A 57,671-nucleotide genomic window follows, 5' to 3' on the forward strand; every position below is an offset into this window, starting at 1 on the left:
TAAAACTTGTTAATATGTTGATAATTAGATTGTTGGTTTTAACGTAAGAAAATTCTAATTTCGTTTATCGATCTGATGTAAAATATTTAAATAATTTTATATCAGACAGACACGGGGAATTAAAATAAAGAACAAGTTAGTTTTCATTCTTAAATAGTATTTATCATTATCTACATAGAATGTAACAGAATAATAACCCCTGAATTATAACTTATAGGCACAAAAAGTATTGGTGCTAAAAATTGATTATTTATATAAGCTTTAAGAATATATGATGAACAAACTGAACTATATTAACATAGGAGATAATGGAACTTTTAAAGAGAGTGGACAAGTTAAATCCTTCCCAGAAGATGTAGATCTTATTTTTGAACACCTTCGAAATAATGAAATTAGAAATATAACTGTTCATGTCCATGGCGGACTAGTGAATGAAAAGAGTGGTATGGCTGTAGCTAAAATGATGACGCCAGTGTACAGCGAAGTAGGAAGTCATCCAATTACTTTTGTTTGGGAGAGCGGTTTATTTGAAACGATTGAAGATCGTATCATGACCATCCACAAAACAAAAATTTTTAAATGGATTCTAAAAAAAGCAGCTAAGGTTGTTGCTAAAAAATATGGTTTGTCTATTGACGGAAAGGGAGGCAATGATATTAAGGACATAGATATAGAAAAAGAGCTTGAAAAAGAGGAGCCTTTTGCCTTTTTGGATGCCATGGATGAAGGTACTCGTGGCGGTTTATTCTATAATTCGATAGAAGAATTAGAGATGGACAAATTGTCTTTTGAAAATGAAATTAGAAAGGAAGCTCAAAACGATCCAGAATTTGAAGAACTTATAGCATCAGATACCGATGGCATTTTACTATTTTCAGAAGATATTAAAAACGATATTAATGATGAAGCCTCTAGAGGATGGGGGACACTTTTAGTGACGTTAGGTAAAGTTACTTGGCGAATTGTTAAGCGTTTTGTTCAAAAAAGAGATCACGGTGGAATGGCCACCATCTTTGAGGAACTCTTGCGCGAACTTTATATTGATGATCTTGGGGCTTGGGTTTGGGATGGAATGAAACTTAAGGCTAAAGAAATGTGGAATTCTAACACGGGTTTAAGTGGTGATAATCTCCACGCTGGACGCTACTTTTTTGGCCAGTTAGAAGACTATATTAATGAGAACCCTAGCACGAAAGTCAATCTAGTTGGACATAGTGCAGGAGCAATTGTTATTTGTCATTTTCTAAACCTTGTAGTTTCAGAAAACCGTAATTGTTCGTTCGAAACCATTTCATTTTTAGCGCCTGCCTGTAAAGTGGAATTATTCAACAGTCATATTGTAGATAATTCATCAAAGTTTAAAAGATTTCGAATGTTTACTATGAGTGATCATTACGAAACTAGAGATCACCTTTTAGGTAAAATATACCCTCGCTCACTTCTTTATTTAATTTCTGGATTCTTAGAAAATGGATACGATGAATACATCCTAGGGCTAGAAAGACACATTGAAGCTGTAAAGCCTTATAATAAGCCAGAACTCCAAAAAGCGAATGAGTTCATTTACTCCCCATCAGAAGAGCGAATAGTATTTTCTGTAACTAATACTACAGCTCCAAATGGAAAAAGAAGTGAATCTAAAAAACATGGAGATTTTGATAATGATCCAGCCACCCAGCAAAGTCTGCAAACCATAATTCGATAATAATGGCAATCCAACAAAATGACTATGCACTTTTAATCGGTATCTGGGATTATCCTGAATTTAGATCATTAAAAGGGCCCAAAAAAGATATTGAACTTTTTAGTAAGTGGTTATTGAATACAGAAAAAGGTGGAGGTGTCTCCGAAGAAAATATTAACATTATTACTTCTACGGCAAACCCTGTATCACCTATCCACTCCCAAGTAGATCAAGCTCTTACTGACTTGTATGAAAAAGTAAGCCAAGCAGATCAACCTGGTAGGCGCTTATATTTCTACTTTAGTGGTCATGGTTTTGGTATTGAAGAAATGAGTATTGCTCTGGCTTTAGCTAACTGGAAATTGTTTGGCATGAGAAACTCAGCCTTAAAATCGGATGCTTATTTAAATGAATTTGTGAATTGGGGTAAGTTTAAAGAAGTTATTTTCTTTCTCGATTGCTGTCGTTCACCAATAGAAATCACTGGCCTTCATCCTATTGTAGGTTATGGAAGAAGCGAAGACGCTTCTGATGTTGGCAAATTTATAGCCCATTCTACCAGGCACTTGAACGCTGCTTATGAAGCCAGCTTTTCAGATGATAATTTAGAAGACGAGGCATTAAAAGAAGAATACAACGGCATTTTTACAAAAGTGCTATTAGATGCATTATGGGGTGATGCGTCTAGTGGGACAGGAGTTACAGCTTCTGAATTAAAAAATTATCTCGATAGGTATGTAAAACTTGAAGCCAACCGAAAGCAAAAACCTCAAAGAGCCGACATTTACAATGCTTTAAACGATGACTCAGTATTCGGAGTAAGTAAGAATTTAGTGAATATCAAAATTAATTTCAAACCTGAACGCACAGGCTTAATTCAATTGCTCTCTCCAAATCTAGACATTATTAAAGAGGAAGACATATCATCTAATGTATGGAATCATATGGAGTTAACAAAAGGACGTTACACTCTTGTTGAAGTCACTACCCAGAAAGAAGAAACCTACAAGGTACTTCCTTCGGACTCTACTCAAACTATTCTTTTCTAATTATGAAATTCAACTTAAACATACATTGTTTCAATAATGAGATTTCTTATTCCTTGTATGATGGATATGATGAACCTCAATTAGAAGGCATACATACCGACAGAACAATTGAGCTTGATAAGGGGGTTTATTTTCTTGAAGCTGAACTAAATGGTATCGTTAAGCAAGTTAAAATTCGTTTAGATGGAGATAAATCGATCAACGTTCCTTCTCCAATTTATTCATCGATGCCTCTTTATGATGCCGTAACTACAAGTGAAAGTAAACTTTTTGATGGCTTGAAATATAGTAGTCAACTTACTGATCCAGCATCAGGTAACAAACATTTTCAGGAAACAGGTTTTTTTATATTCCTTAGAAGTAGCGATTTAGATCGGCAAACTATAAGACCTGAAAAATTTAGAATATTCATTCTGGACAAATCTCAACAAGTTATTCGTGAAATAAATACCTCGAATTCAAAACTGGATGAAAGGGGGTATTGGATGGCTTATTCTGGCGAGTTTAGTCCTGGTCAATACTTCGTTGAAGTAGAGCTTAGAAATAAGGCCTGGTGTTTTCCTGTCTATATTTATCCCCAGATAAAAGCAAACCTCTTTTTAACTGTAAAAAACGTTCCACTATATCGTTCACTAAAAATATTTTACAATGAAGGTTATAACGCTTTTCAACCTGAAAACAAACATACTATTTCTACCGATATTGCTTTAGATCGTCTTGCTAATTTTCAGTTCGATAATTTACCAAAAGACACCATGAATGAATTGCTCAATGAAAAATTTGAGCAGCCTATGTTTGGTTTTTTATCCCTCTATTTTCTTTTATTAAGAAAGAAGCGTCCAGAAAAACGTTTAATCGAAACGGTCATCAACAATATGCAATACAATATCCTTAGGACAGAAGAATCACCTGAATTAGATATACTAAAACGTATGGCAAATGCTAAATTAGGTACCAATTTCCAGATCAACAAGCACCAAAATGTACTTGTTCCCATGTTTAGTTTTGGACTGGATACTATTATTAGTGATTGGAATAATGACAAAACATTATTTGATGAGGAAAGTCCTATAAATGATGCGACAGACAATCTCTTGCGAGGAACTCCTTTTTCAATTTGGAGTGTAGACCGATTGAAAAGGGTAAGCTTTATTAAAATGTTTGTTAACAAAGTACGAGAATTTCCCTTAATAAAAGATCTCGACACCAGTAGACCAAATCACATTCGATTAAAAGGGAATAATGAATTCATTAATACTTTATTAGGGAATGTAAACATAAACGAGGATAAGTTGAACTCACTAATGGAATATTTATACTTCGGGGGTAAAAATGATAAGTTAACAATTGATTTAATTATCAAAGAACTCCGAATTTCACCTTACCGATTAAAAAAAGTAATGAACGTAGTTAATAATATTATCGAGACTCAACCTAATCTCCTCACTCTCGTCATTAAGCGTTTTAATAACGAATTAGGACTGACAGACGGACTGAATGAAGAAGATAAGGAGCTTAAAAGAGTTGAAGACAATATTAAAAAGTTTATTTCTGCGAATTCGAATTAAAATAGCATTTACATGACGTTTTTTAAAACACAACCATTTATATACGGAACGATAAATTGTAAAACTTCCAAAAAAACATAAAAGAGGCTGTCTAAAAAGTCTATAAGTTGTCATTTTGAGCGCAGCCGAAAAATCTCAACACGCTGGTATTCAAAATGTTTAATTTAAAGAGATTCTTCATTTCATTCTGAATGACACTTTTTTAGACAGCCTCTTTGTTAAACTTTAACTCTATAAGAGCTAATAATATCTTTGAGTTTTAGCTTGAGATCTTCTCCTGTATCATAAACCATTTGTTCATTACTAGGGAAGGGGACTCTTCTGTTATTTAATATTTTTCGATCTTCAGATTCTAAAGCTCTTTTATCGCCTCGTACTCTGGCAAAAAGATTTTCAAAAATAAATTCGCTATCAATAGTAAATGTGTCCAGTAATTGCTTTGTTTTTATATCTAAATACACAACATCTGCAATAACTTGTGTGGATTTTATTTGAGTAAATTCGTTAAAACGTGCTTTTACTCTAATTATTTTGTCAATTTTTATATCGTTGCCTAAACTATCTTTAACAACATTGCCTTTACTGTCTAATTCATATTCCCAACCATCAACGACTTCCCTTTCTCTTATAAATTCACGTTCTTTAATATGTTCTGGTGAAATATTAATTTGTTTTAACTGTAGTTGCATTGCATAGTCATACGCAACTTTCTTATCAGGTTGTGCGTGATATACCGTCCAGAATTGATTTAATCCATAGGTATCAAAGTTTAGTAAATCGTCTTCTAAACGTTGCGGAATAATTTGATTGGTACGATTTTGAATTGTAACACTTACATAGGCAGTACCTCGTTGATGAGCTTCTATCATTAAGTCTCTAGTCATTTCATAATTAGGATTGATAGATTCAACATAATTTAAAACGTTGTAGGCTTCTCTAATTCGTGCTTTATCGTCTAATTCTAATAAATCCAAGCCTTTTTCATACAAGTAATCCGAAACAGTCTCACGAGACTGTACAATATCATTACTGTAATCGTTGAATTTAAAAGAAACATTTCTACCGTTTACATTTAGCGGTAAAATAGGTTTGATGGCTTCCTGACGCGCATTTAAGTCCATGTAGATTTCGTAAATCTCTCTATAAAGTTCAGGATTCTTATCTTTTTTTAAATGCTCTATACTATTTAAATCGCGTTCCGTTGCTTTGTTATATGCGTCTTGCAGCATTAAAACATAATCGAATTTGCGTTTTTTGTTTTTATTAGTCCTTAACTTATTTAAAGCTGTTGTTATTGCTTGATCGTAGTTGCCTGAATTAACGGCAGCTTCTACTTGTTTTTTTCCACCACAAGCCATAAGCATAAAAAGACTTATTGTAAAAAGTAGTAGTTTTTTCATAGATTTAATATTATAGGTTACTTAGGGCACTAATCCAATAGTTGTGCCAAAATACTAAAAAATCAGACAAAACACCAATAAATAGGTTTAAATGAATTTTAATTATGTATTTTGTAAGTTTTTACTCTGAAATGTAAAAAAATGATTTTTTAATAAGCTTACAGTGAATAAGCTATTAAAAGAAAAGCAGCATATAATAAGTTAAGCGTTAATTACTTTACTTTTTTAGGATTAAAAACTGGAAGTAATTTTGTTGATACTTCACCAAAGCCGATTCTAGTCCCGTCTTTTTCGCAATACCCTCTCATAATTACTGTATCATGGTCATTTATAAACTTACGCTCCGTGCCATCTTTCATTTTAAGTGGTTTTTCACCTTTCCACGAAAGTTCTAGCATAGAACCATAAGAATCTGGTGTAGGCCCAGAAATAGTACCACTTCCCATCATATCACCAGAATTTATAGGACACCCATTAACAGTATGATGTGTTAATTGTTGTGCCATGTTCCAATACATATGTTTAAAGTTTGATTTACTAACAACAGTTTCTTTGGCCCCTTTTGGTTGTATGGCGACTTCTAAATTAATATCGAAGCTCTTTTTTCCTTTATATTTAAGATAGTCTAGTTGTGGTTTTATAGGCTTAGGCCCTTGTACTCTGTAAGGTTCTAAGGCATCCAGCGTTACAATCCATGGTGAGATTGAAGATGCAAAATTTTTAGCTAAAAAAGGCCCTAGTGGCACATATTCCCATTTTTGAATGTCTCTAGCACTCCAATCGTTAAAAACAACAAGGCCAAAAATATATTCTTCAGCTTCTTCAATAGGAATAGGTTCACCTAAATCATTGGCATCAGTAGTAATAAAAGCCATCTCTAATTCAAAATCGACTAATTTGCTTGGTCCGAAAATAGGCTCTTTAGCATCTCCAGGCAAGGTTTGTCCTTGAGGTCTGTGAACTGGAATTCCAGAAGGGATAATAGAAGAACTTCTACCATGATATCCAACAGGGATGTGTAGCCAGTTTGGTAATAAGGCATTGTCTGGATCCCTAAACATGGTACCTACATTAGTAGCATGTTCTTTACTTGAATAGAAATCTGTATAATCCCCAATTTGTACAGGTAATTGCATTTCAATTTCATCTAAACGAAATAATACAATTTCTTTATGTTTTTTATTGTTTTTAAGTGATGTGTTTTCAGAATCAAAAATATTAGCAATTCTATTGCGTACTAAACGCCATGTTTTTCTACCATCTGCAATAAAATCATTTAAAGTATCTTGAAGAAAAATATCCTCTGTTAAAGGGATGTCTTTAAAATATCCTAATTGATGCAAGGCACCAAGGTCTATGGCTGTATCACCAATACGAGTTCCTATAGTAATGATATCGTCTCGAGTTAAGAAAACGCCAAAAGGAATATTCTGAATTGGAAAATCTGAATTTTTATCTACGTGTAACCACGACTTTCTATCTGGATTGTTAGCTGATAATGGCATAACTTGAAATGTATTTATTGTTTATTAAATTCTTATCAAACCTACACATTTTTTTTATTTTAAATGAAAAAATGTATGAAAATATAGATTTAATATAACCGTTAATAAAATGGTTAAAAACTTCGCAGTAAATAAATCTTTTTTGATGTTATTAACTATTCTATTTCCTATTTTTGCCGAATATTTAACGATAATTTAATTTTATGCAACGAGACGAACAAATTTTTGAACTTATTCAAGCAGAAAAAGAACGCCAATTACATGGTATTGAACTTATTGCGTCAGAGAACTTTGTTAGTGACCAGGTTATGGAAGCAGCTGGCTCTGTGTTAACAAATAAATATGCTGAAGGCTATCCTGGGAAACGATATTATGGCGGTTGTGAAGTTGTTGATGAAGTTGAGCAAATTGCTATAGATAGAGCAAAAGCATTGTTTGGTGCTGCATATGTAAATGTACAACCGCATTCGGGAAGTCAGGCAAACACAGCCGTTTATCACGCGTGTTTAAAACCAGGAGATAAAATCTTAGGGTTCGATTTATCTCACGGTGGACATTTAACGCACGGATCTCCAGTAAACTTTTCTGGTAAACTTTACAATCCTGTATTTTATGGCGTAGAGCAGGAGACGGGTGTTTTAAATTATGATAAAATTCAAGAAGTAGCCACTAAAGAGCAACCAAAATTAATTATTGCTGGCGCCTCTGCTTATTCTCGTGATATTGATTTTGAACGTTTTAGAGTGATTGCAGATAGCGTAGGAGCTATTTTAATGGCAGATATCTCACATCCTGCTGGATTAATTGCTAAAGGTATTCTAAACGATCCACTACCGCATTGTCATATTGTTACCACAACAACTCACAAGACTTTAAGAGGTCCAAGAGGAGGAATTATCATGATGGGACAGGATTTTGATAACCCATTTGGAATTACTTTGAAGAATGGAAACTTACGTAAAATGTCATCGTTATTAGATTCAGCTGTTTTTCCTGGAAATCAAGGAGGGCCATTGGAGCATATTATAGCAGCCAAAGCGATTGCTTTTGGAGAAGCGTTAACAGATATCTTTTTAAACTACCAGTTACAAGTAAAGCAGAATGCGTCAACTATGGCGGATGCTTTAGTAGCTAAGGGGTATAATATTATCTCTGGAGGAACAGATAATCACTGTATGTTGATTGATTTGCGTAACAAAAATCTTTCTGGTAAAGATGCTGAGCAGGCTTTAGTGAAAGCTGATATTACAGTAAACAAAAACATGGTGCCTTTTGATGATAAATCACCGTTTGTAACGTCTGGAATTCGTTTAGGTGTTTCTGCTGTTACGACCCGTGGATTAAAAGAAGAAGATATGTTAGCTATTGTAGAATTGGTTGATGAAGTGATTACTAATTTTGAAGATGAATCGGTTTTAGAAACTATAAAAGATAAAGTGAATGTTATGATGAAGGATAAACCTTTGTTTATATAAACTTTAAATAAGTGTTAATTAAAAATCCTGCTTTATGCAGGATTTTTTGTTTTTTGTCATTCCTGCGCAGGCAGGAATCCACTATTAAAGGTTATTGATATCAAGCGTATGAGATATCTCAATCGTGCCTCATTCGATATGACAACTCATTTTTTATTAAATTTATTGTATGATTCTTACTCAGGAAACGTTATATGTTGATAGGCTCCCAAATCAGGTGAAGCTGTTCTATTTACATTTAAAATATCTAAAGGTACTTGAGTAGCAAAAACTGGAAGTCCTTGATTAATGGCTGCAGATTCCTCTCCAATCATTAATTTGTTAAGAGATGTATCTAGAAAATTAGGATTTTCATTAAAAATAGTTCCTTCGTAATGATTTGTATCAGTTAAATCATAATTAGGACCAGTGAGACCGTTATTTCTATTTTCAAAACGAATTAAACAATTTGTGAATTTAAAATTGAACACGACTGCATCATCCTCAATTTCATCAAGTAGAATTTCTGAGTCATTATTTCCATAAATAATACAATTATTAAAGTTAGCTTCTGTTAAATCTGCTATCGTAGCATTATTGTTTTCGTCTAAAACAAAATTGTTGAGTAATAATGAAGGGAATTGCCTAGACCCGTTATTCCAATAGTTCGCAATAGTACTGTGCGTAAAATTATAGCTGCCTCCTAAGGTTCCTGCAAAAGATGATAGCCCTGTATTATTAATAACGATGTTTTCTCCAGAAATAGACGTATTTCTTCCTAGAAGACCAAAATTGCTGGAATTATAAATTTGCGAATTGGATATAGTAAGTTTATCTGAAATAGCATTAGGATTACCGTCACATAGAATACCTACGGATGCATTTTTAATAGTAGCGTAGTTTATTGAATTATTAGTGCTCCCATCTAGTAGCCAAATAGTTCCCCATTGTCCTGGAGTATCAGAAAAAGCGGGTTCTAAACGATCCCCTTCAAAGATAACTTCATTTTCTAATAAGTCTCTGTCGTTACTGTACATACCATTAACTTGTAATGACCCATTATTGGATACAATAATTCCTGAGTTATTATGGAAATGTATTCTAGCACCAGCCTCAATAGTTAAGGTCTCTCCGCTTGGTACGGTGGCAAAACCATAGATAACATAAGGCTTTTCATTTGTAAAAGTAAGCTCTGTTGGTAATAATTCGCGTCCTTGTAATTCGGTTTCGGTTAACTCTCCGCCAATATCAAGTGTTAGTGTTTCTATAATTTTGGTGGTGTTATCTCTGTTCGGATAAATAAATACGGCATCTTGTACTAGCGTAACAAGTTCTACTTTTTGAAGATTTGCATTCGCATCAAATTCAATTTGATCGGTATATAGAAAATTACCGTTTGGATTTGGAAAATTAGTAATATCTATGGTCGATTCTACAAAAATAAATAAACTATCCTTGGCTAATATTTCTACATTTTCAAAAACTTTACCAGCAAGACCATCTACATTTAACCTGTAATTAGAGTTTTCACCTAATGCTAATCTTAGTGAAGGGATGGAGATATCTTCATTGCTTCTATTATATACTTTTAAGTTATAAGTGCTAGAACCAATATTAGTAAAAACAGTATCTAAATAAACAGTATCCTTAGAAAACTCAAGGTTACCGGTACTTGGAGAAAATTCAAAATCCTTACGACAAGAACTCCAAAGCATTAAAAATCCTATGGTGAAAATAAAGTATAAGTAATGTTTCATTAAAAGCAAACGTTTTTGATGGCTAAAAATATAACTTTTGAAGCTAGGATTTAGTATAATACCCTTATATTTTAATCAAAAATTATTCCTTAAGACTAAGCATTGAGGGTTCTGTAGAAATTGGCATTACCGTGAAATTGCAAGATTCATGAGCTCATAATGAATAAAACGGGGCTCTAAAAAAAGATCAGGGTTCACTTTTTTTTAGAGTCTTTAATTATTTTTAAAAATGCTTGGCTGTATGTTACCATACTATCTAGAAGTATAATTTTATTTTCGTTTTTGAGTAATTTTTTGTCTAGTTCTTTTGCTTCACAATAACTTAAAAAGAGTTGTTCGTGTTCTTTAGGGATGGTTAAATTATTAGTAAGTAATTCTTCATTAAAAAAGGGGTCATTAGAAAATAAAGAATCTAAGTCTTTGTACAATATAGGAGCTGTAGGGGCGTTTTTTCTTTTTTTCTTTTTGAAAAGTGAACGAATCAATTTTGTAGCTCTAACTAGATCTAGCCCATACTTAGAATATGAATCATATAGATGGAGATTTCGTTTCATGTCATTAGCGACTTGCTCTTTTATTACGACTTTCTCTTTAGTTGAATTGAATTCTTTTGGTGTTATGTTATTTTGTACTAGTATTTCTTTAAGTCTATTTATTGTTTTACTTAATTCAAAGACTACGACACCATTAAAATGAGAGTCATTAAGTTTTACAATTTTTTTATTATGAAATATGGAATGAAATGAAAGAGTATCACCTATAGTTGCTTCCATAGTAAAGCTTCCATAGTCATCTGTGTATGCTCTGGTTTGTTTGCTAAGATTAAAAACATCAATGCCTTTAACAGTGGTTTCTTTATCATACACTTTTCCTGTAATGTTTTGTGAAACCATCGAAAATGGTAAAAGAATAAAAATGAAGTATTTCATTTTTTAGTTTGTAGTTGTTGATTTTCAAATTAAGGTCTTTTTAATTGTTAGCTGATAAGAATTAATAGACTTTAACATTGTTTTTATTTATTATTAACACCTTAAACCAAAAAAAAACCTGATGAATTATAAAATCTCATCAGGTTTATATAAAAAATGGTATTGTTTATAGAATAATTAAATCAGATCACGAAGCATTTTTACAGCTGTTTCAGCGGTAATATCGCGTTGCGGTGAGCCAAACATTTCATAACCTACCATGAATTTTTTTACTGTAGCACTTCTTAGTAGTGGTGGGTAAAAACTCATATGCCAATGCCAGTGGTCGTTTGCTTTTCCATCTGTTGGTGCTTGGTGTATGCCACTAGAGTAAGGAAACGAGGTTTTAAATAACGAATCGTATGCTTTTGTTAGTACCGAAATAGCTTCGGCATATTGTAACGCTTCATTCTCATTTAATTCTAATATAGTTGATTGTCGTTTTTTAGGAACTATCATAGCTTCAAAAGGCCATACAGCCCAAAATGGTACTAAAACAACAAATCCATCATTTTCAAAAATAATACGTTCTTGTTTTTCTAATTCTTGAGCTAAATAATCTCCTAAAAGACTCCTGTTCTTTTTATTGTAATAGGTTAATTGTTGCGTATTTTTTTTGTCAACTTCGTTGGGAAGTGTAGATTGACTCCAAATTTGTCCATGAGGATGTGGGTTGCTACATCCCATAACAGCACCTTTGTTTTCAAATATCTGTACGTAATTAATATTTGGATTTTCTGCCAACTCACTGAATTCTTTTTGCCATGCAAATACTACCTTTTGAATCTCTTTAGCTGACATGTGCGCTAAGCTTTTTGAATGATCTGGGCTAAAGCAAATCACTTTGCATATCCCAGTTTCACTTTCTGCTACTAATAATCCATCTTCAACTGAAAAAGATTTAGAATCTTTTTGCAAGGCAGCAAAATCGTTTGTAAAAACAAAAACATCTTGATATTTTGGGTTTACTTCCCCATTAATTCTGGTATTTCCTGCACATAAATAACACGCTTCATCGTAAGCTGGTCTAACGTCGTTAGCAACTGCTTCATTTTGTCCTTGCCATGGTCGTTTTGCGCGATGTGGTGATACTAAAACCCATTCGCCAGTAAGTATATTAAAACGCTTGTGTGAATAGTCTTGTAAATCTGTATTGTTCATTTTAAAAAAATTAAAATTGATTATTTTACTAAGTGTGTTCCTTGGGATAGTTTTATGTAGTATACTGAACACGCTCTGCCAAATGTTTCTTTATAAGCTATAGATGTTGTTTCCCCAAAAGTTTTTGCTTCACTTTTTGCTACTAAATTAATAGTGCAGCCGCCAAATCCACCTCCCATCATTCTGGCGCCTAAAACATGGTCGCTGGCTTTTGCTTGGTCTACTAGAAAATCTAATTCATCACAACTTACTTTATACTGATGCTGTAGGCCATTATGTGATTGAAAGATTAATGCTCCTAGTGTTTTTAAGTCATTTTCTTCAATGGCTTTGGATGCTTTTACAGCTCTGTCATTTTCTTGAATGACATATAATGCTTTTTGGTAATTTTCGGGCGTTACTTTATCTTTTATGATTTCTAAATCGGCTTCAGTAGCATCCCTTAATGCTTTAATTCCAAGCAACTCAGCAATACTTTCGCAAGCAGACCGTCTGTCATTATAGGCGCTATCGGATAAACTATGCTTTACGTTCGTATTAATTAATATAAGGTCATGATCTTTAAAATCTATCTCATAAGGCTTGGATTCTACGGTTCTACAATCTAAAAGTAATGCATTGTCTGTGATACCGAACATGCTAGCATATTGATCCATAATACCACACTTTACACCAACATAATTATGCTCTGCTTTTTGAGATATTAGAATCATTTCATGTTTAGTCAGTCCTAAATCAAACAACTCATTTAGGCCAAATACAATACTGTTTTCTAATGCGGCAGACGATGACATACCAGCACCTTCTGGAATATCGCCTTTAAAAACGATGTTAAAGTTGCCTATAACTTTATTTCTATTTTGAATTTCTGCAATAACACCAAATAAATAGTTTTCCCAGCTACCTTCTGCAGATGGTTTTAATTTGTCTAATTCAAATTCTACAAGGCTGTCCATATCTAATGCATAGGCTTTAGATACGTTGTCATCACTTTTTTGTAAAGCCGCAGCTATGCCTTTGTCTACAGCTGCAGGAAATACAAAACCATCATTGTAATCTGTATGTTCACCAATAATATTAATTCTACCTGGAGAAAAAACAAGAATAGGATCGGTTTTAAATGTATTAGTGAATGTTGTTTTTACATCGTTAATTAGTATTGCACTCATTTTAATAGGCGTTATATTGTTATTTTATTTTTAAACTCCAGCTAATATTATAAGTATCGTTAGCATCTAGTACTTTAAGACCTATTTTATTATTAAAGCTATCTGAAACTCCTGTTGTAGGCTCTATAGCTATAGTGTTTGGCATAGGTGGTGTATAGGCTTGAAGAAAATTGTTGTCTGACGAAGATTCTATAGTTAATTGATACCCTGGTGTCTTGAATATTACTTTATTTGAATCTAAAATCCAGCAGTCGTCCAATTGTTTGTCCTCAATAGAGAATTCATTTTTCAATTCAAAATCTTCTACACCAGTAGTAATGTTTCTTTCTCCCAGAACTATTTTTTTGCTACTGTTAAAATGTAGTGAGCTATTAAACAAATTGTCACTTAAAAAATAGGGATGCCACCCTAAAGTGAATGGAAATGCTTTTGAATCTGTGTTTTTTACAGAAACACTTAGACTTAAATCATTTTTAGTAAAAATATATTTTAACTGAATTGTATATGTGTAAGGAAATCCAATAGATAATTCGGTTTCGTTATATTCTAGTAAAACAGATGCCGAATCATGATTAGTTTCCTGATCTATAATTTGAAAAGCTTTATTGTAAACCAACCCATGTAAGGCATTGTTTTCTTCTGTTTGATTTATTTCAAATTGAAAATCTTCACCGTTAAAAGTGTATAAGCCATCTTTAATTCTATTGGCAAAAGGAAATAAAATTGAAGATGCATATGTATTGGCATATGTTAATGGTGATAAATCTTTTATGATGGTTTGCCCGTCTAATACTAATTCTTGTAAACTTGCTCCATGATTAAGATGGATTTTTCCGTACACGTTACTTTCAGAGTTTTCAATCTCTAAAATATTTAATACTTCGTTGTAATTAATTTTATATAATTTTTTCATTTAATTTTTATAATGAATTTCTTATAATCAATCTATTAGGATTCTCTACTTTAACTTTTTCTTTATTAAGTATCATTTCTGCTAAACGTTGTCCCATGATATAGAAATCTGTAGAAATAGTTGTAATACCTCCTTCTACAATTTCTTTAAGTAGGGTATCGTTGTATGAGATAACTCCAATATCTTTTGCCAGTAATAAGTTGTTACTTTTCATCTTTTTTATAATCCGGAGTAAGCTTTTATCGTCTGGCATAACGTATAATTCTCCTTTTTTTAGTGTTCTGCCTGTTAATGAATTTATTATTTCAAAAGGCATTTTACTTTCTTTACAAAAGCTATTGAAACCTTTTAACATGCTTTGAGGTTGTTTGTCTTCAGAAAAAATTAGAATTATTTTTTTGTATTTTTTAATTAAAGGTAATGCTTTGCTGAGATTATAAAAAATGACTTTCTCAAAATTTTGATAAATGGCAGAATATTCTAATAAATCATCATGTACTTGATCTAAGATATAAACCTTATCCTTTGGTAGTTTTTTTACATCCTCATTTGTATTTGTAAGATTAGCAGGCATTATAACATAATAATTATAGTCACCAACGTTGTCGTTAATTAATTTACTAAAAACGTTTTTGTTGAAATGATGAAAAAAAATGTCTACTTGAATGTTGCCTCCTAAATGTTCCAAAAAAGAATTATATAAATCTTCTTTAAAGGAATTTAGTTCATCAAAAAGTAAAAATATTTTTTGTGTAACGTCTACATTTTCACTGGCTACATAATACCCTTTTCCAACTATAGATTGAATAATACCTCTGTTTTTCAACTCGTTAAAAGCCATTAAAACGGTATCTCTTGATAGCTTATGTTTATTTTTAATGCTGTTAATAGAAGGAATTTGATCTCCTTTTTGTAGAGCACCAGAGAGTATAGCATCTTCAATCGAAACGATTATTTGCTTATACTTTGGTACCTTAGTGTTCTTATTAATTTTTATCATAGATTAATACAAATGTATCAATATTTTTTTTAAAAACCCTACTAGACCCTACTAGTTTGTTTTTTTTATGTAAAACCTAGGGTACTTCTAAATTTAATTTTTATATTTGAGTCTTAATTAATAAACTAAACTAATTTATTTTACTATGACAGCAGGATTCGAAATGTGGGACTATATAGTCTTTGTTGCTTACGCCATTTTAATTTTAGGAGTAGGGTTGTGGGTATCTAGAGATAAAGACGGCCATCAAAAAAATGCCGAAGATTATTTTTTAGCAAGTAAATCTTTACCGTGGTGGGCCATAGGGACCTCATTGATTGCTGCTAATATTTCAGCAGAACAGTTTATAGGAATGTCAGGCTCTGGGTTCGCTTTAGGGTTGGCAATTGCTTCTTATGAATGGATGGCAGCTTTAACTTTAATTATTGTTGGTAAATATTTCTTACCGATTTTTATTGAAAAAGGGCTTTATACAATTCCTGAATTTGTTGAAAAACGTTTTTCAACAAATTTAAAAACGATATTGGCAGTATTTTGGTTAGCACTTTACATTTTTGTAAATCTAGCTTCAGTTCTATATTTAGGAGGACTGGCTATTGAAACTATTATGGGAATAGATATGATGTATGCCATTATAGGTTTAGCTTTATTTGCTGCAGCCTATTCTTTATATGGTGGATTATCTGCTGTTGCTTGGACGGATGTTATACAAGTTGTCTTTTTGGTATTAGGTGGTTTGGTTACTACTTACTTGGCATTGAATACAGTGTCAGGTGGAGAAGGTGTTTTAGAAGGTTTTGCTAAAGTTGTAGATGCTGCTCCTGAAAAATTCCATATGATACTTGAAGAAACAAATGATAACTACGTAAACCTCCCTGGTATCTGGGTGCTAGTAGGTGGTTTATGGGTTGCCAATTTATACTACTGGGGTTTTAATCAATACATTATACAAAGAACTTTAGCTGCTAAATCTTTAAAAGAATCTCAAAAAGGGATTTTATTAGCTGCATTCTTAAAACTTGTCATTCCATTAATAGTTGTTATTCCTGGTATTGCAGCTTATGTTATGGTAAATGATCCTTCGATTATGGCTAATCTGGGTGAAGCAGGAATGTTAAATGTACCAACAACAGATCAAGCCGATAAAGCCTACCCTTGGTTATTACAGTTTTTACCAACTGGGCTTAAAGGTATTGCTTTTGCTGCTTTAGCTGCTGCTATTGTTTCTTCTTTAGCGTCCATGCTAAATTCAACATCGACCATATTTACGATGGATATATACAAGCAATATATTAATAAGAACGCTGATGATAAAACAACTGTAAATGTTGGACGTATTTCTGCTGCTGCTGCTTTAATTATTGCTGTAATAGTAGCGCCACTTTTAGGGGGGATCGATCAAGCATTTCAGTTTATTCAAGAATATACGGGTATTGTGAGTCCAGGTATATTAGCCGTATTTATTTTAGGGTTGTTCTGGAAGAAAACGACGAACAATGCTGCCATTTGGGGAGCTGTTTTATCTATTCCGATTGCACTAGCTCTTAAATTCTTGCCTATCGCAGCATTAGAGCCATGGATGCATCAAATGGGTATAGCAACATTATTATCTATGTTAATTGTAGTCATATTAAGTAATATGCAAAACAAAGGAGCAGATGATCCTAAAGGAATTCCGCTTACTAAAGAATTATTTAAAACAACACCATTATTTAATATTGGTTCGTTTGCAATTATGATTATTCTAACAGTTTTATATAGCTTGTTTTGGTAATCAAATAAAAATCATATCTACAAAAAGCACCATTTTAATGGTGCTTTTTTATTGTGTTTTAGTTTAGAAATAGTAATTATAGATGAATGATTGAAGTTAGATATAAGATTTTTTAAGTATTATGAATTATTGGTAAAATTTATGAACATTTCTTTTGTTAGATATGTAGTTAATTTTATATTTGCACACCAGAAAACGAAAATGTTTTCTTTGAGGGCTCTTAGCTCAGCTGGATAGAGCACCTCCCTTCTAAGGAGGCGGTCGAAGGTTCGAATCCTTCAGGGCTCACTGAGCGGGACAAATTCTTAATATAGGGTTTGTCCTGTTTCTTTTTTGTCTCAAAAGCCCTGTTAATACTAGAGATTTTTAAGAGTAGTGGGTTAATATTAGCGGTTTGAACTTTGTTATTTTGAAAACCAAATTTATTTGGAAATATCAAACCGGTAAGCAATCTTTTATTATCAATATCTGCGTCAATATATTGTTTATCAATATTTTGCAAGTTTAATAGTCCTTTTTTATAAGTTTCAAAAATCTCTTTTTGTTCATTCTGAGCAAATTCTAAATCATTAAGCTCATCAAGAATATCCTGATATCTTTTCTTTGCTTGTGAGTACTCAATTTTATCCAACCCACCGTCAATAAAAAGATCCTGAACCTTGATAAGCTTATCATTAAAGAGCTTCACTTTTTTATAATGCTTCGGACCTAGTTTAGAAGTTAAGAGCAGTTTAGATAATTGCTCTTTAATAATGAACTGTAAGAGTTCAAGAACAGGTTGTTTTAAAGTAATGCTTTCTAAAAAGGAAATAAAGTTTGTTTCGGCCTCTTCAATGCGAAACCTCCCTTTACAAGGACTGATGCAATGGTAGTAAGAGTAATATTCAGAGCGCCCTTTACAAGTACTTGCAGTAAGCGTTCTGTTGCATTCAGGGCAAAGTAGAAACCCTTTTAAAGGAAATTTAGCATTTACTCGGCTATGGGTAACATGGTGTTTTTTCTTTTTTGCATTCATTACATTCTGAACAGTATTAAATAACTTTTTGGAAATGATGGGCTCATGTATGCCATCAACTATAACCTCTGGTTCGTCTTTATAGGCCTTAATAAAGACACCGCCATAATAAATAGGATTCCTAAGAAGAATAGAAAATACTGTTTTAGAGCTTTTAAGTCCTTTATCCTTTAATCTTTTAAGCACTTCTTTTTGCGTGTAAATACCTTTAGCAATGAGTTCAAAAGCCTCTTGAATTAAAGGAGCGTCTTTTGAAGGAATCAGAATTGGTTTTTTAGTATCATCCCTACCCACGTAATAACCTTTAGGAGGTGAACCCACATACCTGCCTTCTTTAAAAGCACGACGCATACCTGCAATGACATTTTGAGAACGACGCTGATTTTCAACCTCAGGAATAGCTAAGTAGACAGCCATCATAAGTAATTGTTCTGGTATGGTCATATCCAGAGGTTGGGTAATGGCATTTATTTTAATACTCAAAGTATTAAAAATTCCAATCATTTGATACGATTCGGCTGTATTTCTTGAAAACCTATCCCATTTAACAAGCAATAGTTCATCGATTTGTTTCTTATTACTTTTACAAAAACCTAAAAGCTTTTTAAATTCTGGTCTTTTAAATGTTTTAGCAGAGTAATCCTCTCTATAAGTATCAATAACCCTATAATTGTGTTCTTTACAGTAATGAAGTAATTTAGCCTCTTGATCGCGAAGCGAATATCCTTTATCAGCTTGCTCGTCTGTAGATACCCTGACATATAAAATAACATTTTTCATTGCTTAACAGTTTAATGGGTTAAATTGTGACATACCACATTCGATATGTCCTCTAGTAGTCTTATAATTTCTTTTATTTCATTGTCTGTATACGGATGTTCATTTTGATGATTTAAAATATGCTTGGCTGTATTCCAAAGCTCCGATTTCTGGTCCATCTCTTTGGGAGATTAAATCAGGCTGTTTTTTCAGGAACTGAATATGTTCTACAAAATATTTCATATTATTTTATTAAAGTTAATTTATAGTTTCCTTGAGAACGAATATCAATTAAAAGTTTTGAACCTTTAGCTATTTTATTTTCTAAGATGTATTTGGCTAATTGCTCTATACTTTTATGTTGTTCTGTAACTATTATAGGTTTTATATGATTACCCTCAAAAGCTATTTCAACTATTTTAGGTCGTTTAAAGACGACAATATCTCTGATCTGCTTTTCGATATTTGCTAGATAGGGTAAGTCTTTTTTAGGATTACCAAAATCTATAGCAAGGACTTTAGATATAATCGGTACAATAGGTAAGCTGATCATAGGGTGTTGCAGGTAAATACTCCCTAAACTTAATATTAAATCATTGGGAGCTATTAAAAACTCATGATTATTTGTTTCTCTAACATACAATATAGAATGTGGAAGCCTTTCTCTTAAAAGAGCTGACTTGATCATATCAGTGAAAGGGTTGATTATGGTTCTAAAATAGTGTTCCATTAGAAGCTCATCTTTTAAGTTGATTTTTAAGAGTTTAATTTGCTCCTCAGATAATCTGTATTTGTTATTTTTAATATGATCTTTAAATACGCTATCTGCATATTTATCTTCTCTAGGTTTTTGCCAAATGGATCTTGCTAGTTCAGCTAAGTTTTCAATAGATACTCCAAAGGATAGTAATTCTTTTACGATACATACCCAAACAGCTTGTGATAGGTTCAACCGAATCCATTTGGTTTTAGTTGATTCTTTTTTACTCTTTACAGATTCATTTTCTTTTGAAAGATTACTTGTAGATTGTTGCTTCTCAACAAATGGGATGACAGCTTTATCTACCCAATAATTAATCTGTCTGGAAGTTACATCTAGTTGCGCAGGGCTAATATCTCTTTGGTCATATATGATATGTCCTAACTCTATGATTTCTGATTTTGTCATCTATCTGGTTGAATTATTTGATCTAAGGTACTATAAAATTTTTATATATGAAATAAAGTATTATATTTATATTAAATATGCTACACATATACATATTTTAAAATTAATTAATAATCAAGTATACTTTAGGCTTTCCTAGGGTAAACCTAAAGTATACTAAATCAAATATTATGAAAGATATAAATTCACGTATAATGACAGTTTCTGTTAAAGTAACAGCATATGAAAAAATGAGATATAATAAAATTGCTAAATATAATAATATTTCATTCTCAGAATGGGCAGCAAGCATATTAAGTATGTATCAAAATGCTTATGGGGAATTAAAAATAAACTCATATCGAGAGGATGAACTTCTAAATGAAATTGATAAACTTAATAAAGAAGTTAACTTTATAAAATCACTTAACAAGTTTTTAAAAACTCAACTTGATTCGCAAAAAGCAGGACTGAGATTTTAATCCATTGTCTATGTGTTTTACTCTAGAATATTATTGTAAACAATAATCTTTATTTTTAAATACAATTTTATCTTTCAAAAAAATATATTAATAGTCCTTCCCTTTTAATACTTTCTTTCTCGCTTTTGATTGTTTAGAATTGTATTGTTCAATTTTAATATTTAATTTTTCAGATAATTCAAGAGGACCATTTAGTAACTCGAATAATCTTTTTTGGAGCCTGAAATAATAAGACTGTAAGGTATTAGAAGTAAAAGACTCCCAGTTTGTTAAAGAGCCATCTTCTTTTTTTGTTCGTCTTTCTTGTTTTACTTGAAAGGATACTCGATATGGTGGTTTGTCTCCTCTTATTTCAATAGTGATATGCTCCTTGTAGGTAGTAGTTTCTTGTATAGCTTCGATGTAGCCTTTTGATTCAGACTCTCTAGAAATAGTATTATACTCTTCACTAGCGATGATATAGATCGCATTCCAAACTTCTGAATGATCTTTGTCAAAGGAGGCATTGCCTACCACGCTTTTTTCATAGGATTCAATTTCTTTAATTAAGTCTCTTTTTTTCTGCGCTAAAAGCGAGTTGGTAGTAAATACGACTAGTACGGTTAATGCAATACGTTTTAGATTCATTTTGTTGAGTTTTAAACTCACTCAACCCCAAAGTGAAGATTATTAAAAATAAATAAGCGTGGGGTTTCTAACCTTATCTATTTCGAGGTACCGCCAGATACCCAACCACAAACAAGTACTAACCCACGCCATAAACATGAGCATTAGAAACTTGTTATTCTTGTGGTCTTAAAAACTGGCGGTTTTCGAAACAGAAATAACAGCTAACGCTTAAATCAATATATTATAATTTATTTTGTCTTATAATTCAATTTTAATAATAGTGTAATATTTAATTAATGACGAAAATAATCAAATTTAGATTAATACTTAGAGTATGTGATTTTTATAAGTCAATTTAAAAAGACACATAAAAATCTATTATATAGAATGATTAATTACAACTTACAAATGAATAAGAAACTTTAAATCGAACATGTTATAAAATGTACTATAATGTTCTGCGTTATTTGATTTTGCTTTGGTAAAAATGAAGTTTAACCTATGCTTTTTTAGCTTTTCTTTCTAAAATATTCTTTTTGCCGAAAGGGTAAAAGGAGGTGAGTAAAATGTGTATTGAATGAATATGAAAACTAAAGCACTTCCATATCTCTATCCGACAATCCAGTATGCTTTTTTATATCTTTTTCAGGCATTCCACTTTTTTTCAAAGATTTAGCAATTTCAATATCACGCATTTTAGCAGTTTCTTCAAGCTTTATTTCTAGATTCCAAGTCTTAAGATTCTCTTTTTCCTTTTCTTCAATTTCAAGAGCTCTTGATTTTTGTAACTTATTTATAATACCGTTGTCGACAAAACTAGTATATTTTTCTTCTGAAATAATTAAATGTTCAATCACTTCTATATTAATAATTTTACCAACTTTTAACATTTTATCAGTGAAATTTTCATCTGCTTTTGAAGCCTCGACATTACCACTTGGATGGTTGTGGCACAGAATCATTTTTACTGCTAATTTATAAATTCCCATCCTAAATACATCTGGCGGGTTTGCGTTAACTCGATTAACTGCTCCCAAACCAATTAATTCAATAAATAAAATTTTGTTATTATTATCTAAGCCAACAACCCAAAAATGTTCCTGATTGCGTCTTATTTTATTTTCACGAAGTAATACTTGTTGCATTACTTTGTAAATATCTGATGAGTTTAGTATTTGAACTTTTTGTTCTTTGGTTAATCGTACATTCATAAGGTAAATATACAAATTGGTATTTGTCGGAGGAAACTTATATTAATTTTATAGTGATTTAAATTAAAACAGGACAAAATTTTTCTAAAAAAAGTTAAAGCTAATGAAATCTTATTTATGAATATCCTAACTCCTATTTTGCTTAATAGGGGGGAGTAAGTAAACACTTTTTTTATTAAGCAACGATAAAAGAGTAGCGCATAGTCAATGAAGAAGTAAACATGCTTATATCTCTAAAAAATTCTCCAAAAAGAAATAGTATAAATTCTAAATCTAGGAGGCTGTCCAAAATACTTTTGGACAGCCTCCTTTTATTAAATTAAATGAAGAAATTTTAGTTTTCAAATAAATTGAACCTGTCCTCTTTAGTGGATCCAATAAGACAAAAATCAAACTATTTTTATGAATTTTAAAATAGCTAATTAAATTATTGGCTACTTTTATCACATAATAAACTTCTACAAACAGGTGTACGTTATTTAGAAGTTCTATAAAAAGAAGATGAAAACGTATCATGTAAATTCAATACCAACAAAGCAATTAATTATTACAGGGAAAGGCGCATCGCATCTTTGGGATGACGCTAACGTTTTAAATGATTTCAGTTCACCCTGGGAAGACCTGAAAGATACTAAAACAACATTCAGAGCTTTATGGGATGACGATTATTTGTTTTTTTGTTTTCACGTTTTTGATGATGCCATACATATAGATAATACAGATACCGGTTTTAATAGTATTAATGTTTCAGATAGAGTAGAATTTTTTTTTAGAGTAAATGCATCGCTTAATCCATATTATTGTTTAGAAATAGATCCAACACCACGAATTATGGATTTTAAAGCGTTACCTAATAAAGATTTTAACTTTGATTGGGATTGGCCAAAACAAGATTTGGTTGTAAACTCTAATATGAATTCAAAAGGGTTTAGTGTAGAAGGTAAAATAAGTTTAGCATCTTTAAAATCATTGAATTTAATACATGATTTAACGATAGAAACAGGAATTTTTAGAGCAACATATTATAAGACTAAAGAGTTGACTTATAAACCTACTTGGATAACCTGGGTTGATCCTAAAACCGATGCGCCAAATTTTCACACCCCGTCCTCATTTGGGACATTGAAATTAGAAAAGAATTCGTTTTCTATCTAAGACTGTAAAATAAACCCTGATCCACAAAGTTTTCTATTTCATTGGATTCAATTCAATTCAATTCAATGGTATTATTAATATCTAGATATGAAGACCTTTTCTTCATATAATTAATATAACCCCCTTTTTTTCAGTAAAAACCATCCTAAGCGCCTAATCATTATTTATTACTTTGTTTACTTAGAAATTTATTTTAAATAACATGAGTTCGATTTAATGCAAGCATATTTCTAACGAGAGCCTGACTAATAGTGTTATATGTCGCCTTGAGCGCAGTCGAAAGGTCATTAAAATCTAGATGTTTAAATAGGTTCCGACTTCGCTCCTTTAGATTTAACTTTTTGAAATTCGGCTTAATGATTTTGTTCTTATGTCGAACTCACATTAAATAAGTTTCTAATGACTCTAAGGAGCAAAATATTTGAAAGACAATAGTATTAAATAAGAAATAAATGAACAAGCCTACATTAGTGATTTTAGCAGCAGGAATGGGGAGTCGATATGGCGGATTAAAGCAGATCGATGCCTTGAATGCGGAAGGTGATACCATAATAGATTTTTCATTATATGATGCGCTCCGAGCAGGATTTGGGAAGTTTGTGTTTATTATCAGAAGAAGTTTTGAGCGAGAATTTAAAGAGATCTTTAACAAAAAGTTGGAAGGTAAAGCAGACGTTGCTTACATATACCAGGAGCTTGAAAATGTCCCCGAAAAGTATATAAACCCAAATAGAATAAAACCCTGGGGTACAGGACATGCACTTTTAATGGCTGAAGAAGCCATCACCGGAAATTTTGCCATAATAAATGCAGATGATTTTTATGGTGCAGAAGCTTTTGAAACCATGGCTAAGCACTTAATAAAAACAGACAAGAACTCTTTTAATTTTAGTACCATGGCGTATTTATTAAAAAATACAGTTTCAGATCATGGGTATGTGTCAAGAGGTGAATGTCAAGTAAATGAAAAAGGCTATTTAACCAGTGTAAATGAGCGAACCCACATTGAGAAAATCGATGGTAAATTAAGACGAAAAGATGCCTTTGGGAACTTTGTTTCCATTGATGAAAATACAATAGTATCAATGAATTTTTGGGGATTCACACCTAAATGTTTCGAATTTGGCAGCGCATTATTTATGACCTTTTTAGAGGAAAATAAAGAGAATCATAAAGCAGAATTTTATATTCCGTCTGTCGTAAATGATATGCTGAAATCTGATAAGGTCCATGTAGAAGTATTAAAATCTGATGCTAAATGGTTTGGAGTTACATACAAAGAAGATAAAGAAATTGTGCAAAAAGCAATTGCAGATTTAAAGCATAAAAATAGATACCCAACGAATCTTTGGTGTACTCTAGAAGAAGAACTAAAAAGTGTCTTTAACCAGTTTGAACATAAAAACGAATTTGAATCTTATGTAGAACTAGCTTCTGGCCATATTAATGATACCTATTTAATAAAAACGGATGAAAAGCCTTATTATGTTTTACAGCGGATTAACGATGGTGTTTTTAAAGACGTTCCAGGACTAATAAATAATAAAATTAGTATAAGCGATCATATTAAAGATAAACTCTCCCACCTTCCAAAAGAAACACTTAATAGACGGGTGCTCTCTTTTGTAAAAACCAAAACAGGTGATAAATTCTATAAAGCAGATACTAACAGTTATTGGAATATGACAATTTTCATAGACGATAGTGTCACTTTTGAAACCATTAACAATGAAAAGGTCGCCTACGAAGGCGGGAAATTATTTGGTGAATTTTTGCAATTAACCAATGATTTTAATGTGTCGAATCTAATAGAAGTCATTCCTAGATTTCATGATATGTCTTTTCGTTACTCTCAATTCGAAGACGCTCTTGAAACTGCGAGCGAAAAACGTTTGAATAAATCAAAACCATATCTAACTATGGTTGAAAATTATAGGGCAGAGATGCACATTCTCCAAAGCTTGAAAGAGTCTGGAGCAATAAAATCAAGGGTCACACATAACGATACCAAAATATCTAATGCGTTATTCGATTTAAATAATGAAGGTCTATGTGTTATTGATACAGATACTGTAATGTCAGGCATTGTACATTATGATTTTGGAGATGCTATTCGAACTATTTGCAATACCGCAACAGAAGATGAAACAAATTTAGATTTAGTAGCGTTCAACAAAACCTATTATAAAGCCTACAAAAGAGGGTTTTTAGAGAAGGTAGAATCTTCCCTATCACCTTTAGAGATAATCTATTTACCACTAGGAGCTAAAACCATAATTTTTATTATGGCACTACGCTTTTTAACCGATTATTTAAACGGTGATGTGTATTATAAAACAAAGTACCCAGACCATAATTTTGATCGTGCAAAAAACCAATTTAAACTATTACAAAGTTTTTCAGAAAAAATAGTACAGTTAGAGAGAGAAAGCGTCTAAGTACTTTTTTAATGAATGTATTGGTTTAGAACAAAACTGGGAAAACAAAAGCGTTTACAATTTAATTTTAACTAATAAAACAAGCGACGTATGGTGGCATTAAGCACATTAGATTATATATTAATCATTCTGTTTTTTACAATAACACTTTCTATAGGTATCTATGTATCTAAGAAATCGGGTAAAAATGCTTCGGAATTTTTCCTTTCAGGAAGAACCATGCCCTGGTGGTTATTAGGTGTATCGATGGTTGCCACAACCTTTTCAACAGATACCCCCAATTTAGTAACCGATATTGTGAGAACAAACGGCGTATCCGGTAATTGGGTTTGGTGGGCGTTTTTAATAACAGGTCTACTTACTGTTTTTGTATATGCCAAACTCTGGCGTAAATCGAATGTAAATACCGATATAGAATTTTATGAATTTAGATATGGAGGTAAACCAGCAGCCTTTTTAAGAAAATTCAGAGCCATTTATTTAGGCGTTATCTTTAATGTGATTACCATGTCTGCAGTAACCCTGGCAGCCATTAAAATAGGCGGTATCATGCTCGGTTTAGAACCCTGGCAAACCGTTATCAGTGCAGGCCTTATAACCGTTGTTTTTAGTGCTCTTGGAGGTTTTAAAGGAGTTGTTTATACCGATTTTGTTTTATTCTTTGTGGCTATGGGAGGCGCCATTGGAGCCGCCTATTATTTGGTGAATATACCCGAAGTTGGAAGTCTCGATGCCCTTTTAACCAATGCGCATGTTGCAGACAAGTTATCTATATTACCAGATTTTAATGATAAACAAGCCTTAATAACCTTATTAATTATTCCGTTGGCTGTACAGTGGTGGAGTTCCTGGTATCCAGGAGCAGAACCTGGTGGCGGTGGTTATATCGCACAACGAATGCTAGCAGCAAAAGACGAAAATCATGCCATAGGCGCTACCTTTTTCTTTAATATTATGCACTATGCCTTACGCCCTTGGCCATGGATTCTTGTAGCATTAGCATCATTGGTTGTATTTCCAGACCTAGCAAGTATCCAGGACGCATTTCCAAATATAGCCGATGATAAACTAGGACACGATTTAGCCTATTCGGCCATGCTTACCAAATTACCAAGTGGCCTATTGGGTTTGGTCTTAGCATCGTTAATAGCAGCCTATATGAGCACCATTTCAACTCAACTCAACTGGGGATCATCCTATATGGTTTACGATTTTTATAAACAACAAATAAATCCCAAAGCTTCAGAAAAACAATTGGTAGCCGTTGGTAGAATCTCTACAGTAATCCTAATGGGGTGTAGTGCCATATTAGCATTATTATTACAAAATGCCTTACAATTATTTGAGGTACTATTAGTCTTCGGAGCTGGTACAGGGCTTATATTTATTTTACGTTGGTTTTGGTGGCGCATCAATGCATGGAGTGAAATCACAGCCATGTTTACATCAGGAATCATTTCAATAGTACTAAAATTAACGCCACTTGGAGCTTATCTTTTTAAGTCAGAAACTGGTGTTTTTGAAAATTATCTAGAATACCCTTTGGTCGTTTTAGTCACAACAATAATTTGGTTAATAGCAACCTATATCACACAACCAGAAAGCAAAAAAGTCTTGCAAAGCTTTTACAAAAAAATCCAACCAGGCGGTCCTGGGTGGACTAAAGTTATTAAAGAAGCCGAAGCAGACAACATAACACTCGCAGATTCAAACGAAGGCTGGAGTGTTCCCTCTGGTATTTTAGCCATGCTTCTTGGTTGTGTGTTCATTTATAGCTGCATGTTTGCCACAGGCTATTGGATTTACGGAGATTATAAATATGCCATGATACTCACTATCGTAGTAATAATTTCAGGGTATTTATTAACGAAGGTCTGGAAAAAAATAAAAGCCACCATTCTATAAAAAATAAAAGAAAATAAGTCATGTTAAAAAGTACCATAGATAAAGCAACAGGTTTTGAAAAACGATTCGAAAATATAGACACCGTAGTTTTTGAAAATTCATTTACAGCCTCAAAAGCCGTTGCAAAGGAAATTGCAGACCTCATTAGGAAGAAACAAACACAAGAACAACCTTGTATATTAGGTTTAGCAACAGGCTCTTCCCCAAAAGGATTGTATGCAGAATTAGTACGAATGCATAAAGAAGACGGTCTGAGTTTTAAAAATGTGATCACATTTAATTTAGATGAGTATTACCCCATGCAACCAGATTCAGTAAATAGCTATGTGCGATTTATGAAAGAATTGCTGTTGGATCAGGTCGATATATTATCTGGAAATTATCACATCCCAGACGGGACATTATCAAAAGAAGCCATAGCAGATTACTGTAGAGATTACGAAGCTAAAATAGAAGCGCTAGGAGGTCTTGATTTGCAAGTGTTAGGTATTGGCGGAAACGGCCATATTGGTTTTAATGAATCTGGCTCCTTGCAAAACTCTAAAACCAGATTAGTAGCTTTAGATCATATCACAAGAGTGGCAGCAAGCGGTGACTTTTCAGGCTTAATAAATACCCCAAGAACCGCCATTACCTTAGGCGTAAAAAAGATCATGGAAGCCAAACGAGTTATCTTAATGGCCTGGGGAGAAGGAAAATCCAGTATTATAAAAGCCTCAACAGAAGGGCCAGTTACAAATCAGGTTCCAGCCTCTTTTTTACAAGAACATAACAATGTTGTTTTTGTAATAGATAAAGCGGCGGCCTCAAAACTAACACGAATCAATACCCCGTGGTTAGTTGAAAAAGTTGTTTGGACCGATAAAATGATTCGTAAAGCCGTTTTAGGTCTAGCATTACATCTTGAAAAGCCTATTTTAATGCTCACCGATGCCGATTATATAGAAAACGGGATGAGTGATCTATTAGCAGATTCAGGACCTGCCTACGACATTAATATTAAAATCTTTAATAAAGTACAACACACCATTACAGGATGGCCGGGAGGCAAGCCAGAAGCAGAAGATGCTAACAGACCAGAACGCGCGCTACCAACAAAAAAGCGGGTTTTAATTTTTAGTCCACACCCAGATGATGATATTATTAGCATGGGTGGAACCTTCAAAAGATTACAAAAACAAGGGCACGAAGTTCATGTAGCCTATCAAACCTCTGGAAACATTGCTGTAGCCGATGATGAAGCTTTAAGATATGCAAGCTTTGTATGCGATTACAATGAAAAATTTGACATAGAAAGTATAGAAGCCAAAAAAATCTACAAAGAAGCCATTACGTTTTTAAAAAACAAAAAAGATAGTGAGATAGATACCAAAGACGTTAGGCATATTAAAGGCTTAATACGAAAAGGTGAAGCAAGAGCAACAAGCCATTTTGTAGGGCTTGAAGATGCGCAGATCCATTTTATGGAACTACCCTTTTATGAAACGGGTACCATCGATAAAAAACCTTTAGGCGAAGACGACATAAAAATAACGATGGATCTGATCGAAAAAATAAAACCACATCAAATATATGCAGCAGGCGATTTAGCAGACCCGCATGGCACCCATAAAGTCTGTTTAGATGCCATTATTGAATCCATTACCAGATTAAAAGATAAACCATTTATGAGTGATTGCTGGGTTTGGTTGTACAGAGGCGCCTGGCAGGAGTGGGGTGTTGATGAAATAGAAATGGCAGTTCCTATGGGGCCAGATCAAGTGTTAGAAAAACGAAAAGGCATTTTTAAACACCAGTCTCAAAAAGACGGTGTTGTATTTCAGGGGTCAGATAGTAGAGAATTTTGGCAAAGAGCAGAAGATAGAAATAGAGAAACTGCCGAATTATATGATAAACTGGGGTTATCGCATTATGCTGCTATGGAAGCTTTTGTGAGATGGGAGTTTTAAAAAAAACAAAGAATGACATGTATAATACAACGTTATCGATCTTTGAATTAATAAAGATAGAACCTGTAAAAAGTATAGAGGTTTACAATAGATTTATTAATTGGGTTACAGGAGAATTTGATTTATACCTTAAGAACAAGTCCAAAGAACTGAAAGTGTATTTTCCCAATGGATGGTTTAGTATTGGTTGTTTTAAAAATGAGAACCAGCAGATAAACATTAAAATTAAAGTAAAAGGAAAATCAAAAATAGCATGTCAAAAAATAATGAATCAATTAGAACTAATATATCACCATGTTTTACGTTTTACGGAATCAAATAATGTGAATCTTGGATAAGAAAATTTATGTCAGTTATTGTCCTGAAACAAGTTCAGGATCGTATCGAAAACCTGTCTGTCAAACAGCTACGGGGTACTCACAAATATTATAGACATACTTAAAAAATAATACTATACAAAAAAAGGAGACACGAATTTCACGAATTATCACGAATTACCCTGCCTACCGGCAAGCCAAAGGCATAGCAGGTTTAAAACCTATATGGTCTTAAGACTGACTGAAAGTCAGATTCGTGTTTATGTTGGGAATAGATCTCCCTATCACATTGAGATTCTATTCGTGTAAATTTGTGCAATTCGTGTCTTAATTATCGTTTGATACTCAGATTCTGGTTTACTGTCGTAGCTTATACATATTAAAATTTCATGAAGCTGACAGGAAAAAAATAACTTAAAAAGATGTGGGTACACCGTAGCTGCCAACCAGGCAGGCAAATAAATTTTCAACAAAAAAAGCGTCTCGATACATCCCGAAGCAAGCTCGGAACACTCGAAGTGACATCTTAAACTCTTAAACAAGATTCGCGTTAAATAGTAAGAAACAAACATGTGAAACGATGCACTAAAATAGATTTTTAAGGTATTTTTAGATTTAATAACATTCCCCTTTGTACCGCCTTAAAAATAAGGGGTGTATATACATGTCCTCTTGAAAAGAGTCAAATATCTCTCACAAAATCATTTAAAAAATACCAATAAACACACCTTTAAATCTCAAAAAAGAAACCACAAAATTACGTCAATATCATTCCTTTGTATGTATGACGGAACTTTTGAAATTTTTAAAACGTTTATATTCTTATTACATACTAAGTCTGTGTGTGCTGATTTGTATCAACTATAGCTGTATGGAAAGTGTCGCTATTGAAGAAAAGACATTAGAAAGAAACAGCAAAGAAACACAAGCTTATCCAGAATGGCTAAAACTAAACGTAGACGAAGCACTACCAGATGATTATACCATTTGGGTACCAACAAACAATTTAGAAACCTCTTCTTTAATCAGAGTCCCTAAATATCCTCGAACATTTAATGAGGAAGAGTTGCTGGAAAACCCAGCACTTAAGGATTTTCAAATCATTGCAGCAGATAGTTCTCTTGTGTATACTCTTTCTGGAGTCCGGAATGAGCAGATATCTGCACAAATAGCACTAGGAGCTAAAAAACCAATAAATCATATAACAGCGGAGATCAGTGATTTTATGTCGGCTAAAGGAGACGTGATATCAAAAAGTAATTTTCAAAAAAGAGTCGTAAAATACCATCCCGTACACCGTAGCCGTAGTGAATATGTATGGTCACCTAAGCTGGAAGGCATTGTAGACGAAGGGGTTTCTGGAACCATGGCACCAAATGTAGTAGGAGATGCCCTAATAGAAACCGATACAATAGACCTTAAAGCTTATACAGCGCAGCCAGTATGGTTAACATGCCACATTCCAAAAAATGCAACTCCAGATACCTATAAAGGCACTATTACTGTAAATAGTAAAGCATATGGGAAAAAAACCTTTAAAATAGAACTAGTGGTTTCCAGCCCACAACTTCCAGATCCCGACGCCTATCAATTCAATTTAGATTTATGGCTAAATCCAAGCGCCATTGCCGAATATTATAATTTGGAACATTGGTCCGATTTACATTGGAACAGAATACAAGAATATCTTAACGATTATGCCTCCCATGGTGGTAAAAATATAGCGACTACCATAACCCATGAGCCCTGGCACAAGCCTTGGCTGGGAGGAGCAACGCGTTCTCAGGTACAATTTGGATATCAAAGTATGGTTAAGTGGATAAAAACCAAAAATGGAGATTGGGAATTTGATTATACTATTTTCGATAAATATGTAACGATGGCGACCCATACAGGCATTACAGGAGCTATAAATGCGTTTTCACTAACCCCTTTTCATACACAGCAAAAAATAGTATATTGGGACGAAGTGTCTCAGACGCAAAAAAGTATGGAATTGGATATTACCGATAAAGCATATGAAGACATTTGGACCCAGTTTTTAAAGCATTTTAAAACACACCTTCAAAATCAGGGTTGGTATGAACGCACCTTTTTAGGATTCGATGAAAAACCAGAAGACATCCTTCATAATATTATGGAAATTATAAATGCTGCAGCGCCAGAGTTTTTAAATAGGATTGTTATAGCAGGGCATCCAGAAGCAACAGTCTTGGCACAGAACCTATCCATATCCTATATGTTTTTCCCAGAGCAAGCCTTGGAACATAAGGCTAAAGTCCCTGTAAGAGCTACAATAGCCAAACGAAAAAAATCAGGGAAACAAACCACATTTTATCTCTGTGCAGAACCTGCGCACCCCAATACACTTACCTACTCACCAGCTGTAGAGGCTCGCTTGATTCCTTGGTTAGCCTTAAAATACAATACAGATGGTTACATGAGATGGGCGTATAACAATTGGACAGCAGACCCTTTTAAAAACCCTGTTTTCTTACACAGTCAAGGGGATGACTACTATGTGTACCCAGGAAAAGATGGCCCAATCTCAAGCATTCGGTGGGAATTGTTAAAAGAAGGTATTGAAGATTATGAACTCTATAAAATCATGGAGAAAAAAGGAGATATATCGAAAGAAACATTGTATAATGCTATAGAATGGGCAACCAAAAACCAAGATGGAAGACGAAAAAACGTGAGCGACATGATGCATGCAAGAAATATGATTTTGGGCAAAGATAAATAGCGTACCGTCCAAATTTTTTTTGAAAACAATAAGGATTAGGAAAGGATAATAGACCAAACCAAAAGAAGCGTCAAAAAAATATCGTAGATTTTACAACCAAATACCAAGAACCAAGAACCAAATACAAAGGACTAATGATCGAAAATCTTTTTATTCTTGGAATCGTACCAAAAATAGCTGGGAACCGTAAGGTTATCATGGGTATTGTGATATTACTTATAAACTATGGGATCTCGTCTCTTGCTGCGCAGGCTATCAACGGATCGTTTGAATCAAAATTTAAACGCTATCAAAAAAATGAAATGTTCTCGGGTACTACAACTCACAATTGGGCACCAGTAGCATGGCAAGGCGAACGTATACATACACAGATTGTATTATGGAGTGATACCGATATAAAAGGACTCAGCTATACCATTAGCGATTTTTCTAACAGCACAGAAACCCTAACAGATATAAGTACAAAACTCCGTTTCGGACAGTACATTAAGGGAGACATTGAGGCAAGAAGCTGTGCCGAATACCCCTCACATATAAACAGTGTTGAAATTATGGATGCTCTGTCTAATCAAGTCGCCACCACTTTAAAAGCTATAGACCCCTTAAAAATCTGGCTTACTATAGACGTTCCGTACACGGACATTACAGGAACCTATACAGCCACCTTTACAGTTAATGGGGGAGACGCACCTTTAGTTTTTAATATCGCTTTGACACTTCTGGACTATCGTTTACCAAAAGTAACCGATTGGGAGTTTCATTTAGACCTATGGCAATTTCCCATGACCATTCTGGAGCATTATAACAAAGCAAACCCAGACAAAACAATAAAAACCTGGTCGGATGCCCATTTCGAACTGCTCAAACCAGCGTATAACATACTAGCCGATACGGGACAAAAAGTGATAACTACCTATATTAAAAATGGTGCACTGGGCGCTGAATCTATGGTAAAATGGACTCGAAAAACAGATGGCACCTGGGCATATGATTTTACGGTATTCGACAAATACGTAACCACTTTAATGTCTTGGGGAATTACTAAACAAATTAGTTGTTTCTCACCCGTAGGTTGGAATGAAACCACCATTCCTTTTTGGGACGAAGCTACACGTACAACAATCGATTTAAATGCACCGCTGGGGTCGGAAACATACGAGACGCGATGGGGGGACTTTTTAACCGCATTTAAAATGCACTTAGATAGTAAGGGATGGTTTCATAAAACAGTGCTCTATCTTGATGAAGTTTCAGAAGAAAAATTAAGCCATGTGGTTGCTGTGGTTCATGGAAACCATGCCGACTGGAAACTAGGGATCGCTTACTCGCATCGCTTGCCTGATAGTGTAAAAGCTAATTTTTACGATGTATCGGGTATTTTAGAAGACGCTTCCAGCATGGGCATTACCAATAATAAAATAGCTACTTTCTACACCAGTTGTACTCAAAAAAAACCGAATAATTATGTGACCCCAGAAAATAACCTTGCAGAAATGACTTGGATGTCGTGGCATGCACAAAACGAAGGTTATAATGGCTATTTACGTTGGGCTTACGATTTTTGGCGTTTAACAGATCCTTTTGATGCCAGGGATGGTAATAATACAGCAGGGGACTTTTCCATGATTTATAGATCCTCTAACAACACACCAATAGATTTTTTACCCAGTTTACGTTTAATCATGCTAAGAGAAGGCATACAGGACTATGAAAAACTCAAACGGATTAAAACGATCTTGAAAAAAACTTCCGAACCACGACATATAGAAACCTTAAAAGAACTTGACAGTATAGTTGGAAAATTTGTAAAAACAAGTGGAGCTGATGCCGAAAAACTGGTACGAGAAGGACAAAAGACATTGGAAAGTATCGCACAGAAAATAGCACCGTATTAATTTCGCCAGCTACGGTGTTTTCATAAATATTTATTGATTAGTCATCGCTTTAAAAAGTTAGCAACGAATACACAAACCTACCTACGGCAGGCAGGTCTCACTAATTTTCCTGTCTATTGACAGGTTTAGCAGACTGAAAGTCTGATTCGTGTTGATGATAAGTATAGCACATCACAAGCGCATCCAATCTCTAGTATTAAGTTCTGGCAAAGGCGTTAAGTCGATAACTGTATGCTATAACTGTCAAACGCGACTGAAAATCCTCTCAATCCCCAAAGAGGAAGTAGAAGTAATAAAGAGGATTAAAGTATAATAATAATTACCAACTGTTTACTGCGACTGAGCACTGAGATTTTATTTGTGTATTCGTGGCATTGGTATTTACTAATAAAAAGATTTACGACCACAATAGATGTATTTTAATAAAATACACCCCGTATTATCCAAAAAAAACACCCCTGCTCTAATATTTAAAATTCGAAATTTGACACGCAACAGAACTTACCTATACACGCTTAAATGCGAATTTGAAAACTACAGTCAAAAAAGCTGTAATCTATTACCTTAGAAATTAAAAAGACATCTTTTTGTTTTCAAATACATATATAAATCAACGTAAACAATTAATTAATAGCATTCTTTTTAACCTTTTAAAAACCAAAGCACAATGAAAAATGTATCTCTTTTAACAAACCAAGTAAGATGGGCATCAACAATAAGCTTATCCTTGCTCTTATTTTTATCAATAACAAGTAGTGTTAATGCCCAAACCTTCGGGCAAGATGTGTATATGAATCATCTTTTACGACTAGGAGGTATTGGAGGGAAGGGCTTGTCTTTACATCCTAATGCGCCATTTGAAATAGATAACCCAGGCATTGTGGGAGGACGCTTTAAGGTAGGGACAGATGGTAGAGTAGGTATTGGAACTAACAACCCCCAATCTGCCCTTGATGTTAAGGGAGATATTGCCTCCTCGCACAAGATCTGGTCGAATGAGGCACAATTCAGCAATTTAACCTTTGGTAATTCGGTTAGTTCCAAAATAACACTTTATAAAGCACCAGGTATGAACGACATTTTTGGTTTTGGAATTTCTCCTAATCAAATTAATTATCACGTTAATACCGTTACATCAGATCATGTTTTTTATGCTACGGGTAATAATGGAAATGGTACAGAGTTAATACGTATTAAAGGAAACGGTAGGATAGGTATTGGTACTAACAATCCGGCATCAACCCTACATGTTAATGGAGAAACAAGGATTAATGGATTGCTTAGGGCATTTGGAGGAGCATATCTGAATGACAAGTTAACGGTTGAAGCCCCAATGGAAGTCCATGAAATGATAACCGGAAATAGAGGCGCACGAATAAAATTTGCTCCACTATCATTAGATCCAAGCGCAGCTTTTCTAATAGACGAACCTGGTATTATAGGAGGACGATTTATGGTAAGAACGGATGGTAACGTGGGTATTGGTACAAGTAATCCTAATAAGGGTAAGTTGCACGTTAAAGGAAGCATACATGTAGAAAACAATGTCGGTGAGCAGGTATTTCATGTATCTCCATTAGAACAACTAACCTTTATTGGAAAGGACGCGTATCAAAAATGGGAAGATATGGGAAGTAACCCAAACAATTTGCCTTATGGGACCGATTATTCGCTATGGGTAAGCCAGGGTATTGTATGTGAAGATTTTGCTGTTTCAATGGTTTCTCAATGGGATGATTATGTATTCAATACAGATTACAAATTGCCTGCTCTGGAAGATCTGGAAAATTTTGTAAAGACCCATAAACACTTACCAAGCATTCCTTCAGAAACCGAAGTAAAACAAAGAGGTTACAGTGTTCACGAATTAAACAGAGGCTTTTTAAAAACGATAGAAGAACTAACGCTATATACCATAGCTCAGGAAAAAAAGATCAAGAACTTAGAAGCCGAGGTGGCACAGTACAAAACGCTTCAGGATGATGTAAAAGAATTAAAGGCAGCAATGACCGAATTGAAAAAACGATAAATTATTAATGCGATTAGTTCACTACCATGTAGAAACAGAAGACTATAGAAACTAATTTCAGAAAAGGCACCACAGATGCAATCTATATCTATACCGTCATTTCATAGCACAATTTACATTGTAATTGTGAATAATCGTTAAAACTAATTTCAAAATGGATACATTTAAAAGTCTAAAAATATACGGTTTTCAAGTACAAAGATTCAGGAGGTACTTGCTTGTACTGACCCTATTGATATCAATGGTGGGGATGGCACAAACTACCCAATCCCACTTAATTGAAAAAGAACTTAATATAAAAGAAGCTTACGCCATTGATAAGAATTTTGGTATTGTGACACAAAATTTGCCTGCTGGTAGTAAAATAAGAGTAGCGCTTTATGGTAAAAAAGTATACGATTTGGAAGACAACGGAAGTCAGGCATTTAATAATGCATTGATTTATGGATGTGAGGCCAGTACGAATAGTGTTGATGGCGCTTATATTGCCGAAAGTTTTACGGATGATTCCAGTACCTGGCCAACTTTTACACCACTCCAGACTGTTTATAGCCAAACGAATTTTCCGTTAGTTCCGGCACCACCTTCACGATCGAGTGCCGACTACAAAAACGATCTTACAAAAGATGCCCTTAATTATGGGTTATTAAGTTTAATCAATTCCCAAAATACAGAAGAGACACTACCAGTGTATATACAGATTACTTATTTTGGAGAAGCAACGCTTAACAATATTGTAGCAATAAAACTTCCTGGTTTTTCATTGTCTGCCGAAAATATAGAAAGAGACGTTATAGCAAGGAATATTGAAAAACACAGAGTAAATGTCTCTTTAAATGGACACCCGGTTGATATTAATAAACCAATAACCGCTATAGTGGGAGATGTGATTAGTTTTCACGTTCACTATTCAAATACACACATACCAGACATTAGAAACTTACCCAAAACCTGGATAGCACGATTTGCAGGAGATTTAACATATTTTATAGATCCTGATCATATACCTGGAGGACTTACCCCCTGGATCGGTTTAGATACACAGGTACACTGGCTTAATGTAAGACATTTTGAACAAGAGCCTGGCAGGAAACCTAGATATCCTGGATTTGTAGAAGATGGGAATGAAAGCCCTCAATTAAGAAATAATTTTGTATACCATTATACTGTAGCTGCTCCAATATCTCCTCTTAAACAAGAGATTGATTACAGACTTGAAAAGTTCAGTCAATTTTATGATGGTGGGGGCGAGGGCAGTGATTTACATGGGGACGCTTCCCTTCAACGTGCCAATCAAAAGGAAGGCTTGAACATGCAAATATTACATTACTGGAACAACGATAATCAACCTTGGAAAGATGAAAAGGTTTACAAAAACTACAGCGGTGTACGCTATATGATGGGCTTTGATGATGATGAAATACTTTATGTGGATGACTCATGGTATAGTGATAGTTTTGCAACTAAGAGTGCCATTCTCAAGGTGCCTTTACGATGGCAGATTGTTCCAGATAGCAAAGGTGGTGACTCTAATACTTGTATAAATGATATGGTGAACGCATATTTTATTCACAAAGAGGGTTATCATCATTGGAAGCTGCTATGGGGTCATCAAATTGTAGAACGAGATTATGCTCTTTCAGATTGGGGGGTAAAAAAGATTCCAATAGAGATTTGTTTTGACAAGAGATTTGACTGCCATGATTTAACAACAATAGAAATTGAGGCCACTTCTCCTGTAGGAAAATTTTACAGCATAGAAGGTCCAAGTCAACCAGCTCGTAACGAGTTGGCTACTTATACTATGGAGTTAAATAATGAGACACTTTTTCCTTATCTAGATCATAAGGATATATATACCTTGACCATGGAATATGAGACTCAAGATAGTGCAGGATCGTTAAAAATAGGTTGTGAAGGAAGTGATTGGGTTTCTGTATCTGGTGATCGTACGGGAAATTGTACGCATCAAGTATATTCAAGTGATAAAGGAAAAGATAAAAATGCCATTGGTTCCAACCCTTTTCATAGTGCCAGTAGTGATGAGCAGCTAAAATTTAAATTCAAGACGTATCCAGATGCCTATTGTTCTGTTAGTTTGTATGTTACAAACAAAATCAGTGGGGAAAAAGTTTTGCTTGCTGGTAAACAGGTAAAGCCTATTGCTCTGGCTTTTATGGAAGACCAAAAACTGATTGACGGGAGTGGAGAAGGAGGCTACTTCTTTGTAGAGCAACAGCGTCATGTAGAAGTAAGACCAGAAAATAGTCAGTCGTTTATTGATGGTCCTTTTAATGATAAAAGAGGGGATTATTTTGTCAATCCGTTTGTACGAACTTATGTTTTTAGCAACGGCAGTGAATCAAAGTCAATTTGGAAAGTATGGGACTCCGACCCTCATCAATTCGGAGGGGCCACTGGCCGCGAGCAAGATAGGGATTGGTACCAATCTAATAAGCGTTTGCATAACAGGATTTTTGATGATGAAATTAATCGACTAGGTCTGGTGAAATACTATTTTGATATAATTAATAAGGGAAGTGATAAAAATAATGATGGCTATCTGGATGATACTGAATTGGGAACGGCAGTATGCGCCACACGTGAATATGAAATAGATTATAGTGGTAAAGCCAAAGGGACATATCAATTAACCGCATCGTATAGAGGGGGACCACCAATACGACATAAAATTATCATTAAAGATGAAGAACAAGTAGAATTTCCTAATTTTGCTTCCATTGGAGCCTATGAACTATCTGTTTATGATAAGAGTTTATTAAAAAGCGCCGGAATGCTTCTTTTTGATGACCACGACTATATGGTTCTTGAGGTAAAAGATGTAGAAAGTAAATTTAAGTATCATATAGGACAAAGAAATAATTATAAGAATAGTAGCACACCTTTTATAACAAATAATGTAGACCCTTCTTATGAAGGTAAATTGAAGAAAGTAAACCGTTGGGGACCTTATTTGGATTATGAAGGGAAATATTATTGGAAACTATATCGCTCTTCTGAGTACTTAGATCTTGATATAGAACCTTTTGAGAACGCACCACATGGAAACCTTGTTTTTTATGATTGGCGTAATGAATGGAATTTGTATGTGCCTGGGCAATTGCCTGGGCAAGAAAATGCCGATTATGGTATTTATGATGGACAAGAAGTTAGGGCACCTAAATTTCCCACTTTATGGGGAAATCACTTTAGTAGCCTATGGAAAGAAGAGGGGCCAGCTGGACATCCTGGTCCTGCTTATTTTACGTCAACGAATCGTCTTAAAAATGACGTAAATGATCATGCGACTTATATTCAAACTGCTTTTAACAAACTTACTCTTGCTAAAGATCCACATTATTGGCAGTTGAGGGCAACGCTCAATTCTTGGTCAGATTCCTATGGCTATCGAATGCGTTACAATCCTAGCCATATCTACGATTTAAATAAAGTTTTCGACGATACTTATGGAGCTTTTACAGGCAATGCGGTATCTAGTCAATATAACCATGTTACTGGCCCCAAAAATATTGGAAAAACTAAGACCAGGCAACCATACCCTAGCGATAACTTTATGAACCTTCAAGCTTGGTATTATGATCTAAAAATGGGAAGAAAAATCATTATGAGGATGAGCCACTTTAATCACATGGGAGGACTTAATGCTGAAGGTTTAAATATTTACAGCGATTTTAATAAGGAGAATGACTTGATTATAGACATTCAAGGGTATGTAGAAAATTATAATTTATGGAAAGGTGAAATATCAGTTCCAGCAGGAGCAGGAGTAACTGATTTGAACCCTCATGTTATTGGTGTTTGCCAAAACTGTACAATTGAATATACCGGTAGTACAAGTACAGCAAAAAGAAATAAGGTAAAGGCAGAGCACATTAATAAAGAGGTAACATTACCAAAGGCAAGGGTGTACCCAGTGCCTTCTAACAATCTTGTAAATATAGAAATTACCGCGACAGATCTCTCTCCTTTATATATTGCTGTACATAATCTGGAAGGAAAAAGAGTCTATGAATACAACGGGCATGTAGAAGCAGGAGTCAATACGCTTAATTTTAATAATGAAGTATTAGGCTTGTCTAAAGGACTATATATATTAAAAATAACCACGCAAGAAATCACAGAAGATTTAAAATTAATTCTTAAATAATGTAAGAAATACTGGTAAAATATAGCTATGGGGTTTAGGCATTTGGAAGAACCGATGGGTTTAAAAAAATGAACCCTATAGCTGTTATTGGGACGAATAAATTAACGTGAATCTTGAACTCTTAAACAAGACTCACGTTAAAGTATTAATAATAAGTATAATATGATACACATAATACGTGCAAACTTTATACATATTTAAAGATAGAGTGAAAAATAAAAAATGTTTTAAAGAAACGTATTTTCAAATCAGGGCAATAAAAACAGATAAATATGTTACGTATTAGTAGAATAAAATGGCACATTCTTTTCCTGTTTTTGATTGTTTTTTGGAGTTTTTCCTGTAACGATAAACACAGGTTTAACGATCTTATCGAATCATTAAAGAATGCAGATACAGACCATACCTTTGTTGTGGCACATCGGGGAGATTGGAGAAACGCACCAGAAAATTCACTGCAGGCCATTAAGAATTGCATGGATAAGGGGGTAGAAATGGTAGAAATTGATCTACAGAGAACCAGTGATGGTGTATTTGTTTTAATGCACGACGCCTCTATAGATAGAACAACTACGGGTAAAGGTAAAGTATCAGAACTCAGTTGGAAGGCTATAAAGCAGGTATATCTACGAAATGGTTTGGGGTCCTGGACCACACATAAAGTTCCCAGGCTTGAAGAGGTTTTAGACATGACTAAAGGAAAGATATTGATTAATCTGGACAAAAGCTATAACTATATAGATGAGCTCTATAAACTTTTAAAGGCCAGAGCCATGGAAGAGCAGGTTATCTTTAAAGGATGGATGAAACCTTATGATGTGGTAACTAATGATTTAAAGGTACCTCTGGACAGTATTAATTTTATGCCCATACTAGATGGTAAAGACAAACACTGGAAAACGGTTTTAAATAGTTATTCGGGGAAGTATGTCCCCATGGCGATCGAAATTATTTTTACAACCGAAGCATTGGGAAAAGAGATGATTAGAGAGGTTAAAAAAACAGGCTCACGGGTCTGGGTAAATGCGCTTTGGCCAGATATGAATGCCGGTCATGATGATGAAATGGCCCTCAATCATCCTGATAAAGTATATGGATGGTTTATTAAAAACGGCGTTTCAATGATACAAACAGATAGAATAGATGTTCTTATGGAATATCTTGACACGCATAAATGAATTTTTATTAATTAACAATTGTTTATAAAGATGTCTGTTCGAGATTGGGGACAAAAGATTTTATCAAGCGTACAAAATGACGCTATTAGGTGTCATTGTGAAGGAGGAACGACCGTAACAATCGGTCTAATTATAGTTCAATTTAAGAGATTCCCTGCCTGCGACAGGCAGGTCACGTCGCTCTAAGGAGCTCCTCAGAATGACGTCAATGGTAGCACAGTGGAAGTACTCAACCTGACATTACGTTTTAATTTTTTGAAATTTAGCTTAATAATTTTGTTCTTATGTCAAACTCATGTTAAATAACATAGAGTTAACTAAACTGATGCTAAATGAGAAAAAATATGTAATATATTTATAGGTTTTATTAGTAAAACGCTGTTTTGAAAAATTGAGAAGCAACGCTTTTAAAATAGAGAGTTGAATTAATCCCGCGCCTGTGTTGAACTTGTTTCAGCATCTAGCGGGATCTCAAGTTTAATACCTCGACCCTTGGGGAGATTTTCAGGATTCAGAGCTTGCTCCGGGGTTTCCTATTAACCTCTCCTATGAAGAGGGCTGAATTGCCAAAAAAGGCCATTCTGGGTGAGGCAAACTACAGGATAAGTGAATACAATAAACAAGCTATAGCATATTAAGCTTTGTTGAATATTATTTTTATTGAATAATACAAAAATTAGTACAAATAAATTATGAATAGCATATACAGGCGTCTTGTTATATACCCCGTTTTACTTCTGAGCGTCGTGATCGTTTTTGGGCAGAATAACATAGGCTTTACCCAATTAAATTTAGAACAAGGTCTATCCAATGGAAGTGTTACCGGCATCGTACAAGACAGTATTGGATTTGTTTGGACGGCAACTAAAAATGGGTTGAACAGGTATGATGGAAAAAACTTTAAAGTTTATAACCAGGAAAACAGTAACTTAAAAACAAATGATATCTCTAGCCTGCTTTTAGACAGTAAGGGTAGAATGTGGGTAGGTACTATTGGTGGCGGGATCTATAAATATGATATTCAAAAAGATATTTTTAAAGACTTTCGAAACGAGTCAGAGAAAACGCCAGGACTCCAATCTGATATTATCCATACCATTTACGAAGATAGACAAGGTGCTATTTGGTTAGGCACAGAAAATGGCCTGTGCAAATTTAAAGAAAATCAACAATCTTTTATAACCTATAATAATTATAATATTTCCGAAAATACTGTATTTGGAACCAATACTATTTTAAGCCTTTTTGAAAAAGAAGACGGCTCATTCTGGGTTGGTACGAATGGAGGCGGGCTTTTTACTTTTAACAGGAAGACAGAAACCTTTAAGCCTTTTGTTAGTAAGCAAGAAGGAAAAACGTGGATGCTTCCCGATTATATTCTGGCGATCGCTGCACTGGAAAAAGATGAGTTATTAATTGGCACTTATGGTGATGGGCTCATTAAGATGAATAGCAAAGAAGGTACGGCTTCCAATTTCTTTAAAGAGACCCCTTTTGAAAAAGTACAGATAATACGGGCCATCTATACCGATGATATTGGTACGCTATGGGTTGGTACAGATGGTCAGGGTTTAATAAAAGTTACCAAGAATCACGAGCAGGGTACAGCCATGACCCAATTCTTACACAATAATCGCCAAAAAAACTCACTTAGCAGCAATACCATACACACCCTTTTTAAAGATAATATGTCTAATTTGTGGATTGGCACGGCAAGAAAAGGGATTAGTATTATCGAAAATTTTCCAGAAAACATTCAGCGTTTTCAAAGCGATGCCTATGAAGATGACGCCTTCCCGATACTTTCAATATATAAGAATAACAATGGATTGTGGATGGGACTTGATGGTGGCGGACTAAATAGATACGATTTTACCTCCAAAAAAGTAACCAGATATGCCAAAGATGCCGATCTTATGGTAGGCGGTCATTTTATTCAATGTATTAAACCAGATGGCGATGGTGATTTTTGGCTGGGCACCTTTACGAATGGGCTTGTATTATTCAACCCATTACAAGGAAAACTTAAGCAATATAAAAGAACAGACCAGGATCCCTGGTCATTACCCTATGACGATGTTAGGGATGTGGTCGTATTGCCATCAAAAAACCTGTGGGTGGCAACTTGGGGAGGCGGTCTTAGTTATTTTGATAGAGAAACCGAAAGATTTAAAAATTACCGTTACGATAAAAACAATCCCAACGCTATAAGCAGCGACAATGTTATTTCTTTATTAAAGGATGTACATGATGAATTGTGGATTGCAACCTATGGTGGCGGACTTAATTTTTATAATACCACGACCCAGAGTTTTGAGCATTTTTTAATGAATGCAGACGATCCCAATAGTCTGGTTAGTAATTACATTTTTGCTGTTATAGAAGATATGGACCGAAACCATTTATGGTTAGGTACAAAAAAAGGCTTGAGCAAATTTGACCTAAACACCCGGACATTTAAAAATTTTAGCATAGGAAACTCTTTAAATACCAATACCATTGTTAGTCTGGAACAAGATAGTCAAGGGACTATCTGGATGGGAACCAAAGAAGGTATTTTTAAGTTTAATCCAGTAGAAGAAGACGTCGAAGCCGTTTCTAAAACAAACCAGGAATACCACATAAATTCCATTTTTAAAGATACCTCGGGGATCTTGTACTTTGGGGGTATGGAAGGTTGGATCTCCATCGATCCCAAAAAAGAAACGGCTCCCAAAGCGCATTCTAAAATGATACTTACAGATTTTAAACTATTCAACCAAACGGTTAAGGTAGGCACTAATAAGATTCTTGAAGAAAGCATATTTTTACAAAAAGAAGTCACATTAAAACATGATCAAAATGTATTTACTATAGATTTTACAACGTTAAGCTATCCGTTTTCTAATGCGATTGGCTATGCCATTAAAATGGAAGGTTTCGATAAAGAATGGAGAGCCATAGGCAAACAAGGGTCTGCAACTTTTACCAATTTAGCAGCTGGAGACTATACGTTTATGGTAAAAAGTCAAAATCGTGACGGAAAATGGCAAGAGCGAACTGCCGCTCTTAAAGTGGAAATTCTCCCACCTTTTTGGAAGACCTGGTGGGCCTATACCATTTACGCCGTCTTGTTATTATTGCTATTGTGGGGGATAAATCATTATACTTTGCAATGGGCAGAAATAAAAAACAATCTTAGAAACGAAAAAATACTACGCGAACAAAAAGAAAAAATACACCAGTTAAAACAACACTTTTTCACAAACATATCTCATGAAATACGAACACCATTAACCCTTATCATGGGAACTTTAAATAGCCTGTTAAAAAAGAGTGTAAATGCCGTAGAACAAAAACAACTGGCTATTCTTAAGAGCAGTGCAAACAGGCTTTTGAATTTGGTGAATGAATTGCTTAATATTAGAAAACTCGAGACAGGCAATGTCAGGTTACAAGTAAGTGAAAATGATCTTAGCATATTTATTCATGAAATTTTTCTGGCGTTTTCTCAACAGGCCATTGCGAGTAACATACAATACAATTATAAAAGACCGGAAACGCCCATACTTGCTTGGTTTGATAAAGCGCAATTAGAAAAAGCGATCTATAACCTGTTTACAAATGCCTTTAAGTTTACAAAGTCCAACGACACCATAACGGTTGCAGTACAGCAAATTAATGACTATATAGAAATAAGCGTTAAAGATTCTGGCTTGGGAATTCCCGAAAATAAATTACCACATATTTTTGAAAGATTTTACCAGGATGAAGAGGCTACAGCAAGTTATAACGGATTTGGCATTGGGCTTTCCATTACTAAAGATATTGTAGAACTGCATTCTGGAACCATCCAGGTAAAAAGCGAACTGGGTTATGGCAGTCTCTTTACCATAAGCCTACCCATGGGGCGTGATCATTTTGAAGATTCACAAATTATTTCATCTACCGAAGGTGAAGATCATATTAATTATTATATGAAGATTAGACCAGATCAAGAACTTCAGGACGAATTATTTAAAGAGACCAGTATTTTAGTTATTGAAGATAACCATCATCTTCGGGAACATTTAAAGAGCATACTGTCCAGTGATTTCAAGGTTTTGGATGCCGAAAATGGAAAGATAGGTTTAAATATGGCAATAGAACAATTTCCAGATTTGATTATAAGTGATGTTATGATGCCTGAAATGGATGGGATTGCTTTATGCTATGCCTTAAAAACAAATATCATGACCAGCCATATACCTGTCATTCTTTTAACGGCCAGGGCTATGGTAGAAAATATTATGGAAGGTTATGAAACGGGAGCAGATGATTATTTAGTCAAGCCTTTTAATGAAGACGTCCTGAAAATTAGAATCAAAAACTTATTAGCGAATAGAAAACAGCTTAGAGAGCGCTATATTAATGAAGGCTTGCTTCACCCAAAAGAGGTGACCCTTACGTCCCCAGATCAGGAATTCCTGACCAAGCTTAACGGTATTCTTGAAAAAAAATTAGAAGAACCCGAGTTTAGTGTTGATGAACTTGCAAGTGACATGGCGATGAGCCATTCTGGTCTTTATAAAAAATTAAAAGCACTTACAGGCATGACCCTCATTAAATTCACAAAAGATTTTAGACTAAACCGGGCTGCACAAATGCTTGAACAGCGTAAATTTTCGGTTGTAGATGTGTGTTTTAAAGTAGGTTATACCGATAGAAAACATTTTAGTAAAGAGTTTAAAAAGAAATTTGGTCAGAATCCTTCCAGTTATGGTAAAGACTTTAATCCAAATGACTAAATATTTAAATGTGTAAAACTAATAAGGTATAGTTGTTTGTCATGTCGACAGAGCGAAGCATGAGTGACGAGACATCCCATCATGATGAGATTCATCCTCGTTCCTCGTCTGAATGACAAAAAATTTTTAAATGTTTTGAATATCAGTTTTAATAAATCGAACAGATATTCATCTAATAAGATATAGTTGTTTGTCATGTCGACAGAGCGAAGCATGAGTGACGAGACATCCCATCATGAAGAGATTCTTCCTCGTTCCTAGTCTGAATGACAAAAAATTTTTAAATGTTTTGAATATCAGTTTTAATAAATCGAACAGATATTCATCTAATAAGATACAGTTGTTTGTCATGTCGACAGAGCGAAGCATGAGTGACGAGACATCCCATCATGATGAGATGCATCCTCGTTCCTTGTCTGAATGACAGAATTAAAATATTTTAAAATACGGATTATCAAAGTACATTTTATTTCTATCTATAGTTAAAACAACCATTTTAAGAGTTAAAATGACCATTTTAAAAATGAAATAACGAGAGGGTTCTGTAAATTGTTACAAATATGAAAATACCCCCCTTGGTTTCCTATTTATTTCAACCTATCATATGAAAAGAAATAATAATTTGGTCAAAAATATAATTGCTTAAGAGCGATTTCTAAGGAGTATATATTATATAACAATCTTTAAATTAATTAATTATGAAAAAAAAGGTCATTACTATTGTATTTATTACGTCCATGTTTTTTGTTTATGCGGCTAATCCAGGTAATACCGCTTTGATGAAAAAAATTATGATTGATTTATACGCAGCTAAGGATATTGTTCTTGTTGAACAAAATGAGACCTTATTAACTCCTACTGTAGGAGTTAGATCTGTTTACCCAGGAACTAATGACAAATTAACCAAGATATTAATTTACAAAAAAAATCCATTTGCTTTTTATGATGAGATTGATCAGTCTGAGATTGACCCCAATGCTTTTCCTTTATTTTATATAGATACATCTAATTGGCCTTCGGGAGACTACCATTTAGTTATGTTTTATGAAGGGAATCAAGTTTTACATGACGATATAACGATATAAAACTTTTATTTGACAATTGGTCAAGTGAGGACACTATAATTAAACTTATTTCATGCATTTAACTATTAATTAATCATTCAACTATGAAAAAAAATAAATTAAAACTGAAAAGCTATCTAATATTCATGACGCTATCAATACCTGTCTTTTTTAATATGTCATGTGATGAAGATGAAGAAATAATCTCGTTGAATCAAATTTCGCTAAACGAATCAAATGTTCAATTAGGATTAGGGCAAGTACAAACATTAGTGGTTACGCCCACTCCAAAAGATGCCACACATCCAAAAGTAACATGGTCTTCAAGTAATGAAGATGTTGCACAAATACAGATCAACGAGAGCGGTTTGGTTGCAGGTGTAAAAGGAATAGGCACTGGAGAAGCTGTTATAACTGCAAAAATGGAAAATGGAGATGTTGGGCAAACGGTTAATATAACGGTGCAGCGAATGTATTGTGACGTATCGGGTACAGGATCGTATTATGTTGAAAGTGTAACGACCACAGGAGGAAATTCCAATATCAATCATAATGGTTTACAACCAGAAGATAACTACGCTTTCTATTCAGAAGAAATTCTTGATATTAGCTCTGGTAGTAGTTTTACCCTAGAAGTCGTACAATCAAATAATTGGTCAAGAACCATGGTTTGGATCGATTGGAACGGTGATGGTAATTTTAGTAGCGATGATGAATTAGCACACGTATTTGGTGTAGGTAGTGATTTAAATGATGGCCCTTTTAATGCCTCGATAGAAGTACCCGCTAATGCTGCAAAAGGAGCTGTTAGAATGCGTATTGTTACTGGCGATGCCTGGTCTTATGATGAGGTGCCGATTGCTGTCTGTGACAAACTTAAAAACAGTTCAACCAAAGATTTCATCATAGAAATATTATAAAACAATAAGAACCATTAAATAATTATTGAAAACAACCCAGATATATTATGAAACAAAGACTACAACTAACACTATTATTTTTGTTTTTAACAACAAGCCTGGCATTTGCACAGCAAACCATTACGGGAACGATTACAGATGCAAATAGTAGCCAACCTTTACCTGGAGTATCTGTACAATTAAAAGGCACAACTATAGGAGTCGCCTCAGATTTTGATGGAAAATTTTCCATAGAAGCGCCTACGAATGGCACCTTAATGTTTAGTTACCTTGGATTTTCTACCCAAGAAATCGCCATTAATGAGCAGCTAACTATAAACGTACAATTACAAGAAGATGCGGCCCAATTGGATGCCGTGGTTGTTGTGGGGTATGGAACACAAAAAAAGAGCGATGTTACAGGCGCTGTAGCTTCTGTTAAAGTAGATGAATTACAAAGCATTCCTTTAGCGAGAGCCGACGAAGTATTACAGGGACAAGTAGCAGGTGTGCAGGTTAATAACAATGATGCCTCTCCCAATGCGAATGTGTCTATAAGAATTAGAGGGGTTAGTTCTATTAATGGGGGGAGTAATCCATTAATTATTATAGATGGTGCGCAGGGCGTTAGTATAGGTGATGTACACCCTAATGATATTCAATCTATGGAAGTCTTGAAAGATGCCTCGGCTACAGCCATTTACGGATCTCGAGGCGCAAGCGGTGTCATACTTATTACAACAAAAAAGGGTGTAAAAGGAAGCAAGCCTAGCATCTCTTATAATATGTTTACAACGCTTCATACCGTAAGAGAAAAACTAGATTTGCTTAATGCATCTCAATATGCACGGTATATTAACGATAACAGAGCAGCTCGAACATTGCCTACAGTATTTTCAGATGCAGATATTGCAGGCTTTGATGCAGGCGCAGGGACAGATTGGCAAGATGCCATATTTAGAACAGGGGCGACTCATAACCACCATGTTAACGTTAGTGGGGCAACAGACAATACAACATATAATATTTCTGGTGATTTTTTAGAAACCAAAGGTATTGTTATTGGGTCTAGATTTAAAAGGTTTTCAATACGTCCAAATATATCGGTGAATATTAATGAGAAGCTCAAGTTCAATTTTAACTCTTTTATCAATTTAACAAAAGATAATCCAATAATCTTAAATTCCAGAGACAGACAGGGCAGCCCGGTTTATGCGTCTTTCCTTTTTTCGCCTACCAGACCTATCTTTAATCAAGATGGTACCTATTCTCAACCAGGTGGGGGAGTCGGTCCTAATACCGAATTTAATCCGGTTGCCTTAGCCCTGGAACCTATACGAGATAATTATTCTAATAGAATTATTCTTAACCCTAGTGTGGAATATCGCATTGTAGATGGGCTTAAGATTAATATTATGGGATCTTACCAACAAGTGGACGACGAGAATAACTTTTATTACAATGAAAAGGTTGTGAATGGTGGAGAAACAGATCGAGAAGCTTCTATTTCTAATAGCAGATTTAACAGTTTTCAGAACACCAACATCCTTACTTACGATACAACTATAGGAGACAAGCACGGCATAAAACTTACGGCGGTATACGAGCAACAAAAAACTAAATTTAACAGTAGTTTTGCAAGTGCCAGAGGGTTTTTAACCAATGCTGTAACTTATAACGATTTAAGTTTGGGAACCTTACCAGGCATTCCTTTTTCTAACAGAACCGAGCAATCTTTAGAGTCTTTTATGGGACGTATCAATTATTCTATGGATGGCAAGTACTTAGTCAATATTACTGGTAGATCGGATGCTGCTTCTGTATTTGCCGAAAATAACAAACGGGCCTTTTTTCCATCTGTGGGAGGCGCTTGGAATATTTCTAAAGAAAATTTCTTAAAAGACTCAAACACTGTAGATAATTTAAAGCTAAGAGGAAGTTTTGGAGAGGTAGGGAATGCAGCTATACGCCCTTATCAGTCCCTTTCTCAATTAGTAACGGGATCTAATTTTTCTTTTAATGGAGATCGACTTACTAATGGGATAAACCTATCTACCCAAGCCCCTAATAAAGATTTAAAATGGGAAACCACCAGACAATTAAATATAGGGATGGATTTAACCATGTTTCAAGGACGTTTGTCGGTTACAGCAGATTATTATAAAAAGAATACTGTAGACCTTTTGTTAGAAAGAGCTTTGTTTCAATCTTCAGGATTTCAAACACAACTGGTAAACGCTGGAGAAGTTGAAAATAAAGGATTCGAAATTTTATTATCGGCCATTCCGTTAAAGAATGATCGCTTTGAATGGAATAGTACGGTAGCCTTTTCTAGAAATGAAAATAATGTAGTTGCCTTGAATAGTGGCGAAACCGAAATTAGACTTGGAGGTGCAGGATTACCAGGATTTTCTGATGCTATTTGGTTAGAAGTGGGACAGCCTATAGGATTGGTAAGAGGGTTGGAATATGATGGGGTTTGGAAAAGTGATGAAGCTATTTTGGCATCGGTTTATAATGTAATACCAGGTTCGCCCAAGTATGTAGATCAAAATAATGATGGGATCATTAATGATGCCGATATTGTAAATATAGCCAATGCTTTGCCCGATTATAACTTTAGTTGGAACAATACCTTTAAATATGGAAATCTGGATCTTAATGTATTAGTAATTGGTGTACAAGGGAATGATATTTATAACATTGCCCGTGCTCAAACCGAATCAAAAGATGCAGGAACGAGTACGAACCTTTTAAATGTATGGACACCTACTAACGAGAATACAGATATTCCTGGACATGCAGCCCTTGGTAATTTTCGTAATTCCAGTCGTTGGGTAGAAGATGGTTCTTACATACGTATAAAAAACATCACTCTGGGCTATAATTTCTCCAAAATGCTTACTAAGTCTCTAGGTATTTCATCTGCAAGAGTCTATGCAACAGGAACCAATCTATTTACTTTTACAGATTATACTGGGTTTGATCCAGAATCTAATAATGCAGGGGATATTGCGACAAATAGTGCCTCTACCGATGCTTTTGCAGGTGTAGATTTAGCGTCGTTTCCTTCGCAAAAAAAATATACACTAGGACTAGATATTAAATTTTAAGTTTTAACCTCAAAAAAATGATTAAATGAAAAAGCTACTTGTATTAATAGTTGTCTGTATGATGGGGTCAGCCTGTGCAGATATAGAATTAGATGAAAATCCACCATCATTATTAAATCCAGAAACGTTCTTTACTACCGAAAGTGAGTTTGAATCAGCATTAGCTGGAGCTTTTAGGCCGTTGTATTCTGGTTATTCCAGTTTTGATTATGGCTATCCTTTAATAATGACTTCTGGTGCCGAGGATGTACGTTCGGATGCAGGCATTTTTTTAGATTTGGATAGGTTGGCACCAAATGGCAGCGACCAATCCATTCTTAATGTATGGAGACAATTATACCAATCTATTGCTAATGCCAACACCATCATTGGTAATCTTGGTAATGCAGATATCCCTGAAGAACGGCTAAACGAACTGGAAGGTCAGGCGAAGTTTATAAGGGCATTCAATTATTTCTTTTTAGTGCGTTGGTTTGGCGAAGTACAATTAACCACTTTTGAAAATCAAAGTGATGTAGAAAACCTTAAACAAGCTACTGTAACTGAGATCTATGAATCTATTATAGCAAATTTAAAAGATGCAGAATCAAAATTACCTGATAGTTTTGAAGAAAAAGGAAGACCTACCAAAGGTGCTGCTAAGGCATTATTGGCTAAGGTCTATCTTACTATGGCAGGATGGCCTTTAGAAGATACATCAAAATATGCATTAGCCAGAGATAAAGCAAAGGAAGTAATAGACTCAGGAATTTACAGTCTAGAACCTAATTTTGCAAATTTATGGAAAGAAGAAAATAAGTTAACCAATAGAGAATTTATTTTCGCATTTTATGGCTCTATAGCATCAGATGGCATTTCAGGAAGTCATTTACATGTAGCATCGCGCCATTGGGGCAATGGCGAAGGCGGTTGGGGTGATTTTTATAGCGAAGACCGGTTTTTCAATGCGTTTCCTAATAGCCCAAGAAAAGACGCTACGTTTACCTCGGTTTTTGCCGATGGAACCAGTTGGGAAGATGCTGGCGTACAACCACACATGGCTAAATACAGAGATGCTGGTGATACTGTAGGCAACGATGGCGAAGGATTTGTTGTCTTATTGCGTTATGCAGATGTGCTGTTAATATACGCTGAAGCCGAAAATAATGCCGAAGGCGCACCAACCACTGCGGCACTTGAAGCTGTTAATCAGGTGAGGAGACGCGCAGAAGGCTTTGATGATATAAATACACCGAGTAGTGTGGATATTCCAACAAGCATGTCCCAAGCAGAATTTGATAAAGCGGTCATAGAAGAACGACATTGGGAATTGGCTTTCGAATTAAACCGATGGTTTGATTTGGTACGTAAAAAAATGGTCGTTGAGGTAAACAAAGATGTCCATCCAAATGTCACAGAAAACAATAGATTATTACCTAAACCATCTGCACAATTAATCCCAGGGATTTTAGACCAAAATATAGGGTATTAATTTGTAGTGAATTGTATAAACTGTTCCTTTTTTAAGTTTTTAAAAATGAGCATATTATAAGGTTTTTTTACACACATATAAATGGCTAATTCACAATAAATAAACCATCTGTTTTATATAACTCCAATGAGCAAATAAAATGTTAATTTTATAAATAACATGTGAGTTAGCCTGTCTTTTTGGTTCTTAATATTATAAGAACATGACTATGCAAATGGAAGCTTTTTATGAGGAAGGGACTTACCAATATGGCTCGGAACTAGTTTAAGCTTTTAGATTATAAAACTCAGGGAATCATGGTTTTTCAATTGACTTTTGCGGTTTTTTCAATAAAATAGAGTAGTAGATAAGAACTGTTTAGAAGAAAATTTATAAAAAAAATGTAATTCTTCAAGAGCTTTACAACGCGTAAGTGCGTACAGCTGTTAGGTCTTTAAAAGTAGATCTAAACAGCTTATATAAAAAGATCAAGACTAAAAACATAGAAGTTGATCTTTTATTCCATATGATTTAAGTCGTATTTAGATATACAAAATATTATGATTTTAACATTATTAGTTTTAATGGTTTTTACCTTAACAGTATTATTATTAATGTATGATAAACATTTTAGAAAAAACGAAGATGCTTTTAACAAGCAATTAAAACAACAAAATTATCAAATAGATTCACTGACTAGTACCCTAAAATGTTTAAAATTTGTAAAAGAAGTACTCGTTCCAGTGGTATCTCATGATTACCGGTCCCCATTAGTATGTATTAAAAGTACCTTATTACGTATTCAAATGGACGACAATTATAATGAAACAGAACTTAAAAATAATTTAAAAGTATTAAACAATCAAGTAGATAGTACATTAGGTTTTGTAGACGACATGTTGCTTTGTACTAAAAATAAGCTAACGGATGCCAATAGTGATTTATGCGACATATCGATTGCATGGTTAATTAATAAAAATATTGATTTAATGCAACAAAGTATTTTTGAAAAACAATTGAACGTCGTCATTAATTTGTCTGAGGTATTGCATGAAAAACAAGTCATAGCAGTTTCTGTTGTAGACATAACCATTCGTAATTTATTATCTAATGCTGTTAAAGTGGCACCAACATCCAGTACCATAACTATAGCAGGGTCTACACAAGATGGCCATTTAGTCATCTCGGTAAAAGATGAAGGCAAGGGATTAACAGCATATGAAATAGCGCATTTATTTAGTCAATCGTCTCAAAAAACAAGTCTATTACATTTAGATAGGTCGCTACCCATGTCTAGTTGGGGTGTTGGATTGCAGCTGGTAAAAGAACTTTTAGACAGTTGCGAGGGTAAGATATGGGTAGAATCTAATAACAAATATGTTAAGGGTGCTACATTTAGCTTTATGGTACCACTGCACTAATAAATAACGAACCGTTATACCTTAAAATAACGTGAGTTCGACGTAAGTAACCACAATTATTATTTATAACCGATTAATATTTTTATATGTCACACATTGAGAACATCCAATAAAAATTTTATCCAGTGTAAAATATTGACGTAATGTCCCCTCGAGCATTATCGAAATATAAAATGTATTTTATATTGAAGATACCTAGCGTAGCTAAACGAGAGGTCTTAAGGAGGTCTCGACTGCGCTCGACCAGACCCAGGTCAATCATCAATTTAAGAAGTGTTTATAAAATAACGTCAATGGTAGATTAGAGATAAAAAAATTTATCAAGCGCATAAAATGACGTCATCGGGTGTCATCAGAAGAAGGTACGACTGAAGAATCTCTAGAAATTTATCCAAAGATTCCCTGCCTGGCTGGCAGCTACTGTGTACCCACAAATATTAATGAATAAAGCATCGTAGCTTTAAAATGCTAGCCACGAATACACAAACCTACCTACATCCTGCAGGCTGGTCTCACCAATATACCTGTCTATAGAAAGGTTTGACAGACTGAAAGTCTGATTCGTGTTCATACTTAGTATAACATATGCCATGTCGCTATTATTATACGCTCGCTAAGGATACTAATAAATAACTGCACTGCGACTATATTTGTGTATTCGTGGCGCAGTATTGGTGCTTACAAGATTTTGAGAGCAATCAATTGAATCATAGATTAAAAGGATGTGGGTACACAGTATCTGGCCGGCAGGCCGGTTCGCTGAGCTCTGAATGAAATAACTTTAAATCAAACGCTTAACAAATAACGTCAATGGTAGTACTTCGACTAAGCTCAGCATAAACTTTCGAGAAATCTCATAATTATGAGATGCCTCCTTGTAAACTTCGTTTGAGTATTTTCAATCAAAATATATTTTGATTTCAATAACGGTTCGGAATGACAAATGAAAACTTTATTTAATTGATAATTAATGAATTATCATTTCTGTTACGTTAAACTCATATTATAAAACAGAAAGATCTATAAACCTAATCTAAATGGGGTGTTTATACACCTGTTGATTATTTCTACCATTTATTTTCTAATCCCCCCAGTTATGGGTTTGTTTTTTGTCTAGTGGGCAATTAGCAAAACCTTTGCCAAAATTATAAGAAAAGATACTTGTTTGTCTAATAAACACAAGGACCAAGAAAATAATGACGCATTATATAGGCTGTTATCTTAAAAGTTAAAGAGCTCATATACTGTAATTTATTATCGTGTCTAAGTTTTGTTTTTGGTCAATATATCTTTATGTAAATCAAAATAAATAAATAATCAAATTTTTAAAAATGACAAATTTTAAACAGTTAACTATTGGAGTTTTAATGTTAGGAACATTAGGAGTAACGTCTTGTGTAGACGATGAAATCTCTAGTGAAGTAAAAGCGATTTACCAAGGGCAAGCAGCTTTTCTTAGTGCGCAATCTAATTTAAAACAAGCGGAAGCAGATTTAAAAGCTGCAGATGCCGCGTATCAACTTTTAATAAACATAGCAAAAGAAGCACAAAATGAATTAGAAATTTTAGAAGCACAAAATGCGTTAGAAATAGCCAGAGAAGAACATATTAAGGCGCTACTTCAATTAAAATTAGATGTAGAAGCAACAAAATCTTCTGAAGCCGAAAAATATCTTGGTCAATATTTAAGCGAAAAAGGAAATATAATGACATTGAAATCGTCTATTTCATCATTAAATGCCGATTTATTAAGATTAAATGCAACAGTAGCAGACGGTATTTTTGATACAGAAGAAGCTATTGAATTAGAGGAAATTAATATTGCACAGTATGAAAATCAATTGGTTGAAGATGAGTTTATACTAGGCTTATTAAAAGCCGTGGAGTCTGATCCAGCATCGGTTGGTAACCAAGTGATAGAAATTCAAAAGCAAATCGATGCCTTAAAAGCCGAGAATAAAGAAAAGAACGCAAGAGTTACTGAAATTAGTACTACCGAGCTTCCTAAATTTGGAGGTGATTTATCAGACTACCAAAATATTAAAACGGAGGTACAAGGTTTAAAAAACAGTGTGCAGTCTTGGGAAGTTTATTTATCTGAATTCAATGACCAATTAGCAGAAGTACAAGAAGAACTGGGACAATTAACAGGCGGTACGGCGATTACATACGAGCAGGCTTTAGTAAATAGAGACAATGCGGAGGCTACCAAAGACGAAAAACAAGATGTTTTCGATACTGTTTCTATGTTAGCATCAGAGTATAGCGACTTAATTAATGACATAGCGGCTGTAGATGCTCAAATAAAACAGAAAGAAACATCAATTTCTAGTATTGAAAATAGCTTAGAGGATTTAAAAAGTGAGTTTGATACAAGAAAATCAATTTTTGATAATGATCCTTCGGGGAAAACAGTTGATGATAAAGGAGCTGATGGAAAAGCAGGAAATCCTAATGACAACTTTCCATCAACTTACCATTTAGTATTAGATGCTACTGCTGATCCAATTTCTTACGAAGCCCAAGCTTATTTTACTATGGCAGACCTTCCAG

At 34.2% G+C, this 57,671-nt stretch carries 34 protein-coding genes, 1 tRNA gene and 1 pseudogene (1 of these 36 only partly in view); 24 read left to right on the plus strand and 12 right to left on the minus strand.

The window, feature by feature from the left end:
• Nucleotides 1-271: 271 nt before the first annotated feature.
• From Q4Q39_RS04890 to Q4Q39_RS04900, 3 genes are read left to right on the plus strand one after another with little or no spacing between them, the layout of a single operon-like run.
• Nucleotides 272-1,705, plus strand: coding sequence for a hypothetical protein (locus Q4Q39_RS04890; RefSeq protein ID WP_303281256.1), 1,434 nt, complete (start codon nt 272-274; stop codon nt 1,703-1,705).
• A gap of 2 nt (nt 1,706-1,707) precedes the next feature.
• Nucleotides 1,708-2,733: a caspase family protein gene (locus Q4Q39_RS04895; RefSeq protein ID WP_303281257.1), complete on the plus strand. Its 1,026-nt coding sequence runs from the start codon at nt 1,708-1,710 to the stop codon at nt 2,731-2,733.
• Nucleotides 2,734-2,735: 2 nt separating this feature from the next.
• A complete protein-coding gene (locus tag Q4Q39_RS04900) occupies nt 2,736-4,301 on the plus strand; it encodes a hypothetical protein (protein WP_303281258.1) in 1,566 nt (521 codons plus the stop codon).
• 218 nt (nt 4,302-4,519) lie between these two features.
• Here Q4Q39_RS04900 and Q4Q39_RS04905 read toward each other — a convergent pair whose 3' ends face one another.
• Both Q4Q39_RS04905 and fahA read right to left on the minus strand, forming a co-directional pair.
• The gene (locus Q4Q39_RS04905; RefSeq protein WP_303281259.1) at nt 4,520-5,701 is read right to left on the minus strand and encodes a hypothetical protein; all 1,182 of its coding nucleotides are present in this window, start codon (nt 5,699-5,701) and stop codon (nt 4,520-4,522) included.
• A gap of 212 nt (nt 5,702-5,913) precedes the next feature.
• Nucleotides 5,914-7,206 (minus strand): fumarylacetoacetase, encoded by a 1,293-nt coding sequence (gene fahA / locus Q4Q39_RS04910; protein ID WP_303281260.1) that lies wholly within the window; start codon nt 7,204-7,206, stop codon nt 5,914-5,916.
• A 203-nt stretch (nt 7,207-7,409) separates the two neighbouring features.
• Between fahA and glyA the strand changes: the two genes are divergently transcribed.
• A complete protein-coding gene (glyA, locus tag Q4Q39_RS04915) occupies nt 7,410-8,681 on the plus strand; it encodes a serine hydroxymethyltransferase (RefSeq protein WP_303281261.1) in 1,272 nt (423 codons plus the stop codon).
• A gap of 176 nt (nt 8,682-8,857) precedes the next feature.
• Here the strand turns inward: glyA and Q4Q39_RS04920 are convergent, their stop codons facing one another.
• From Q4Q39_RS04920 to Q4Q39_RS04945, 6 genes are all read right to left on the minus strand, one after another.
• Complete coding sequence (locus Q4Q39_RS04920) at nt 8,858-10,417, minus strand: hypothetical protein (RefSeq protein WP_303281262.1); 1,560 nt, start codon at nt 10,415-10,417, stop codon at nt 8,858-8,860.
• 194 nt (nt 10,418-10,611) lie between these two features.
• Entirely contained in the window at nt 10,612-11,346 is a 735-nt protein-coding gene (locus Q4Q39_RS04925; RefSeq protein ID WP_303281263.1) for a BamP family beta-assembly machinery protein, read from the minus strand.
• Nucleotides 11,347-11,523: 177 nt separating this feature from the next.
• Nucleotides 11,524-12,546 carry a UDP-glucose--hexose-1-phosphate uridylyltransferase gene (locus Q4Q39_RS04930; RefSeq protein ID WP_303281264.1) on the minus strand — a complete coding sequence of 341 codons (1,023 nt, stop codon included), beginning with the start codon at nt 12,544-12,546 and terminating at the stop codon, nt 11,524-11,526.
• A gap of 20 nt (nt 12,547-12,566) precedes the next feature.
• Nucleotides 12,567-13,715, minus strand: coding sequence for a galactokinase (gene galK, locus Q4Q39_RS04935; RefSeq protein WP_303281265.1), 1,149 nt, complete (start codon nt 13,713-13,715; stop codon nt 12,567-12,569).
• A gap of 19 nt (nt 13,716-13,734) precedes the next feature.
• On the minus strand, nt 13,735-14,628 hold the full coding sequence (locus Q4Q39_RS04940) for an aldose 1-epimerase (RefSeq protein WP_303281266.1): 894 nt from the start codon (nt 14,626-14,628) through the stop codon (nt 13,735-13,737).
• Between the two features lie 7 nt (nt 14,629-14,635).
• Entirely contained in the window at nt 14,636-15,628 is a 993-nt protein-coding gene (locus Q4Q39_RS04945; RefSeq protein WP_303281267.1) for a GntR family transcriptional regulator, read from the minus strand.
• A 145-nt stretch (nt 15,629-15,773) separates the two neighbouring features.
• Here Q4Q39_RS04945 and Q4Q39_RS04950 point away from each other — a divergent pair, with 145 nt between their 5' ends.
• Both Q4Q39_RS04950 and Q4Q39_RS04955 read left to right on the plus strand, forming a co-directional pair.
• Nucleotides 15,774-17,402 carry a sodium/sugar symporter gene (locus Q4Q39_RS04950; RefSeq protein WP_303281268.1) on the plus strand — a complete coding sequence of 543 codons (1,629 nt, stop codon included), beginning with the start codon at nt 15,774-15,776 and terminating at the stop codon, nt 17,400-17,402.
• A 214-nt stretch (nt 17,403-17,616) separates the two neighbouring features.
• A tRNA-Arg gene (locus tag Q4Q39_RS04955) sits at nt 17,617-17,690 on the plus strand.
• Between the two features lie 736 nt (nt 17,691-18,426).
• On the opposite strand, the pseudogene Q4Q39_RS20590 reads toward Q4Q39_RS04955, so the two are convergent.
• Nucleotides 18,427-19,197 (minus strand): annotated as a pseudogene (locus tag Q4Q39_RS20590) (recombinase family protein); the annotation flags it as partial.
• A gap of 223 nt (nt 19,198-19,420) precedes the next feature.
• Nucleotides 19,421-20,344 carry a hypothetical protein gene (locus Q4Q39_RS04960; protein WP_303281269.1) on the minus strand — a complete coding sequence of 308 codons (924 nt, stop codon included), beginning with the start codon at nt 20,342-20,344 and terminating at the stop codon, nt 19,421-19,423.
• A 170-nt stretch (nt 20,345-20,514) separates the two neighbouring features.
• Between Q4Q39_RS04960 and Q4Q39_RS04965 the strand changes: the two genes are divergently transcribed.
• Nucleotides 20,515-20,805 carry a hypothetical protein gene (locus tag Q4Q39_RS04965; protein WP_303281270.1) on the plus strand — a complete coding sequence of 97 codons (291 nt, stop codon included), beginning with the start codon at nt 20,515-20,517 and terminating at the stop codon, nt 20,803-20,805.
• An 87-nt stretch (nt 20,806-20,892) separates the two neighbouring features.
• Here the strand turns inward: Q4Q39_RS04965 and Q4Q39_RS04970 are convergent, their stop codons facing one another.
• Both Q4Q39_RS04970 and Q4Q39_RS04975 read right to left on the minus strand, forming a co-directional pair.
• Nucleotides 20,893-21,432 carry a hypothetical protein gene (locus Q4Q39_RS04970; protein WP_303281271.1) on the minus strand — a complete coding sequence of 180 codons (540 nt, stop codon included), beginning with the start codon at nt 21,430-21,432 and terminating at the stop codon, nt 20,893-20,895.
• Nucleotides 21,433-22,004: 572 nt separating this feature from the next.
• The gene (locus Q4Q39_RS04975) at nt 22,005-22,625 is read right to left on the minus strand and encodes a JAB domain-containing protein (RefSeq protein ID WP_303281272.1); all 621 of its coding nucleotides are present in this window, start codon (nt 22,623-22,625) and stop codon (nt 22,005-22,007) included.
• Nucleotides 22,626-23,126: 501 nt separating this feature from the next.
• On the opposite strand from Q4Q39_RS04975, the gene Q4Q39_RS04980 reads away from it, so the two are divergent.
• The 17 genes from Q4Q39_RS04980 to Q4Q39_RS05060 form a co-directional block, all read left to right on the plus strand.
• Nucleotides 23,127-23,780 carry a carbohydrate-binding family 9-like protein gene (locus Q4Q39_RS04980; RefSeq protein WP_303281273.1) on the plus strand — a complete coding sequence of 218 codons (654 nt, stop codon included), beginning with the start codon at nt 23,127-23,129 and terminating at the stop codon, nt 23,778-23,780.
• 452 nt (nt 23,781-24,232) lie between these two features.
• Nucleotides 24,233-26,218: a phosphotransferase gene (locus tag Q4Q39_RS04985; protein WP_303281274.1), complete on the plus strand. Its 1,986-nt coding sequence runs from the start codon at nt 24,233-24,235 to the stop codon at nt 26,216-26,218.
• Between the two features lie 90 nt (nt 26,219-26,308).
• The gene (locus tag Q4Q39_RS04990; protein ID WP_303281275.1) at nt 26,309-28,123 is read left to right on the plus strand and encodes a sodium:solute symporter family protein; all 1,815 of its coding nucleotides are present in this window, start codon (nt 26,309-26,311) and stop codon (nt 28,121-28,123) included.
• Between the two features lie 20 nt (nt 28,124-28,143).
• A complete protein-coding gene (gene nagB, locus Q4Q39_RS04995; protein WP_303281276.1) occupies nt 28,144-30,072 on the plus strand; it encodes a glucosamine-6-phosphate deaminase in 1,929 nt (642 codons plus the stop codon).
• Nucleotides 30,073-30,089: 17 nt separating this feature from the next.
• Entirely contained in the window at nt 30,090-30,410 is a 321-nt protein-coding gene (locus Q4Q39_RS05000; protein ID WP_303281277.1) for a hypothetical protein, read from the plus strand.
• A gap of 850 nt (nt 30,411-31,260) precedes the next feature.
• A complete protein-coding gene (locus Q4Q39_RS05005) occupies nt 31,261-33,135 on the plus strand; it encodes a DUF4091 domain-containing protein (protein ID WP_303281278.1) in 1,875 nt (624 codons plus the stop codon).
• Between the two features lie 134 nt (nt 33,136-33,269).
• Nucleotides 33,270-35,030, plus strand: a complete 1,761-nt coding sequence (locus Q4Q39_RS05010) for a glycoside hydrolase domain-containing protein (protein WP_303281279.1) — start codon at nt 33,270-33,272, stop codon at nt 35,028-35,030.
• 667 nt (nt 35,031-35,697) lie between these two features.
• A complete protein-coding gene (locus tag Q4Q39_RS05015) occupies nt 35,698-37,059 on the plus strand; it encodes a hypothetical protein (protein ID WP_303281280.1) in 1,362 nt (453 codons plus the stop codon).
• 250 nt (nt 37,060-37,309) lie between these two features.
• Nucleotides 37,310-41,227 carry a T9SS type A sorting domain-containing protein gene (locus Q4Q39_RS05020; protein ID WP_303281281.1) on the plus strand — a complete coding sequence of 1,306 codons (3,918 nt, stop codon included), beginning with the start codon at nt 37,310-37,312 and terminating at the stop codon, nt 41,225-41,227.
• Between the two features lie 272 nt (nt 41,228-41,499).
• Nucleotides 41,500-42,405, plus strand: a complete 906-nt coding sequence (locus Q4Q39_RS05025) for a glycerophosphodiester phosphodiesterase family protein (RefSeq protein ID WP_303281282.1) — start codon at nt 41,500-41,502, stop codon at nt 42,403-42,405.
• A 692-nt stretch (nt 42,406-43,097) separates the two neighbouring features.
• Nucleotides 43,098-47,171, plus strand: a complete 4,074-nt coding sequence (locus Q4Q39_RS05030) for a hybrid sensor histidine kinase/response regulator transcription factor (protein WP_303281283.1) — start codon at nt 43,098-43,100, stop codon at nt 47,169-47,171.
• A 698-nt stretch (nt 47,172-47,869) separates the two neighbouring features.
• Nucleotides 47,870-48,256, plus strand: coding sequence for a hypothetical protein (locus Q4Q39_RS05035; protein WP_303281284.1), 387 nt, complete (start codon nt 47,870-47,872; stop codon nt 48,254-48,256).
• An 83-nt stretch (nt 48,257-48,339) separates the two neighbouring features.
• Nucleotides 48,340-49,155, plus strand: a complete 816-nt coding sequence (locus Q4Q39_RS05040; RefSeq protein WP_303281285.1) for a GEVED domain-containing protein — start codon at nt 48,340-48,342, stop codon at nt 49,153-49,155.
• 47 nt (nt 49,156-49,202) lie between these two features.
• Entirely contained in the window at nt 49,203-52,247 is a 3,045-nt protein-coding gene (locus tag Q4Q39_RS05045; RefSeq protein ID WP_303281286.1) for a SusC/RagA family TonB-linked outer membrane protein, read from the plus strand.
• 25 nt (nt 52,248-52,272) lie between these two features.
• Nucleotides 52,273-53,718, plus strand: coding sequence for a RagB/SusD family nutrient uptake outer membrane protein (locus Q4Q39_RS05050; protein WP_303281287.1), 1,446 nt, complete (start codon nt 52,273-52,275; stop codon nt 53,716-53,718).
• Between the two features lie 539 nt (nt 53,719-54,257).
• Nucleotides 54,258-55,118, plus strand: a complete 861-nt coding sequence (locus Q4Q39_RS05055; RefSeq protein WP_303281288.1) for a sensor histidine kinase — start codon at nt 54,258-54,260, stop codon at nt 55,116-55,118.
• Between the two features lie 1,331 nt (nt 55,119-56,449).
• Nucleotides 56,450-57,671, plus strand: partial view of a coiled-coil domain-containing protein gene (locus Q4Q39_RS05060; protein WP_303281289.1) — the 5' portion only. 836 nt of this gene lie beyond the right edge of the window; only the first 1,222 of its 2,058 coding nucleotides appear in the window; it begins with the start codon at nt 56,450-56,452; the stop codon falls past the right edge of the window.

This window comes from Flavivirga amylovorans (genome assembly GCF_030540875.1).
GTDB classification, from domain to species: Bacteria; Bacteroidota; Bacteroidia; order Flavobacteriales; family Flavobacteriaceae; genus Flavivirga; species Flavivirga amylovorans.

Bases quoted from the DNA above. Each gene is read 5' to 3' on its own strand.
- Q4Q39_RS05040 (WP_303281285.1), top strand. From the start codon at position 48,340: ATGAAAAAAAATAAATTAAAACTGAAAAGCTATCTAATATTCATGACG.
- Q4Q39_RS04925 (WP_303281263.1), bottom strand. From the start codon at position 11,346: ATGAAATACTTCATTTTTATTCTTTTACCATTTTCGATGGTTTCACAA.
- Q4Q39_RS05025 (WP_303281282.1), top strand. From the start codon at position 41,500: ATGTTACGTATTAGTAGAATAAAATGGCACATTCTTTTCCTGTTTTTG.
- Q4Q39_RS04960 (WP_303281269.1), bottom strand. From the start codon at position 20,344: ATGACAAAATCAGAAATCATAGAGTTAGGACATATCATATATGACCAA.
- galK (WP_303281265.1), bottom strand. From the start codon at position 13,715: ATGAGTGCAATACTAATTAACGATGTAAAAACAACATTCACTAATACA.
- Q4Q39_RS04980 (WP_303281273.1), top strand. From the start codon at position 23,127: ATGAAAACGTATCATGTAAATTCAATACCAACAAAGCAATTAATTATT.
- Q4Q39_RS05035 (WP_303281284.1), top strand. From the start codon at position 47,870: ATGAAAAAAAAGGTCATTACTATTGTATTTATTACGTCCATGTTTTTT.
- Q4Q39_RS05055 (WP_303281288.1), top strand. From the start codon at position 54,258: ATGATTTTAACATTATTAGTTTTAATGGTTTTTACCTTAACAGTATTA.
- Q4Q39_RS04950 (WP_303281268.1), top strand. From the start codon at position 15,774: ATGACAGCAGGATTCGAAATGTGGGACTATATAGTCTTTGTTGCTTAC.
- Q4Q39_RS05005 (WP_303281278.1), top strand. From the start codon at position 31,261: ATGGAAAGTGTCGCTATTGAAGAAAAGACATTAGAAAGAAACAGCAAA.
- Q4Q39_RS05015 (WP_303281280.1), top strand. From the start codon at position 35,698: ATGAAAAATGTATCTCTTTTAACAAACCAAGTAAGATGGGCATCAACA.
- Q4Q39_RS05020 (WP_303281281.1), top strand. From the start codon at position 37,310: ATGGCACAAACTACCCAATCCCACTTAATTGAAAAAGAACTTAATATA.
- Q4Q39_RS05030 (WP_303281283.1), top strand. From the start codon at position 43,098: ATGAATAGCATATACAGGCGTCTTGTTATATACCCCGTTTTACTTCTG.
- Q4Q39_RS04975 (WP_303281272.1), bottom strand. From the start codon at position 22,625: ATGAATGTACGATTAACCAAAGAACAAAAAGTTCAAATACTAAACTCA.
- Q4Q39_RS05000 (WP_303281277.1), top strand. From the start codon at position 30,090: ATGTATAATACAACGTTATCGATCTTTGAATTAATAAAGATAGAACCT.
- nagB (WP_303281276.1), top strand. From the start codon at position 28,144: ATGTTAAAAAGTACCATAGATAAAGCAACAGGTTTTGAAAAACGATTC.
- Q4Q39_RS04945 (WP_303281267.1), bottom strand. From the start codon at position 15,628: ATGATAAAAATTAATAAGAACACTAAGGTACCAAAGTATAAGCAAATA.
- Q4Q39_RS04965 (WP_303281270.1), top strand. From the start codon at position 20,515: ATGAAAGATATAAATTCACGTATAATGACAGTTTCTGTTAAAGTAACA.
- Q4Q39_RS04985 (WP_303281274.1), top strand. From the start codon at position 24,233: ATGAACAAGCCTACATTAGTGATTTTAGCAGCAGGAATGGGGAGTCGA.
- Q4Q39_RS04895 (WP_303281257.1), top strand. From the start codon at position 1,708: ATGGCAATCCAACAAAATGACTATGCACTTTTAATCGGTATCTGGGAT.
- Q4Q39_RS04920 (WP_303281262.1), bottom strand. From the start codon at position 10,417: ATGAAACATTACTTATACTTTATTTTCACCATAGGATTTTTAATGCTT.
- Q4Q39_RS05045 (WP_303281286.1), top strand. From the start codon at position 49,203: ATGAAACAAAGACTACAACTAACACTATTATTTTTGTTTTTAACAACA.
- Q4Q39_RS04970 (WP_303281271.1), bottom strand. From the start codon at position 21,432: ATGAATCTAAAACGTATTGCATTAACCGTACTAGTCGTATTTACTACC.
- Q4Q39_RS04940 (WP_303281266.1), bottom strand. From the start codon at position 14,628: ATGAAAAAATTATATAAAATTAATTACAACGAAGTATTAAATATTTTA.
- Q4Q39_RS04905 (WP_303281259.1), bottom strand. From the start codon at position 5,701: ATGAAAAAACTACTACTTTTTACAATAAGTCTTTTTATGCTTATGGCT.
- Q4Q39_RS04990 (WP_303281275.1), top strand. From the start codon at position 26,309: ATGGTGGCATTAAGCACATTAGATTATATATTAATCATTCTGTTTTTT.
- Q4Q39_RS05050 (WP_303281287.1), top strand. From the start codon at position 52,273: ATGAAAAAGCTACTTGTATTAATAGTTGTCTGTATGATGGGGTCAGCC.
- fahA (WP_303281260.1), bottom strand. From the start codon at position 7,206: ATGCCATTATCAGCTAACAATCCAGATAGAAAGTCGTGGTTACACGTA.
- Q4Q39_RS04900 (WP_303281258.1), top strand. From the start codon at position 2,736: ATGAAATTCAACTTAAACATACATTGTTTCAATAATGAGATTTCTTAT.
- Q4Q39_RS05010 (WP_303281279.1), top strand. From the start codon at position 33,270: ATGATCGAAAATCTTTTTATTCTTGGAATCGTACCAAAAATAGCTGGG.
- Q4Q39_RS04930 (WP_303281264.1), bottom strand. From the start codon at position 12,546: ATGAACAATACAGATTTACAAGACTATTCACACAAGCGTTTTAATATA.
- glyA (WP_303281261.1), top strand. From the start codon at position 7,410: ATGCAACGAGACGAACAAATTTTTGAACTTATTCAAGCAGAAAAAGAA.
- Q4Q39_RS04890 (WP_303281256.1), top strand. From the start codon at position 272: ATGATGAACAAACTGAACTATATTAACATAGGAGATAATGGAACTTTT.